64 protein-coding genes and 5 pseudogenes (1 of these 69 running past the window's edge) are annotated in these 54,548 nt (G+C 59.4%); 42 read left to right on the plus strand and 27 right to left on the minus strand.

All coding sequences use genetic code 11. The features are described from left to right. Nucleotides 1–195: 195 nt before the first annotated feature. Genes SPBM01_RS21350 through SPBM01_RS21370 form a run of 5 tightly spaced genes read left to right on the plus strand, consistent with a single transcriptional unit; the run spans nt 196 to nt 8,156 of the window. Nucleotides 196–1,317: a proton-conducting transporter membrane subunit gene (locus SPBM01_RS21350; RefSeq protein ID WP_410483071.1), complete on the plus strand. Its 1,122-nt coding sequence runs from the start codon at nt 196–198 to the stop codon at nt 1,315–1,317. Nucleotides 1,318–1,361: 44 nt separating this feature from the next. Beyond that, nucleotides 1,362–3,914 carry a DUF2309 domain-containing protein gene (locus SPBM01_RS21355; RefSeq protein WP_188065912.1) on the plus strand — a complete coding sequence of 851 codons (2,553 nt, stop codon included), beginning with the start codon at nt 1,362–1,364 and terminating at the stop codon, nt 3,912–3,914. Nucleotides 3,915–3,957: 43 nt separating this feature from the next. Continuing rightward, a complete protein-coding gene (locus SPBM01_RS21360) occupies nt 3,958–5,664 on the plus strand; it encodes an ABC transporter ATP-binding protein (RefSeq protein WP_169574853.1) in 1,707 nt (568 codons plus the stop codon). 1 nt (nt 5,665) lies between these two features. Then, a complete protein-coding gene (locus SPBM01_RS21365; protein ID WP_188065913.1) occupies nt 5,666–6,724 on the plus strand; it encodes an HlyD family secretion protein in 1,059 nt (352 codons plus the stop codon). A 37-nt stretch (nt 6,725–6,761) separates the two neighbouring features. Continuing rightward, nucleotides 6,762–8,156, plus strand: coding sequence for a TolC family protein (locus tag SPBM01_RS21370; RefSeq protein WP_262504473.1), 1,395 nt, complete (start codon nt 6,762–6,764; stop codon nt 8,154–8,156). A 4-nt stretch (nt 8,157–8,160) separates the two neighbouring features. Here the strand turns inward: SPBM01_RS21370 and SPBM01_RS21375 are convergent, their stop codons facing one another. Next, on the minus strand, nt 8,161–9,069 hold the full coding sequence (locus tag SPBM01_RS21375) for a LysR substrate-binding domain-containing protein (RefSeq protein ID WP_188065914.1): 909 nt from the start codon (nt 9,067–9,069) through the stop codon (nt 8,161–8,163). Between the two features lie 282 nt (nt 9,070–9,351). On the opposite strand from SPBM01_RS21375, the gene SPBM01_RS21380 reads away from it, so the two are divergent. From SPBM01_RS21380 to bioD, 3 genes are read left to right on the plus strand one after another with little or no spacing between them, the layout of a single operon-like run. Beyond that, a complete protein-coding gene (locus SPBM01_RS21380; protein WP_188065915.1) occupies nt 9,352–9,699 on the plus strand; it encodes a hypothetical protein in 348 nt (115 codons plus the stop codon). Between the two features lie 32 nt (nt 9,700–9,731). Then, a complete protein-coding gene (locus SPBM01_RS21385) occupies nt 9,732–10,172 on the plus strand; it encodes an acyl-CoA thioesterase (protein WP_410483069.1) in 441 nt (146 codons plus the stop codon). Between the two features lie 45 nt (nt 10,173–10,217). Next, nucleotides 10,218–10,862, plus strand: a complete 645-nt coding sequence (gene bioD, locus SPBM01_RS21390; protein WP_188065916.1) for a dethiobiotin synthase — start codon at nt 10,218–10,220, stop codon at nt 10,860–10,862. Between the two features lie 450 nt (nt 10,863–11,312). Here the strand turns inward: bioD and SPBM01_RS21395 are convergent. The 3 genes and pseudogenes from SPBM01_RS21395 to SPBM01_RS21405 all read right to left on the minus strand — a co-directional run. Beyond that, nucleotides 11,313–11,498 (minus strand): annotated as a pseudogene (locus SPBM01_RS21395) (integrase); the annotation flags it as partial. 95 nt (nt 11,499–11,593) lie between these two features. Continuing rightward, nucleotides 11,594–12,289, minus strand: a complete 696-nt coding sequence (locus SPBM01_RS21400; protein WP_188065917.1) for a DUF2490 domain-containing protein — start codon at nt 12,287–12,289, stop codon at nt 11,594–11,596. Then, nucleotides 12,286–13,032, minus strand: a complete 747-nt coding sequence (locus tag SPBM01_RS21405; RefSeq protein ID WP_262504472.1) for a carbonic anhydrase — start codon at nt 13,030–13,032, stop codon at nt 12,286–12,288. The genes SPBM01_RS21400 and SPBM01_RS21405 overlap by 4 nt, the downstream gene beginning before the upstream one ends. A gap of 38 nt (nt 13,033–13,070) precedes the next feature. Between SPBM01_RS21405 and SPBM01_RS21410 the strand changes: the two genes are divergently transcribed. The 14 genes and pseudogenes from SPBM01_RS21410 to SPBM01_RS21475 all read left to right on the plus strand — a co-directional run bounded on the left by SPBM01_RS21410 (nt 13,071) and on the right by SPBM01_RS21475 (nt 19,513). Next, the gene (locus SPBM01_RS21410) at nt 13,071–13,253 is read left to right on the plus strand and encodes a hypothetical protein (protein ID WP_188065918.1); all 183 of its coding nucleotides are present in this window, start codon (nt 13,071–13,073) and stop codon (nt 13,251–13,253) included. A gap of 309 nt (nt 13,254–13,562) precedes the next feature. After that, nucleotides 13,563–13,814: pseudogene (locus SPBM01_RS21415) on the plus strand (Tn3 family transposase); the annotation flags it as partial. A 108-nt stretch (nt 13,815–13,922) separates the two neighbouring features. Continuing rightward, nucleotides 13,923–14,201: a type II toxin-antitoxin system RelE/ParE family toxin gene (locus SPBM01_RS21420; protein ID WP_188065919.1), complete on the plus strand. Its 279-nt coding sequence runs from the start codon at nt 13,923–13,925 to the stop codon at nt 14,199–14,201. 10 nt (nt 14,202–14,211) lie between these two features. Further along, nucleotides 14,212–14,496, plus strand: coding sequence for a HigA family addiction module antitoxin (locus tag SPBM01_RS21425; RefSeq protein WP_188065923.1), 285 nt, complete (start codon nt 14,212–14,214; stop codon nt 14,494–14,496). Between the two features lie 188 nt (nt 14,497–14,684). Next, nucleotides 14,685–14,942 (plus strand): FitA-like ribbon-helix-helix domain-containing protein, encoded by a 258-nt coding sequence (locus tag SPBM01_RS21430; protein ID WP_029623224.1) that lies wholly within the window; start codon nt 14,685–14,687, stop codon nt 14,940–14,942. After that, nucleotides 14,939–15,364 (plus strand): type II toxin-antitoxin system VapC family toxin, encoded by a 426-nt coding sequence (locus SPBM01_RS21435; protein WP_010408958.1) that lies wholly within the window; start codon nt 14,939–14,941, stop codon nt 15,362–15,364. Before SPBM01_RS21430 ends, SPBM01_RS21435 begins: the two co-directional genes overlap by 4 nt. After that, on the plus strand, nt 15,357–15,719 hold the full coding sequence (locus tag SPBM01_RS21440; RefSeq protein ID WP_148648490.1) for a hypothetical protein: 363 nt from the start codon (nt 15,357–15,359) through the stop codon (nt 15,717–15,719). Before SPBM01_RS21435 ends, SPBM01_RS21440 begins: the two co-directional genes overlap by 8 nt. Continuing rightward, nucleotides 15,716–16,027 (plus strand): hypothetical protein, encoded by a 312-nt coding sequence (locus SPBM01_RS21445; RefSeq protein WP_148648491.1) that lies wholly within the window; start codon nt 15,716–15,718, stop codon nt 16,025–16,027. Before SPBM01_RS21440 ends, SPBM01_RS21445 begins: the two co-directional genes overlap by 4 nt. Then, the gene (locus SPBM01_RS21450) at nt 16,027–16,608 is read left to right on the plus strand and encodes a recombinase family protein (RefSeq protein ID WP_010408953.1); all 582 of its coding nucleotides are present in this window, start codon (nt 16,027–16,029) and stop codon (nt 16,606–16,608) included. The genes SPBM01_RS21445 and SPBM01_RS21450 overlap by 1 nt, the downstream gene beginning before the upstream one ends. Before the next feature lie 309 nt (nt 16,609–16,917). Further along, nucleotides 16,918–17,256, plus strand: coding sequence for a single-stranded DNA-binding protein (locus tag SPBM01_RS21455; protein ID WP_010408952.1), 339 nt, complete (start codon nt 16,918–16,920; stop codon nt 17,254–17,256). Between the two features lie 216 nt (nt 17,257–17,472). Beyond that, nucleotides 17,473–18,147, plus strand: a complete 675-nt coding sequence (locus tag SPBM01_RS21460; RefSeq protein ID WP_010408950.1) for a ParA family protein — start codon at nt 17,473–17,475, stop codon at nt 18,145–18,147. After that, on the plus strand, nt 18,144–18,491 hold the full coding sequence (locus SPBM01_RS21465) for a hypothetical protein (RefSeq protein ID WP_010408947.1): 348 nt from the start codon (nt 18,144–18,146) through the stop codon (nt 18,489–18,491). The genes SPBM01_RS21460 and SPBM01_RS21465 overlap by 4 nt, the downstream gene beginning before the upstream one ends. A gap of 128 nt (nt 18,492–18,619) precedes the next feature. Further along, the gene (locus tag SPBM01_RS21470; RefSeq protein WP_148648492.1) at nt 18,620–18,976 is read left to right on the plus strand and encodes a hypothetical protein; all 357 of its coding nucleotides are present in this window, start codon (nt 18,620–18,622) and stop codon (nt 18,974–18,976) included. A gap of 201 nt (nt 18,977–19,177) precedes the next feature. Continuing rightward, a complete protein-coding gene (locus SPBM01_RS21475) occupies nt 19,178–19,513 on the plus strand; it encodes a hypothetical protein (protein WP_148648493.1) in 336 nt (111 codons plus the stop codon). Here the strand turns inward: SPBM01_RS21475 and SPBM01_RS21480 are convergent. Further along, on the minus strand, nt 19,510–19,767 hold the full coding sequence (locus tag SPBM01_RS21480; protein ID WP_066609282.1) for a hypothetical protein: 258 nt from the start codon (nt 19,765–19,767) through the stop codon (nt 19,510–19,512). The genes SPBM01_RS21475 and SPBM01_RS21480 overlap by 4 nt on opposite strands. Before the next feature lie 471 nt (nt 19,768–20,238). Here SPBM01_RS21480 and SPBM01_RS21485 point away from each other — a divergent pair, with 471 nt between their 5' ends. From SPBM01_RS21485 to SPBM01_RS21495, 3 genes and pseudogenes are all read left to right on the plus strand, one after another. Beyond that, entirely contained in the window at nt 20,239–20,826 is a 588-nt protein-coding gene (locus tag SPBM01_RS21485) for a ribbon-helix-helix domain-containing protein (protein ID WP_066609283.1), read from the plus strand. 389 nt (nt 20,827–21,215) lie between these two features. Then, a pseudogene (locus tag SPBM01_RS22265) lies at nt 21,216–21,500 on the plus strand (relaxase/mobilization nuclease domain-containing protein); the annotation flags it as partial. Nucleotides 21,501–22,294: 794 nt separating this feature from the next. Beyond that, nucleotides 22,295–22,792: a hypothetical protein gene (locus SPBM01_RS21495; RefSeq protein ID WP_066609285.1), complete on the plus strand. Its 498-nt coding sequence runs from the start codon at nt 22,295–22,297 to the stop codon at nt 22,790–22,792. Between the two features lie 413 nt (nt 22,793–23,205). On the opposite strand, the gene SPBM01_RS21500 is transcribed toward SPBM01_RS21495, so the two are convergent. From SPBM01_RS21500 to SPBM01_RS21510, 3 genes are all read right to left on the minus strand, one after another. Continuing rightward, nucleotides 23,206–23,919 (minus strand): DUF2490 domain-containing protein, encoded by a 714-nt coding sequence (locus SPBM01_RS21500; RefSeq protein ID WP_082679274.1) that lies wholly within the window; start codon nt 23,917–23,919, stop codon nt 23,206–23,208. 72 nt (nt 23,920–23,991) lie between these two features. Beyond that, a complete protein-coding gene (gene chrA, locus SPBM01_RS21505) occupies nt 23,992–25,158 on the minus strand; it encodes a chromate efflux transporter (RefSeq protein ID WP_082679283.1) in 1,167 nt (388 codons plus the stop codon). 62 nt (nt 25,159–25,220) lie between these two features. Beyond that, nucleotides 25,221–26,192: a chromate resistance protein ChrB domain-containing protein gene (locus SPBM01_RS21510; protein WP_234422447.1), complete on the minus strand. Its 972-nt coding sequence runs from the start codon at nt 26,190–26,192 to the stop codon at nt 25,221–25,223. 181 nt (nt 26,193–26,373) lie between these two features. On the opposite strand from SPBM01_RS21510, the gene SPBM01_RS21515 reads away from it, so the two are divergent. Further along, on the plus strand, nt 26,374–27,255 hold the full coding sequence (locus SPBM01_RS21515) for a DUF1259 domain-containing protein (RefSeq protein ID WP_410483070.1): 882 nt from the start codon (nt 26,374–26,376) through the stop codon (nt 27,253–27,255). A 74-nt stretch (nt 27,256–27,329) separates the two neighbouring features. Next, nucleotides 27,330–27,812, plus strand: a complete 483-nt coding sequence (locus tag SPBM01_RS21520) for a DUF4142 domain-containing protein (protein WP_062734594.1) — start codon at nt 27,330–27,332, stop codon at nt 27,810–27,812. A gap of 56 nt (nt 27,813–27,868) precedes the next feature. Here SPBM01_RS21520 and dmeF read toward each other — a convergent pair. The 18 genes and pseudogenes from dmeF to SPBM01_RS21610 form a co-directional block, all read right to left on the minus strand. Beyond that, nucleotides 27,869–28,800 (minus strand): annotated as a pseudogene (dmeF, locus tag SPBM01_RS21525) (CDF family Co(II)/Ni(II) efflux transporter DmeF). Between the two features lie 8 nt (nt 28,801–28,808). Next, a complete protein-coding gene (locus SPBM01_RS21530; protein ID WP_066609287.1) occupies nt 28,809–29,081 on the minus strand; it encodes a metal/formaldehyde-sensitive transcriptional repressor in 273 nt (90 codons plus the stop codon). 236 nt (nt 29,082–29,317) lie between these two features. Beyond that, nucleotides 29,318–29,671, minus strand: coding sequence for a hypothetical protein (locus SPBM01_RS21535; protein WP_148648494.1), 354 nt, complete (start codon nt 29,669–29,671; stop codon nt 29,318–29,320). Between the two features lie 2 nt (nt 29,672–29,673). Further along, nucleotides 29,674–30,066, minus strand: coding sequence for a hypothetical protein (locus SPBM01_RS21540; protein ID WP_148648495.1), 393 nt, complete (start codon nt 30,064–30,066; stop codon nt 29,674–29,676). Further along, nucleotides 30,066–32,021 (minus strand): type IV secretory system conjugative DNA transfer family protein, encoded by a 1,956-nt coding sequence (locus SPBM01_RS21545; RefSeq protein ID WP_066609289.1) that lies wholly within the window; start codon nt 32,019–32,021, stop codon nt 30,066–30,068. Before SPBM01_RS21545 ends, SPBM01_RS21540 begins: the two co-directional genes overlap by 1 nt. Before the next feature lie 11 nt (nt 32,022–32,032). Further along, complete coding sequence (gene virB11 / locus SPBM01_RS21550) at nt 32,033–33,028, minus strand: P-type DNA transfer ATPase VirB11 (RefSeq protein ID WP_066609290.1); 996 nt, start codon at nt 33,026–33,028, stop codon at nt 32,033–32,035. After that, nucleotides 33,028–34,317, minus strand: a complete 1,290-nt coding sequence (gene virB10 / locus SPBM01_RS21555; protein ID WP_066609291.1) for a type IV secretion system protein VirB10 — start codon at nt 34,315–34,317, stop codon at nt 33,028–33,030. Before virB10 ends, virB11 begins: the two co-directional genes overlap by 1 nt. Beyond that, nucleotides 34,314–35,183 (minus strand): P-type conjugative transfer protein VirB9, encoded by an 870-nt coding sequence (virB9, locus tag SPBM01_RS21560; protein ID WP_066609292.1) that lies wholly within the window; start codon nt 35,181–35,183, stop codon nt 34,314–34,316. Before virB9 ends, virB10 begins: the two co-directional genes overlap by 4 nt. After that, nucleotides 35,180–35,869 carry a virB8 family protein gene (locus tag SPBM01_RS21565; RefSeq protein ID WP_188065893.1) on the minus strand — a complete coding sequence of 230 codons (690 nt, stop codon included), beginning with the start codon at nt 35,867–35,869 and terminating at the stop codon, nt 35,180–35,182. The genes virB9 and SPBM01_RS21565 overlap by 4 nt, the downstream gene beginning before the upstream one ends. Nucleotides 35,870–36,254: 385 nt before the next feature. After that, nucleotides 36,255–37,298 carry a type IV secretion system protein gene (locus tag SPBM01_RS21570; RefSeq protein ID WP_066609294.1) on the minus strand — a complete coding sequence of 348 codons (1,044 nt, stop codon included), beginning with the start codon at nt 37,296–37,298 and terminating at the stop codon, nt 36,255–36,257. Nucleotides 37,299–37,301: 3 nt separating this feature from the next. Further along, nucleotides 37,302–37,574: an EexN family lipoprotein gene (locus tag SPBM01_RS21575; RefSeq protein ID WP_066609295.1), complete on the minus strand. Its 273-nt coding sequence runs from the start codon at nt 37,572–37,574 to the stop codon at nt 37,302–37,304. Between the two features lie 20 nt (nt 37,575–37,594). Next, nucleotides 37,595–38,305 (minus strand): type IV secretion system protein, encoded by a 711-nt coding sequence (locus tag SPBM01_RS21580; RefSeq protein ID WP_169574837.1) that lies wholly within the window; start codon nt 38,303–38,305, stop codon nt 37,595–37,597. A gap of 1 nt (nt 38,306) precedes the next feature. Beyond that, the gene (locus SPBM01_RS21585) at nt 38,307–40,691 is read right to left on the minus strand and encodes a VirB4 family type IV secretion/conjugal transfer ATPase (protein WP_244884596.1); all 2,385 of its coding nucleotides are present in this window, start codon (nt 40,689–40,691) and stop codon (nt 38,307–38,309) included. Next, the gene (locus SPBM01_RS21590; protein ID WP_066609298.1) at nt 40,684–41,022 is read right to left on the minus strand and encodes a type IV secretion system protein VirB3; all 339 of its coding nucleotides are present in this window, start codon (nt 41,020–41,022) and stop codon (nt 40,684–40,686) included. The genes SPBM01_RS21585 and SPBM01_RS21590 overlap by 8 nt, the downstream gene beginning before the upstream one ends. A gap of 30 nt (nt 41,023–41,052) precedes the next feature. Further along, the gene (locus SPBM01_RS21595; protein WP_169574839.1) at nt 41,053–41,220 is read right to left on the minus strand and encodes a hypothetical protein; all 168 of its coding nucleotides are present in this window, start codon (nt 41,218–41,220) and stop codon (nt 41,053–41,055) included. Nucleotides 41,221–41,318: 98 nt separating this feature from the next. After that, complete coding sequence (locus tag SPBM01_RS21600) at nt 41,319–41,633, minus strand: TrbC/VirB2 family protein (RefSeq protein ID WP_066609300.1); 315 nt, start codon at nt 41,631–41,633, stop codon at nt 41,319–41,321. Then, on the minus strand, nt 41,633–41,887 hold the full coding sequence (locus SPBM01_RS21605) for a TrbC/VirB2 family protein (protein WP_188065894.1): 255 nt from the start codon (nt 41,885–41,887) through the stop codon (nt 41,633–41,635). The genes SPBM01_RS21600 and SPBM01_RS21605 overlap by 1 nt, the downstream gene beginning before the upstream one ends. Continuing rightward, on the minus strand, nt 41,884–42,888 hold the full coding sequence (locus tag SPBM01_RS21610) for a lytic transglycosylase domain-containing protein (RefSeq protein WP_316725935.1): 1,005 nt from the start codon (nt 42,886–42,888) through the stop codon (nt 41,884–41,886). Before SPBM01_RS21610 ends, SPBM01_RS21605 begins: the two co-directional genes overlap by 4 nt. Here SPBM01_RS21610 and SPBM01_RS21615 point away from each other — a divergent pair. Both SPBM01_RS21615 and SPBM01_RS21620 read left to right on the plus strand, forming a co-directional pair. Further along, nucleotides 42,806–43,030: a hypothetical protein gene (locus tag SPBM01_RS21615; protein WP_188065896.1), complete on the plus strand. Its 225-nt coding sequence runs from the start codon at nt 42,806–42,808 to the stop codon at nt 43,028–43,030. The two genes, SPBM01_RS21610 and SPBM01_RS21615, sit on opposite strands and share 83 nt — an antisense overlap. A gap of 158 nt (nt 43,031–43,188) precedes the next feature. Next, complete coding sequence (locus SPBM01_RS21620) at nt 43,189–43,674, plus strand: helix-turn-helix domain-containing protein (protein ID WP_188065897.1); 486 nt, start codon at nt 43,189–43,191, stop codon at nt 43,672–43,674. Nucleotides 43,675–43,996: 322 nt separating this feature from the next. On the opposite strand, the gene SPBM01_RS21625 is transcribed toward SPBM01_RS21620, so the two are convergent. Further along, nucleotides 43,997–44,251, minus strand: a complete 255-nt coding sequence (locus SPBM01_RS21625) for a helix-turn-helix domain-containing protein (RefSeq protein WP_188065898.1) — start codon at nt 44,249–44,251, stop codon at nt 43,997–43,999. Nucleotides 44,252–44,428: 177 nt separating this feature from the next. On the opposite strand from SPBM01_RS21625, the gene SPBM01_RS21630 reads away from it, so the two are divergent. The 13 genes and pseudogenes from SPBM01_RS21630 to SPBM01_RS21690 all read left to right on the plus strand — a co-directional run. After that, on the plus strand, nt 44,429–44,842 hold the full coding sequence (locus SPBM01_RS21630) for a hypothetical protein (RefSeq protein ID WP_262504469.1): 414 nt from the start codon (nt 44,429–44,431) through the stop codon (nt 44,840–44,842). A gap of 186 nt (nt 44,843–45,028) precedes the next feature. Further along, nucleotides 45,029–46,054 carry a helix-turn-helix domain-containing protein gene (locus tag SPBM01_RS21635; RefSeq protein ID WP_188065900.1) on the plus strand — a complete coding sequence of 342 codons (1,026 nt, stop codon included), beginning with the start codon at nt 45,029–45,031 and terminating at the stop codon, nt 46,052–46,054. A 279-nt stretch (nt 46,055–46,333) separates the two neighbouring features. Continuing rightward, nucleotides 46,334–47,185 carry a toprim domain-containing protein gene (locus SPBM01_RS21640; protein WP_188065901.1) on the plus strand — a complete coding sequence of 284 codons (852 nt, stop codon included), beginning with the start codon at nt 46,334–46,336 and terminating at the stop codon, nt 47,183–47,185. Further along, complete coding sequence (locus SPBM01_RS21645) at nt 47,167–47,991, plus strand: hypothetical protein (RefSeq protein ID WP_188065902.1); 825 nt, start codon at nt 47,167–47,169, stop codon at nt 47,989–47,991. Before SPBM01_RS21640 ends, SPBM01_RS21645 begins: the two co-directional genes overlap by 19 nt. Before the next feature lie 11 nt (nt 47,992–48,002). Next, nucleotides 48,003–48,320: a single-stranded DNA-binding protein gene (locus tag SPBM01_RS21650; RefSeq protein WP_188065903.1), complete on the plus strand. Its 318-nt coding sequence runs from the start codon at nt 48,003–48,005 to the stop codon at nt 48,318–48,320. A gap of 448 nt (nt 48,321–48,768) precedes the next feature. Next, nucleotides 48,769–49,713: an ArdC family protein gene (locus SPBM01_RS21655; RefSeq protein ID WP_188065924.1), complete on the plus strand. Its 945-nt coding sequence runs from the start codon at nt 48,769–48,771 to the stop codon at nt 49,711–49,713. A gap of 58 nt (nt 49,714–49,771) precedes the next feature. After that, entirely contained in the window at nt 49,772–50,068 is a 297-nt protein-coding gene (locus SPBM01_RS21660) for a hypothetical protein (protein ID WP_188065904.1), read from the plus strand. Next, nucleotides 50,065–50,430, plus strand: a complete 366-nt coding sequence (locus tag SPBM01_RS21665) for a hypothetical protein (RefSeq protein ID WP_223177836.1) — start codon at nt 50,065–50,067, stop codon at nt 50,428–50,430. Before SPBM01_RS21660 ends, SPBM01_RS21665 begins: the two co-directional genes overlap by 4 nt. An 80-nt stretch (nt 50,431–50,510) precedes the next feature. Further along, nucleotides 50,511–50,729, plus strand: a complete 219-nt coding sequence (locus tag SPBM01_RS21670; protein ID WP_262504470.1) for a nucleotidyltransferase family protein — start codon at nt 50,511–50,513, stop codon at nt 50,727–50,729. A gap of 269 nt (nt 50,730–50,998) precedes the next feature. Then, complete coding sequence (locus SPBM01_RS21675; protein WP_188065925.1) at nt 50,999–53,149, plus strand: ParB/RepB/Spo0J family partition protein; 2,151 nt, start codon at nt 50,999–51,001, stop codon at nt 53,147–53,149. Nucleotides 53,150–53,185: 36 nt separating this feature from the next. Beyond that, nucleotides 53,186–53,811, plus strand: a pseudogene (locus SPBM01_RS21680) (DUF6884 domain-containing protein); the annotation flags it as partial. 71 nt (nt 53,812–53,882) lie between these two features. Beyond that, nucleotides 53,883–54,188 (plus strand): hypothetical protein, encoded by a 306-nt coding sequence (locus tag SPBM01_RS21685; protein WP_188065906.1) that lies wholly within the window; start codon nt 53,883–53,885, stop codon nt 54,186–54,188. 318 nt (nt 54,189–54,506) lie between these two features. Then, nucleotides 54,507–54,548, plus strand: partial view of a hypothetical protein gene (locus SPBM01_RS21690; RefSeq protein WP_188065907.1) — the 5' portion only. 261 nt of this gene lie beyond the right edge of the window; only the first 42 of its 303 coding nucleotides appear in the window; the start codon lies at nt 54,507–54,509; its stop codon lies off the right edge, out of view.

The following is a 54,548-nucleotide window of genomic DNA, read 5'->3' on the forward strand; positions in this document are numbered from 1 at the left end:
GTGCCCCTGATGGGGTGGGCATTTATCTGCCTTTTGGTGCTGGCCATTGAGCTGAGGTTCGAACCGATGGCTTTGCATTGGGACATATTGTCAGTCGCCATGTCAGGCCTGACCGTCTTCGTGGCAGCTTGCGTGTTCGGGTTTGCGCGGCGGCACATGCGCCTCCACAAACGTCGAACACGTTTTTTTGTGAGCATGGTAACGACGTTCACTGCGGCGATCATCTTTCTGCTTACAGATAATATCCTTGTCTTGGCGTCCACTTGGGTAGCCAGCGGCTTGATGCTTGCAGGCATGATCGGCCATGTTGATACATGGCCCGAAGCGCAGCAAGTGGCTCGCAAGGCTCGTAAGACCTTCCTCACGACGGATTGGATTTTTGTGTGCGGCCTGACGATGGCCGCCCTGCGCCTGAAAACATTGGCCATTTCCGACATTGTCACACGGGCCGGTGAACTCCCCACGCCGATGCTCGCAGGCCTAGTGGCTACGGTGATAGTTGCAGCGCTCGCACGATGCGCGGTGCCCCCTTTTTCGGGATGGTTGCTCGCGTCTGTTACCGCCCCCACGCCCGTCTCGGCCATGATGCACGCGGGCCTGGTTAACGCTGGCGGTTTCCTGCTTATCCGCATGTCTCCGGTTATCGAACTGCTACCGGCAGCGCGACTTGCGATGGTTCTGCTGGGCCTTTTCGGCGCAATCGTAGGCGCAGCGATCATGATTGTTCGTCCCGACGTGAAGCGGGCGCTGGCCGCCTCCACTGTTTCGCAAATGGGCTTTATGGTGATGACATGCGGATTGGGCGCATATGCTGCAGCGCTATGGCATATTCTTGCCCATGGTCTGTTCAAGGCATGGCTGTTCCTGGGCGCAGGGCAGGTTGTTCGTCGCCAGCCCCTGAAGGCTGCTGAAGGATTTGGCTTCAAGGCAGGATTTGCAATCGGCGCTACCGGCATCGGTCTGACCTTGGTCGATATCGTATCGCCGCTGGATAGGACGAGCCTTATCCCAACTGCTCTTACGCTGGTTGCCGCAATAATCGCGATGTTGTCTGCCATCGGCGACAACTCTGGCCGTCAGCGCTGGGTCATGGCGGCCTTGATATCGGGTCTTGTGGTCATTCATTCTACCGGCCTTGGTTTTGTGAGCCGCCTGCTCCCGTCAGCCCAATCGCCACTGCCGATGACCCTGCAAATGTTTGTCGCAGCTATTTTCCTGGGTAGTCTGGTCGTCCAGAACCGACTGTTCGCCCGCCGGTGGCAAATGCCTCGCTGGATCTATGTCCGGCTGCTGAGTGCCGGAGCCATGACTCGCTGACATCTGAAAACCGCTGACTTCCCTCTACCAGAAGGAATAGAACCATGACGCTCGAATTTGCCCATCCATCATGTGCTCTGGCTCCAGATTATGCGGAAACCGCAAAGCTGGTCGGTCTGGCGTCCAAGGCCGTCGCTCCCCTCTGGCCGCTGGAAAGCCCGATTGCGGTCAACCCGTTGTCCGGCTTTGAGGACTTGCCCTTCTTCGACGCGGTTGAAGCGGCCTCCGACATTTTCAAGGCACGCAGTTGCTTGCCCGTTTCGCTGTGGCGCCGGCTCACCGATAATAGCAAAGTCGATCGCGCAATATTGGCTGAGGTCGCAGTCGAACGCCTCGGGGGTCTGAATCTGGCCTTCGAAGCGGTGCTCCCAAACATCAACGCGCATGATATTCTCATGGCCCGTCTGTTGCACCTACCTTCGGACGACACGGAACCCAAGCCACTGGCTTCCCCGAGCCGGGCTGAATTGTTCGTTGCGAAATGGTGCGCGGCCTTTCTGGATCAGGGGCTATCCGCCGTGGAGATGCCGGGCAGAGAAAAAGGCCTGTACAGGGCCACTCTCGACCTGGTTGTCCATGATCCGGAATTCATCGCGCTGACCGGGAAACGGGCAAAGGCAGTCTATCACAAGACACCTATGGACCCTGTCACAGCCATTGCCGAACGGCTCACTTCCTTCGGTGACAACCAACTGGGCAAATTGGCCCTTTTACGAGAGTTGTTGGGCAGACTGCCCGGATGGGCGGGGCATATTCGCTGGCGCAGCGAATATGCAGATCAGGCCTATAGTGTTGGAGCACCGGCGAGCATCACGGACTATCTCGCCATGTGGATGTTGGTCCTCGATTTTGACACCGCCATGCCCGTAGCCGATAGTTTGCCCATACAAGAGTATGAAGGGCTCGCATCCCATTTCGGCATACCAGTTAAGGCGTTCCTCTCCTTAAACGGTGCTGCGAAAACACGGTTGAATTATATCCTCAGCATCAACGGTCACCAGCTGTCGATGATGTTCATGGAAGCTGCCGAGCGTGGATTTCAGGCCAAAATCGTGCAAGGTTTGCGGAACGCAGAGCGTGCACCAAAGGTCACGCCTACGAGGTATGATGCGCAGCTCATCTTCTGTATTGACGTGCGTTCCGAACCACTGCGCCGCGCGATTGAGCAGCAAGGTAGTTACGACACCTATGGCTATGCCGGTTTCTTCGGCTTGCCGATCGCGATGCGCGCGCCTACCGACCGCATAGCGCGCAGGCAACTGCCTGTGCTGCTGGAGCCGCAACATGAAGTTGCCCAGGCTGTTGCTTCCAGCCGCCTTGGCAGCGACAGTTCTCTACTGGCCAGCCATGCCCGGCAATCCTCTGCATCGAGGCTATTGAATGGTGCCAAGCGGACCATGGCAACCAGCTTTGCTGCGGCGGAAGGCACCGGCCCAATTGCTGGAGCGATGATGCTGTTGCGCAACCTTGCCCCTGGGATCGCCCGACAACTGACCGGCCCGGATGATGCCGGCCTGTCAGCGCAGCTTAGCCCATGCCTGTCAGATGCTCATAGTCACGGCCTAGGTCTGGAGGAAAAGGCGAGTTATGCCACAGGCCTCTTCAAGTTGACGGGCCTTGTGCCGGAAACCCTGGCCCCGCTTGTACTACTGGTCGGCCATGGTGCGACCTCAACCAATAATCCCTTCGGCGGTGCGCTCGAATGTGGGGCATGTGGCGGTAGGGCCGGTGGTCCTAACGCACGTGTCATGGCTGCAATCCTGAATGATCCGAATGTGCGTGCGCGTCTGGTAGAGCGGGATATGACAATTCCCTCCGACACGCGGTTCGTAGCAGGCCAGCATGACACCACCACTGATAATGTCATGTTGTTCGATTGCGAGCAGGTGCCCCAAAGCCATTGCGACGCTCTGGGGAAAATTGCCTGGGATATGGCTTATGCTAGCACGCGAAGCCGTGAAGAACGTGGCCGGAAGCTCAACAGGTCAGCGGCTGACCTGATGGTTGGTGCATTGCATTGGGGCGAAGTTAGGCCCGAATGGGGGCTTTCTGGCAATGCAGCCTTTATAGCGGGGCCGCGCAGCCTGACACAAGAGATCGACCTCGATGGCCGAGTTTTTCTTCATAGCTATGACTGGCGCACCGACAGCGATGGCGGTGCTTTGAAGACAATATTGACCGCTCCGATGGTTGTCGCGCAATGGATTAACTGCCAATATCTATTCTCGACGATCGACAACAATGTCTACGGCGCGGGGGATAAAACAGTGCATAATGTGCTCGGCGGCTTTGGAGTCGTGCGAGGCAATGGCGGCGACCTGTGCGTCGGCCTGCCCCGTCAGTCATTATTTTGTGACGATGGTACGCCTCACCATGTCCCTCAGCGCCTTCTCACCATTGTACAGGCCCCACTTGACCGGGTGGATGCCATAATATTGGAGGATGCATTGCTCGGTCGTCTGTTCGGGAATGGTTGGGTCAAGCTGGTCGTGATCGACCCTACTAATGGCCGCGTGTCGCGCTGGACTGCAGGCGATGAACTAATCAGATTTTCGGACGCGCCTGGTGGTTGGGCAGAGCCCCGAACCATAGTTTGAAAAACCACCTTGAAAAATTCTGTTTGATATGAGGAGTTACTGAATGGCCGCCCATCCCCATGGACGGATTGATTGGCGCGCATTCATGGGATGGGCGCGCGCCACCCTGGCACCCGACCGTGCCTTCATGACCCTGGTATTGATCTACGGCGCAGCCATAGGCCTGTTGTCGCTGGCGACGCCCATTTCTGTGCAAATGTTAATCAATTCGGTTGCGAACACTGCCCTTCCGGCCCCACTTTTCACGCTCGCTGCCGTCCTTCTGTGCCTGTTGCTGCTATGGGCTTTGCTGGGTGCATTACGTACCTACGTGATGGAGATTTTCCGTCGCCGCTTCTTTGCCCGGCTTGTCGCGGAGATCACCCTGCAGGCCGTTCACGCTCAAGATCCATTCTTTCAGGACGACCGCCGCGGCGACCTGTTCAATCGCTTTTTCGAGGTGATGAATATCCAGAAGGCCATCCCGTCGTTGCTGGTCGGGGGGTTCTCAATTTTCTTCCAGGCAGCGGTCGGATTTATCGTTACATCCTTTTACCATCCGATTTTTCTGGGCTTCAACCTGCTCTTCATTGCCTGCGTCTGGTTGATCTGGAAAGGCTGGGCCGGCAAAGCCATGGAAACGGCAGTGGCGCTCAGCCATCGCAAATACGAGGCGGCCCACTGGCTGGAAAGTGTCGGTGCTTCTAACGGATTCTACAAATCCAGTCGGCATCTCGACTATGCCATGGATGTCTCTGAACAGCGAACAGCTGCATATGTCAGTGCCCATCAAAAGCATTTTCGCGCGACCTTCCCTCAAAGCGTGGCATTACTACTGCTCTATGCTGTCGCCAGCGCCGCCTTGCTCGCGCTGGGTGGTTGGCTGGTCATTCAAGGCCAGTTGTCCATCGGTCAACTTGTCGCGGCTGAGTTGATCCTTTCAAGTATATTCTATGGAGCAGCACAGCTAGGTCCATATCTCGATGGATTCTATGACCTTGTGGCAGCGGTCGAGGAACTTGCGTTGTTCGGGACCATCAATCAGGAAGACGCACCATTGGCTGGCGGCGCTGGCGTGAGGCCGCGCGATGGCGCGCTCGCGTTACGATCTGTGCGACTGGAAGTTGGCGGCGAACGTGGCAATTTCAATCTGACGATCCCGGCAGGGCTCCATATCGTGGCAGACTGCGACACGGGTGCCGACAGGCTGTTCAGCCGACTTCTCAAACGTCACTACCGCCCCGCCGAAGGATTGATTACTTTGGGCGGCGCAGACATTGGTGCGCTGGATATCTTCCAGTTGCGCAGTGACGTCATCGTGCTTGACCGACCCAGCATTGTGGAAAGCTCAATCCGTGACTATCTGCGTCTGGCGGCGCCACAGGCAACGTCAGAGCGCACTCTCGACGTGTTGGATGCCGTTGGCCTTGGCAGTCGCATAAGCACTTTACCCGGTGGAATGGACTGCGTGCTGTCTTCGACTGGCTGGCCGTTGACGCTTGCGGACACGATGCGTCTCAAGCTGGTCGGTGCAATTCTGGCAGAGCCTCGTATCCTCGTTCTGTCGGGCCTTTTCGATATGCTGCCAGCACATGAGTTGCGACCAGCGCTACGAATGCTCGATGATTTCGCCACGACAATCATATGCTTCACTAGCAGGTCCGAAAATCTCGCCTTCGATCACTGGCTCTGGTTGGGCCACGACAAACAATTGCTGACGCGCGATGCCTTGGAATTTCAGGCCGTCCGCACTGCTGCGCGAGGACGCTGACATGCCATTCCGCACAGACCATATTTCGCATTTCAAAACTCTTGCCAGCATAGCGGTTCCACGGCCCGCGCGCGCACTGGCATGGATATTGTTGTTGGGCATGGCAGGGTCCATAGCGTTCCTGTTGCTCGTCCCGTGGGTGCAGACATCGACCGGCACTGGGACAGTCATCGCGCTCGATCCGCGCGATCGGGTTCAGAATGTGACCGCCCTGGTGCCTGGCCGCGTCGAACAATGGTTCGTCACGGACGGATCGCGCGTCAGAAAGGGCGACCCGATAGCCCGCATTTCCGATAATGATCCAGGTTTGATTTCACGTCTGCGCGCCGAACGCGCCCAAGCCGACGCAGAGATTGCAGCGACACGGCGAGCCATGGGTGTTGCTCAGCGTGATGTCGGCCGCATGGGACAGCTTTACGGTGAAGGCCTGTCGGCACGCCGCGACCTGGAACTCGCTCAGATCAAGGTGGAAGATTATGGCGCGAAAGTTGCCAAGAGCCTAGCTGATCGCAACCGGCTAGACATCGACATCAGTCGGCAATCCGTGCAAATCGTGCGCGCTCCGCGTAATGGCCGCATATTGCGTATCCTGGGCGGCGACACGGCTACGATGGTGAAGGAGGGGGAAATCCTCGCGACCTTCGCACCGGAGGAAGCTGTTCGGGTCGTCGAACTCTATGTCGATGGGCGCGATGTTCCGCTGATCTATCCCGGACGCCCCGTCAGACTGGAATTTGAAGGATGGCCCGCCATCCAGTTCAGCGGGTGGCCGTCCGTAGCGATGGGTATGTTCGACGGGCAGGTCCGCGCGATCGACGTGTCGGCATCAAGTAATGGCCTGTTCCGCATATTGGTCGAACAACGGCGCGGCGGACGGCCTTGGCCCAAGGAACCGTTCGTGCGCCTTGGTGCAAAGGTTCGTGGCTGGGTGATGATGGATACTGTGAAATCAGGCTATGAACTCTGGCGATTGCTCAACGACTTTCCTCTGCAATATCCCGCAGGCGCTATCGACGGGACTGTCGGCAAGGCCGCGACGGGGGATGGCAATGCCAAATAGGCTCCATCTCCCCGTCCTGTCGGCTGTGCTGTTGGCAGTGACCGCCATGATTTCACCAGGGAAGGCCCAGGATGTTGCGGCGCTACCCACACTCGCGCCCGCCGAAGCCGGGATTCTCTCCTTGGACGATGTGTTGGCCACTTCGGCCAAGCAATCCCCGCAGATCTTGGAAGCCTTGGCTCGTGCGCGTTCGGCCGATGGCAGACGCCTCAGTGCAGAAGGTGCGTTCGACACATTGTTCTCGGCCGAGGGTGGGTCGCGCGTCCTGGGCTATTATAACGGCACTTATGCGGACGCCAAAGTAGCGCGCCCTATCGAGGATTGGGGTGGCCAGATATATGGCGGATACCGCGTCTCCAGCGGTAGCTTCCCCATCTATGAGGACAAAAACTACACCAACCAGTTGGGCGAAATCCGGGCTGGCGCGGTGTTCTCGCTTTTGCGGGACCGGATGATCGATGAACGGCGCTTTGGCCGTGTGTCCGCCGACGCCGATCGGGCCGTTGCCGATGCCGAGCGGCAGATGGTCGCGATCGGCGTGCAACGCAGGGCGTTCGACGCCTATCTCAATTGGGTTGCCGCCGGACAGCGACTTGGTATTTACCACCATCTCCTTAATCTGGCGCAGGAGCGACAGCGCGGCTTGCAGCGATCGTTTGAAGCTGGCCTCCGCCCCCGCATCATTCTGGTTGAGAACGACCAGACTCTCCTGCGACGGCAAGCCATGGTCGTCCAGTCCGAGCAGGCGGTTGCCAATGCCGCCAACACTCTATCGCTCTATTGGCGCGATGCTGATGGCAGGCCTGTCATACCCCACCCAGAACAAATGCCGGTGAGCCTTCCCGCCCTACCCATGGCCAATGTCCCGCAGGAGGTGGCGCGGCCAGACCTCATTGTCGCCCAGTTGCGGGAACGACTGGTGCGTGACCGTTTGGCGTTGGACCGCAACGCCTTGCTGCCCCGTCTCGAACTCCAGATGGAAGTGGCGCGAGATATTGGCGATGCTGGCCTGGGCGGAGTATCACGGAGCGGCAATGACGTTCGTTTTGGACTGCGCTTTTCCGTGCCGCTGGAACAACGGGCCGCGCGTGGTAAGCTGATGCAGACGCAAGCTGAACTCGACGCGAACCGCCGTCGAACGCAGTGGCTGGACGAACAGATCAGGGCGGAGATCGACGGTATCGGGATTACCCTTAGCGCCGCAGATCGACTGATCGTCTTGTCAGAGGACGAAAGGGGGCGTGCCGAGGAGATGGCGACCGCGGAACGGCGTCGTTTCACCATGGGGGCCAGTGACCTTTTCCTCGTCAACACGCGGGAAGAGGCAGCAGCCAGCGTCTCTCTTACCCTGCTTGACCAGCGATTGCGCAGGATTGCAGCTAGTGCTGATCTTGCGGCCTCGTCCGGCAATGCGGCGGCACTCGGCCTATGACCTGTCAATGGTCGCTTAGAATGCGTTTTGCTTCCGCCTGAACGCGCGCTGCGATCAAGCGGAAGTCGGCGCTATTTGCTGCATTGCGACGCCATGCCGCTGCGATGGAGCGGGTCGCTTGCCAATCGACAGGCGTCACACGACGTATTAGCGCCTCACCCCCGACATCAGAACGGAGATAGAGTTCGGGCAGGACTGCTATTCCAATCCCGGAACCTACCATTTGCTGAATGCTGTCCAGGCTTGTGCCTTCATAATCGCGTAAAATCACGGCACCAAGGTCGTCGCAAATCCCTTCCACCATCCGGTGATAATGGTGCCGGGGGTCGAGCGACAAAAATGCTTCACCCGCCAGATCATGGCGCGTGACAGTGGGTTTTTCGGCAAGTGGATGATGGGGTGGTACGACGATATGCATCGGCTCGCGAAACAACGGTTCGATTTCTAGCCCTTCGCCGATCAGAGGCAACGGCCCGATCATCATATCGAGGTTACCCCTCGCAAGCTCGAGGGCTTGCTCCGTCGGAAGCCCTTCCCGAATATAGAGTTTGATGTCGGGCTGTTCGGCATGGAGTGTAGCGATCAGCGACGGCATCAGGTAGGGGCCAAGGGTAGGTGTAACCCCGAAGCGAATAACGCCGACCATCTTCTCGCGGGATCTGCGAGCAACTGACCGGATTTCCTGAATTTCCACAAGGACCCGTCGCGCCCGTTCCACGACCAATCGACCTAGCGGCGTCATTTGTACCGCCCACCCTTTTCGGTCGATCAAAGCGGCACCAAGCCGTTTTTCCAGCGCCGAAATCTGTTGGCTCAGCGTCGGTTGAGATACGCCACATTCATCTGCCGCCTTACCAAAGTGCAGCAGGTCGGCGACCGCGACGAGATATTCCAGTTGGCGAACGGATGGCATGGGCAAACGATAGATAACTGCTATCGTTCAGTCTATAAAATTTCGATTGGCTCGAAAATTTATGATGAGCCATAAGGGCCTCAACAGCCCAAAGGGCAAGCAAACTGTAGAGACATCGGCAAGATCGTTTCCTCCTTCTCTACAGGCTGCCAACCCCAGCCAGCTACCGCCGCCGCGGCTCCCAACCGGCCTTTATCGCTGGCGGCGGACACTGGCGACGCACGTCGATACCCCCTCTTCGTGCGTCGCCAGACTATTTCCTCTCCCTGAAAGGGCTACACCATGTCCCTCACTGCTATGCTGTCGGCATTCCTGGTAATCTCGGCGATAACGCCGCAGCAGGCAGATACGGTTTCCACCACTTCAAATTTTCATATGTTCGACCTGAAACATCTCGAAGGTTCGCAAACCGCCCTTTCAGCAGCGCAAACCCCTGAGATCATAGTGGAGAGTCGGGCGTCTTATAAGCCTGTCCCCTTATTCACGAGGGACCATGAAACTCTGGCATATATTGCCCGAGGATCGACGTCATCCTGCACCGTGCTCCTCAATATCGCATCCCGCTGCGTTCGCCCCACCAAGCTCGTCAGCATCACGTCAGGTGACGGAATTTCGTGGGACGTTCCGTGAGCAAGCCAATAGCAACCCGGCGGACCCTGTCCATGTCAACGCGCAATGGTCGTGCGAACGAGGATGCTCCAAATCCGGTCTCGGTCAATCCGCCTCCGATGAAGGAACCGGCAATCCGCACCCGCGCGATGCCCAAAGATACCAACTCGGCGGGCGACATCTGGGGCGGATGGCTGCTGGCCCAGATGGACCTCGCGGGCGAGGCGGCTGCCAGAGAAAGGACTAGATGCCGCGTAGTCACCGTCGCCGTCGACGCGATGGAGTTTCTGCGTCCGGTCAAGGTCGGCGACGTAGTGAGCTTTTACGCCGATGTTGTCGAAGAGGGGCGCACCTCGCTGATCGTTGAAGTTCGCGCCATCGCAAACAGCGAGGACAGCGGGATCAAGCATCGGGTAACCGAGGGCCGCTTCACATTTGTGGCTATCGGGCCGGACGGAAGCCCTCAAAAAGTCGATCCGGACCAACGAAGATGATGGACGGAATCACACCGATATCCATCCAATCCAGAAAGCAATATCATGTCGTTCATCGTAACCGGGACCGACACCGACGTCGGCAAAACCGTGGTCGCCGCCGGTTTGGTAGCATCGCTCAGAATGCGATACTGGAAACCTGTACAGTCCGGTCTCGATCCTGACGGCGATGCCGAACGGGTAATGGAACTGGCTGGAGTCGACCGATCAAGGATAGTCCCGGAAATCTATAAATTTCCAGTCCCGGCGTCACCACATCTCTCAGCCCGTCTTGCGGGCGAAGTGATCGATCCAAGCCGCCTTTGCCTCACCTCTGACAAAGCCCGCGGCGTCGTAATCGAAGGGGCTGGCGGGGTCATGGTGCCTCTAAATGAGCAGCTTCTATTTATCGACATATTCAAAGACTGGAACTTACCAACAATTCTCTGCGCCAGAAATGCTGTGGGCACGATCAATCATACATTGCTGACAATCGAAAAGTTGAAGCGATATAATATACCACTGATCGGTGTGATTTATTCAGGATCACCAGAAAATACAGAAAATCAACGTATAATAGAGCATTTTTCTGGAACGAATTCTCTGGGAATTTTGCCGATAATAAATCCAATTAACGCTAGAACGCTTTTTAAAGCTATGCAAGATCATATTGATCTTGCGCTTATAAAGGAAAGATATTCTTGCATATGAACTATATTGTTACAGAATATTGGAATTCCATCCAATATAAAAAACAAAATGGTTTTAGAAATAAAAATCAAGTGCAAATCAGCCGACTTTCTACAAAATATGTCGAGGAAAAATTTTCTATGAAAATATCGGAGTTAAAGAGACGCATAGAACGCTTTACTGATATTAAATTATTAATTTTGATTATTTTCTTTGGGATACCATTACTATGGTATTGTATCGCTGAATCGTAGCAAGAAGCTTACCGACTGAAAATCTCATTGACGCAAAACACATGGATCGCACCGCCGATCGTCCCGCCCGATCACGACCTTGCGCTCCCGATTTGGCTGCACGAAAAAACCTGTCGGAATGGTGAGCTACACGACAACCGGCCTAGTGGGGTTTTCCGCCACCCTAAATTAACACCCGCTCCACCTCGTCCAGCGTCACATCAACGGGCCGCCGATCCTAGAGCTGGGTGGTGCGGGTCGAACTGTGGTTCGCCATCGTCGCGGCCGTTTCCAGCGTGCCGCCATTTTTCAGATAGGTGGTGATCCCGGTCGCGCGGAAACTGTGGTTGCCGATCGGCGTCCCGATCTCGGCAGCCGCCGCGCGCCGGCGCACCATCGCGAAGGCATTGGCCTGAGGCAGGGGGGGCCGCGTCTTGCTCGTCATAGCTCCACCTTCTCAGGAGTTGGAGCCTCAGACAAATCCGGCGCGGTTCAGGTGGGACACGATCGCGAGCTCAGTTAAAACCTAACGAATACGTTGGTTGCTAGAATGTGATTCACCCGGTCCGGGCCAATCCGAAACACCGTCTGGTTGAGGTAGCCTGGTTCGATCGTGATTCCCTCCGCCACTGGCAAGCTCGCACCTATAAAGGTTCGGACCTGATCGATGCCCTTGTGCCGGTCCCATTGGGTTGTGTTCAAACCGACGAACGTTTCGTTCCACACGACTACACGTAAGGCCCTCCCCGGTAACGGCACCTGCGCCCGAAGCTGTTGACGAAGGCGCCAACCAACTCCCTCCGAATCCGACCGAAAACGCTGTTCGATCCGCGTGCGGCCGCTGATCGACAACCCAGTCGCCCTGTCTTGCTTGAAGATGTAGGCGACCTGCTCCCATACCCGATGCTCCTCATTGGCGACGGTGCGAGCGAACCGGGTGTGGACGTAAACATAGCCCGCCGTCGCGGACCACCCGCGCGGCAGCCTTAAGGTCAGGCTCGGTCGGATCAGTACCTGGCCTAGCCTAGATACTTCGTCCGTATAGCGACCGTGGAGTTCGAGCGTTGCATCCACGTTGTCGAACAGGGTGGTCGTTCCGGTCATCGAAGTCCAGATTTGCTCGTCATGTTCGGATGCGTGGGCAGGAACCGTGCCCACGACAATGGCGAGCGGTACGGCGATGTATCGGAAAAGGGGCATGGGGTGCGTGCTCATGAGCGATCGAAGAAATCAACGCGGCCAGTGCCGAGCTCGTAGTAAGCCCCGACAATCATGAGCTTGCCCTCTGCAAGTGGCTTCATTAATAGTGGATCGCTATCTTCGCGCAGGTTACGCACCGTGCGTCGGACGTTCTGGCGTATCGCCGCCTCGGTGGCGTCGCCAGTAATGCCCCGCGCTTCAAGCACGGCGGGGATTATCGGCTCGACCATGGTGCCGATCGCACCAGGGAAACGCGCGTTCTTACTGACGACGTCCATCGCAGCCTTGACCGCACCACACGCTTCGTGCCCCATGACCACGATCAAGGGCACACCTAGAACTGCTACCGCGAACTCAATCGAACCCTTGGCGACTGTGTCGACGGTATTGCCAGCGTTGCGGACGATGAACAGTTCGCCCAAGCCGCGTCCAAACAACAACTCCGGCGGCACCCGGCTGTCCGAGCAGGAAACATAGGCAACGAACGGCGCCTGATAACGAGCGAGTTCCAGGCGGCGCTGCGGCGAGATGTCGGGATTGAGGATTTCACTGCGCAGAAACGCGGCGTTGCCGTCCTCGAGGAGCCGCAGCGCCCGATCAGGGTCGAGTGTTGTCTTGCCGTCCTTGGTCGGTGCGGGTGGGACAACGCGCGACTGGTGTCTCGATGCGACTTGCGCGCTCGCAGGTGCGACGGCGATCGTCGCTGTGGTCATCGCGCCGGTCACAAGAGTGCGGCGCGACAAATTATTGTCGAACATGGGTATCCTCTCCTTCTATTTAAAAGATTGCAGGTGAAATGGGATTTTTAACCATTCAACAGAAGACCAAGACACCCGCAATATCAAGTTATATCCTCTTCTTTAAGCCACAGCCGGGCGCGGTCGTCGGAAGCGGCGGCCAAATCGGCGGCAGCCAGTGCTGCGCACGCTTGAGCGTCCAGCAACCGCACGCGGGCGTCGGTCGCCGCTTCTTCATCTGAAGAACTGGGTAACAAGACGCAACGTCAGATGTATACTGCCTATATTGCCGGCTTGATTGGCTCTAGCGATCACAAGAGCATTTAACGCATGGCGGCCCGCGCAGACGCGCTTAGAGGCTGCGTCAGAACGCTGGCGTAACGGTGCACGATCGAAGTCCGATATGATCCCGAGGGGTTGCGAGACCAACCTTGGAAGCCATCATGTGGAACCCGACCGCCCGCGCGCATCATATACGATCCGACAACGTCCTGGGTGGGGAAGCAATGGCGAGATATTCTACAGCCTGACCGAGGCGAAAGTGTTGATCGAAGCGTGGCGGCGACATCAACGCCCGCTACGGCGTTGACCATGGATTCAGATTCTACACCCATAATTCCGATCAGCGCGCACCCTATCATGTCAATGTGATCTCGGCCGCGACACACGAGGCACCTTATATGCTCGATGGCCTGACCAGACATGGCACCGATCTCGTGATCTCCGAGCATTATACCGACACCGGCGGAACGACCGATCATGTCTTCGCTAAACGAGTTTGCTTCAGATGGCCGAAAATCAGGTGTTGCCGTCAGGCTGTGCCGAAAGCGTAGGATTTGGCCTCGCCGGCAAGCGACGCCCTTCTAGCCCGGATAGTTGCATCGCGTAACGTATCGCGATACAACTGCTCGATGATAATTGGATTGCGCTACAAGGGGCTTGAAGCCTTTTATCGCACCGGCACGACGCGGGGTGATCAGGCTCCCCATGTGAAGAAGCTGCGCAACATCCTTGCGCAGCTCGAAGTCGCTACAGGACCGGACGATATGAATTTACCGTCCTTCAAGCTGCACCCGTTGGAAGGCGATCTGAAAGGCCATTGGTCCGTTTGGGTCAACGGAAACTGGCGTGTCACATTCCGGTTTGTCGGCAACGACGCGGAACTTGTCGATTATCAGGATTACCATTGAGGCTATGATGATGATGCACAATCCCCCCCACCCTGGCGAACTGTTGCGCGATGAAGTCATTTTGGCGTTGGGCCTATCCGTTACTGAGGCGGCCAATCGCCTTGCCATGTCGCGTGTTGCGCTGTCGCGCGTGCTGAATAGCAAGGCCGCGATCAGCCCCGACCTCGCGGTTCGGCTCGAACAGGCTGGTGCCAGCACAGCGCGGGCCTGGCTCTCGATGCAGGCGAACTACGACCTATGGTGCGCTATGCAACATGAGCAGCCACCCGTTCGGCGTTTACAGGACGCACGGTGAGGAATGACTGACAACAAAACGGTGGTTTAGTTGACTGACAACCACATCGCCGGAAGCCCGCAGAAATGCGTTGCCAAAATCGGCCGATTTCTGGTCTGTCAACTTAATGAAAAAAATTCCGTATTAAGTTGACATCCTCGCCCTGAATGATAGCATTTCTTGATTATGCTATCACGGAGGCGAGCGACATGCCAGCTTTAACGATCCGCAATATTCCGGACGACATTCACAGAGGGTTGAAAGCCCTGGCGGCGAAGCATGGCCGGAGTGCGGAGGCCGAGGTGCGAGAGCTGATCGCTTCCGCCGTCTTTCCTTCCCAGCGCCAGCGTCTCGGGACAGCGATGACCGACGTTTGGGGTTGTGTCAGGCTTACCGAGGATGAGGCTCAAATCATTGATGGCGCGCGCGATCGCGCGCCGGCCAAGCCGATAGGCTTTGAAGAATGATTGTGCTGGATACCAACGTCATATCGGAAATGACGAAGCAATCGCCTTCGCCTGCTGTCGTTGCGTGGTTGGACGCGCAGCGCGCAGAGACACTTTATCTTTCGGCCATCACAATCGCAGAAATCAGATTCGGGATTGCCTGTTTGCCGGAAGGCAAAAGGCGGGACGCTCTTTTGCGGGCCTTTGCTTGCATAGAGGATCTATTCGCAGGCCGCATCCTGGCATTTGATAGCGAAGCCGCGCGACATTACGCCGAGCTGGCCGCTTCCGCGCGCCGCATGGGGAACGGCTTCCCGACACCGGACGGCTATATCGCGGCCATCGCGGCAGCGCACGACTATGCCGTGGCGACACGCGACGTTGCGCCGTTTGAGGCGGGCGGCGTGCCGGTCATCAATCCATGGGAGAATGATAATGGCTAATACCGATAATGGTGGTGGTCCTGAATGGGACGACATGATTGAAGCCGTCATGGACTCGATGCCTCAGAGGCTATCGAATAGAGAATGGCGCTCCGTAAACGAGAGCGTGCATACTATCATTAAGGCTTATGTTGGCGATATATTTGAGCGGTCATCAATCGGTTTTCTTAAGTCGCGCGAGGGAAAATCGGAAGTTCGTCTATGGATGAGCATCGGGCAGGATTGTGTCGATTTTCAGAAGGGCTTTGATACCGAGAAAGCAATTGCCAAATCCTATTCGCTTGAAGGGCTGAAACTGGCCCGCGATGTTCTCAACGCCCGCATTGAGGAAATGGAGCGGGAGGGATGCCCATGAAACTGGCCAATTTCATGCAAAAACTTCATGCAGCGGGGTTTGAAATCACTGTGATTGATAGCGAAATCCCTCTTTGGATGGTGGCATTAACGACACCGGAGGAAGTGGAGCGCGATGAAGGCGGTACGTGCTTCAATGGGATTCCCATTTGGACGGGTGATCGTTGGAATATTTGCATCCAGACTACCACGCCTGCTGTCCACTCCTCTGAATGGTATCGGCATTTCCATGCCGAATTAGCGCAAGCTGTATGTGATGAGGATGCTGATGGCCGAAAGGTGACGCCCAAAAATCTGGGAGACGATTAATGAAGATCGGGTATGCCCGCGTCAGCACTGGCGAGCAGAACCTAGCGTTGCAGATCGACGCCCTGCGCGCCGCTGGTGCCGAACGGATCTTTGAGGACAAGGGCGTAAGCGGCTCCACCGTGTTCAAGCCAGCCTACGGCGATATGTTGCGCCACGCGCGAGCTGGTGACGAAATCATGGTTTGGCGGCTCGACCGTCTAGGCCGCTCTCTCCCTGGCCTGATTATCGAACTAGAAATGCTGGGAAGCCTTGGCGTCGGGTTCCGATCACTCACGGAGCAGATCGAAACGGTGACACCGGCAGGCCGGTTGTTTTTCCATATGGTTGGGGCATTTGCCCAATTTGAGCGTGATGTAATCCGCGAGCGCACCAACGCGGGGATTCAAGCAGCGCGCCGCGCTGGTAAGAAGCTGGGGCGGCCTGTGTCGATCAATGAGGATCAATGGAAACAGGCCAAGACGCTGCTGGCTGAACCTCACAAAATGAGCGTGGTGGCAGTCGCGGGTCTGTTGAATGTCACCCGCCAGGCCATCTATAAACGGCTCAGCGCTGAGAAACTGGCCGAACCAGTCGAGGCTTGATCCATGGAATACCCCCCTGCCCTTCCCTTCGATTAGCGCACTCCCCTTAAGCGTCGCCTTTCCTTGGGCAGCTACCTAGGCCGGTGATGAATGTGCGAGCGAGCATATCCCCTCGTGCTCGTCACTGCTGATTGACGCACCTGGGCGGCTCCCCCTGCCTCATGCGGGATCGGACCTTCGGCCCCAAGCAGAAAACCACCGCTACGCGCCAACGGTTTCCGCAAGCGGACCCTCCGTTTTTCAGCTTGCCCGCGTCAGGGGGGCCGCCCCTCCAAAGTGCGTCAGCAACGACAGCACGAAGGAACGGACATGCAGAACATCGCTGAATTTCGCATCATCGGTCGCATCGGTAGCACGGAGATCAAGGAAAAGGTGGCAACGCTCGACGTTGCAGCAAACTACGGCCGCAAGGTCGGCAACGATTGGGAGGACGATACCCATTGGAACCGCGTCACCTGTTTCGGCAAGAATATCGAGCGCGCAGCCAAGATGGCCAAGGGCGACTTGGTGCATATCACTGGTCGCATCCGCCAATCCCGCTACGATCGCGAGGGCCAGACCGTTTACGGCGTTGACCTGATTGTTGATCGCTTGGCCGTGATCGCGAAGAATGGCCGCCCCGCCGATGACGATCGCGACGAGGATTGAAGCGTGCGGGCGGCGCTACGCGCCGCCCATTACATTACATGCAAATCAAATTACATGCACATACATGCAATGCTATGTGCAGGCATGTAAATGGCATTGCAAGGCTGTCATTGCCATTAAATGGCTTTCCAAGGCTTTCAAGTGTCAGTATGATATGCGCATGCCTTTGCTGTCTCATGCAGGTTCGGGGCATCCTATGAATGTAAAGGAAAGCAAATGGCAGTCATCGCCTTGGCATCCCCGAAAGGAGGTTGCGGCAAATCCACAACGGCAATCGCGTTGGCCGGTGCATATGCCGAGCAGGGCTATACCGTCAGGATCATAGATGCCGATCCCCGCCAGCGTGTCATGCGCTGGGGCGAGGCGGGGCAAACTGGTCCACAGATCGCGGTCGTAAGCGCAAAGGCAGAAACGATTGTTGCAACGATCCGTGCCGCCGAGAGCGAGGCGCAAATTGTCATCATCGACGTGGAGGGAAGCGCGAACATGGTTGTTCCGTTTGCCATCGCCCACGCCAATTTCGTCATCATCCCGGCTAACCCATCAGCGGCGGACGTGGAGGACGCTATCGCAACCGTGCGCGTCGTTCTGGACACCCCAAGCAAGCACGGACGCAGTGTTCCTTACGGGCTGCTATGGACGCGCGTTTCAACAGGGTTCCAGTCTCGCGAGTTTGCGGCGCTTGCTGGGCAACTCGCAGAGGCAGGGGTGCCGGTGATCGGCCAGTTTGTCGAACGCACCGCCTACAAGTCACTGTTTTCATACTGCACCACATTGGATCAGCTCCCGCGCGACGAAGTGCCGGGCACCGACAAGGCGCGGGCCGAGGGGGCCGCGCTTGCGAACGCAGTGGCCGACGCGATTTTGGCCGATCAGGAGAAAGCCGCATGACCGAGCCGCAAAAGCCTCAGAGGCGCAACCTGGGCCTGCCTCTGGCATCGGTGCGTAGTACGGCAACGGAGACGCCTGCGGCCGACGACAGCGCCAGGGAGACCGCGCTGCGTCACGGGTTCGACAATGTGCCGATCGCGGCGAGCGAGGTAGATCGCCTGAGAGCCAATCAGAACAGCGAACCACCGCGCCGGAAACGTGGGGCAGGGCGGTCGATGCCCTTCTCGGTGAAGCTCTCGCCCGCCACGATGGAATACATATACGAGGTGGCAAACTCGCGCGATATTCCCTTGGCACAGGTGATCGAGGAGCTTGTGGAGGCTCATCGAGAGGTCGCAAAGTGATGCGCCGTCGATGACGATCAACGAGAACGGGGAGGGCAGGGCCAACCCCTAAAATGGCGGGCGAGGCCGTTGGCTGGAACCAGCGACCCCGCCCTAATCACAACCGCAAAATTGGAGCTTTGCGAATCATGACTGACACCACCCTACCGAATCCGCATCCTGCGAGCGATGCAGCTTGGACCGTTGTGCTTGCAGATTATCGAGCCGCAGTTACGAGCTTTCATGCCGAGGTGAGCCGCGCTGCCGCTGCCGGTGACGACATTGACCAGGCCACCGCCGATGCTCACGCATTTGCAGCCGTCGCGCTTATCGGGACGCCGGCAACGCATGTCGTGCAGATCGGCCAGAAGATCAGAGCAGCCGACAATCTGGTAAATCTCGGGCAGCTCTATCCCAACCTCGCAGAGATCCTTCTGAGGGACGTGCTTGGCTTGATCGGGATCACGAGCGGGGATGATCGACTATTGCCGTATCCGCTTCACTGAGACGAGGGCGGCCAGCGCGATGTGCTGGCCGCTACGCGGCTCCGGTGAACCTATAGCAAGGCGACTGTGACGCAGAGCCGTTGCAGAAACCAACCAGAAGGATCATGACCGGGGCGCGTGCCAGTGTCATTCGGCTCGCTGATCCTTCCCCGTCATCGCAGCGCCCGTCTGTGGTGAGGGCGCAGGCTGACGGAGAAGAACATGACCGCATCGACCATCATTGCTGACATTCCTACCGGCCTCATCGTCGTTACCGGCCTTGTGATGCTGATCCTCGCTGTTCGCTTCCGTGGCCCTATGTCGATCGCTTTCGCAATCCTCTGCCTGTTCGGAACTTGGAACGCGGGAGAGGCACAGCCCGTCCTAGCGGCTATCATGGGCATTGTGCTTTATGGCGGCCTAGCCATCATCGGAAGCATCTTTGGAGGTCGCGGCGAGCTGGACCACGAAGCCCGATCCGGGGACTATGACTATGCCGCCGAGCAAGCGCGCCTCGCCAGCGAGTATCATCGCCGCGACCGGGAAAGCCGCTTTTAGTCTCCAGACAATCCGACCAACGCCGCAGCCACTTTCGCCGCACCATGCTTCGCAATGGCGGCGGCAATGGCGCGTGCGTCCGAGCGATCCAGTTCAGGAATTTTGACACGTTCTAGTGCCGCCAGAAGCACAGGGCGGCCCGCATCGCGCAATGCGTCCTCAGCCTCCTTTTCGCGCTGAACAATGGCCGCCAGCGCAGCCTCAAGTTTGACGCGCTCTTGCTTGATGCTTTCAAGGGCAGGGGACTTTGCCATGAGATAGATTCCTTCGTTGTGGTCGAGCTATTGGGTGGTTTGAGCTGGGATTGTGTCGATGGGATCAGCCATCATCACCAGACTATCAGCCTATCACGGCGGCACATGCGAGGCCGAGTTTGCACCTAGTCCGCCTTCTCTAACCGACATTTCAGGACTGTTCTATTCTTGTCGCGAAGAATGTCCAGACCGTGTGCGATGCGTTGAATCTTGAAATCCTAATTCCAGAAACGCGCGGCAAAGCCGCTCCTTTTCTCTCTGCGACGATCCAGCCAGGCGCGCCGATGGGCTTTGGTCGAATAGCGGTTGCCAAAAAGTGCATCCCCCCCCCGTCCACGTCTTTTTGGTTTTGCTTGAGGGAGGGGCATGCGAGTGGTAAGGGAAGGATAGAGATTGTAGTTCGCAGGATAGCACGATCGACAGCATTGTAACACAATGCACTCTATGGTGTCCGCTGCACGGGGCTTAAGAATGGCGCATCTGACGTTGCGAGTTGAAGACGAAATTGCGGAAGCCATCGACATGCTGGCGAGAGCGGCAGGCATGACCCGCAGCAAGTGGATCAACCGTGCTATCCGCGATGCCTTGCCTGCTCGTCCCGACGAGGTGCGAGACGTACCAACAGTTGCAGGCGCCTCTAAAATGCTATCGCTTCGTTTGCCCGCTGACGAGTTGGCGGCCATTGATATGGTCGCAGCCAAAGCGGGCATGACCCGTTCGCAATGGGTCAAACGTACATTGCGTTGGCAACTCTGGACGAAGGCCGGCGAGCTGCGCCTCGCGCCTAGCAGCTATCGTTCGATCATGAAGATCGTCGGCCAGGTGCGCGCTATAGGCTATTCGCTCAATCAGGCCGTGAAGGCGATGAACGCTGCCAACCGTCCAGAAAGTCCGCTCTTGATCGAGCAGGTTGCGCCGCATGTCATCGCGATGGAGGGGCGACTTTCGGCAACCATTAAAGAGGCGAATGCCACCCTTACTGCTATCGTGTCAGGGGAGGTTGATTACTGGACTGGGAGGGGCACCACGTCCCCTATCGCCGATGAGGTTCAGCCGTGAACGGCTTTGAGTTTTCCGATCAGACCCTTGAGGATTTGGAGCGGGTGCAGGGTGCGCGTGGGGCTGGGCGTGGCCAGGTTGACCATCGGGGAAACCGTGCTCTCTCTCGCGACTTAGGCAGTCTGATGCGCGCGCCGGGGCAACTCGCTTCTAGTGCCGCCCGTGCCGCTTCGCGCAGCCGTGGAGATCGAAGCGCACGGGCCATTGAACAGCTTGGTCGAACTGCCAAGCGCGCGCCTCAAGTCGTCGTGAAGATCACTAGCCGCATCCATGGCGCAGCCAGTACCGTTGGCGCGTTTACCTACGCCGGTCGCATCGGCATGTCCGATCAGGAGCCTATCGGGATCGAAACCAGCGAGGGCAAGGAGCTGATGAGCGCACAGGATATGATGGTCCTGGCGCGTGAATGGCAACAGTGGGAAACGGCGGACGAAGCGCGCCGCAATGGTGCGACAGCTATCGCCATGGTGTTCTCTATGCCTCCCGGCACTGACCCCGAAAAGGTCCGTGAGGCGGTGCGCGATTTTGCGGAAACCGACCTTTCAAATCGTCGCTGGGTGATGGCCCTCCATACGGACGAGGCGCATCCTCATGTCCACCTTATCATAGCTGGCCGTGATAATGACGGACGCCGGTTCAACCCTAACCGCGAGTTCCTGCAACAGTGCCGTGAACGCTTTGCGGAGAACCTTCGGGATCGTGGTGTTGAAGCCGACGCCACCAAGAGGATGGCTCGCGGCTACCCTCCCAAGCAAGACCCCACGCCCGTTCTAAAGATGCGTGAACGTGGCGCGGAGCCAGTCGCGGATAAGGGGAGATTGGCCGTCATCGGTGGACAGGCGCCCGATGCCGCGCGGCGCCTTGGTGAGCGCGAGAGGGAGCGGAGCAAGACCGTCGCGAACCATGTTTCGGTACGCGAAATCTATGTGCGTGCGGCGGCAGAATTGGAGGCTCATGGCGGTTCTGCCGAGACAGATCGAGCAAAGGCGCTTCGCGCATTTGTGGAGGCTATGCCGGCGCCCGCCAACGCCCGCGCGGAGATCATCGAGCGCCTGCGTACCGGCAATGCGCTGCCTAAGGACTTCGCGCCCGATCGCGAGCTTGAGCGGCTTAAGGCTCGCGTCCAGCAGTGTGATGCTGAACAGCGAACCGCCGCCCTGGACAGGATTGAGCGGGCAACCGGGAGGATCAAATCTGTTTCTGCCGAGCTGAAAGGGAGCGACAACAAAGCCGGGGCAGGGGAGGGGGAGCCGACCGTATTCGACCGTATTCGTGCCAAGTCGGCCGAGCTGAAGAACGACAGCGTACCTCCCAACGCCTCACCCGACCGTGCGCTTGCTAGCGCCCGTGAGCGGCTACAGGCTATGCAGCGCAAGATGGATAAAACCATCAAGGATCGCGCGCAGGATAAGGATCGAGATCGCAGCCAGGACCGCACTCGCGATCCCGATAGGGAAGGGCCGGGCCGGTGAATGGCGACGAATTATTGGGCGCTTTGCTTGAGCAGATCGGGACGCTGGCCGAAGGTGTGCAGGCGGTCATGGAGAACCAACAGGCGCTATCCGCGAAGCTGGATGAGCAGGCGTCGAGCTTGGCCGCTATCGGCGTTGCAGTGGGATTGACCTACCTTGCCACGGGGACCGAAGAGCCGCTTCCCGTCGATGTTCTTGAGGATCGCGCCTTCGCGCGTTTCCTCGACAACTACCCGCTTGATGGCCCCCCGATCATGGGTAAGGCGGCAATGGATGAGCACCTGGCGCGATTGGATCAGATCGACCCAGTTCGCCTTGCAGCAGGCTTCCGCGACCTTGAGCGGCAAACGCACCTGTCCATGATCGAGCGCGTCCGCAACAGGCAGATCGAGCGCGTAGCGCGCGAGAAGCATGGCGATCTTGAGGCCATAGAAAAGGGGCGCGCCGTAGCCGGCACGCCCCCTCGTGAGACAGATCGCGGAGATCAGGGTTAAGGCCCCTGTGCATTACTCGGACACAGATTCACGGTAGCGGCTTGATAAGCAGTGGCATGAGGCCGTTGGCATCGAGATCGAGGCGATCGGACCAGACGTAATCGCTGGCGAGATTGATGCCCGCCATAATCATCCTTTTGCTCTTTGAGGAAACGTAATTTCACCCCGGCCTGCCCTTACGGTGTCAGTGAACCCACCGTTTCGCGCATCGTGGCCGAACACCGGCAAAGCATCGAAGTCAAATCGGCGTAAGCGCTCGCGGACAGCGATGAATGGTGGTTCTGCTTTCGAGCCGAAAGATGCAGAAGCCTTCGTTGTTGCGGTGTCATAACCGTTCGGTTGTGACACTTGGCGAGATTGCCCATAAGAGCCGCAGCCCGAACCGCAATTCGTCTGCGTCCGGGCTTGCTTGGCTAAAGCGCCACGAAAAGGGTCGCGCTCAGCACGTGGTTGGTGCGATCTTCTCCGCGCCGAAAGACGTGCTGGTTCAGGTAGCCCGGTTCTAATCGCATTCGGGGCGCGACAGGTACGCCGACTCCGACGAAAGTACGCCACTGGTCCACGCCGTCACGGGCACCCCAGCTCGTCGAGTTCAGGTTAAAAAATCCTTCGGTGAAGGCGACTGCCTGCACTGTTCCCTGGCGCGCGATCGGCACCTGCACCCGGACAAACTGTCGCAACCGCCACCCGGTATCATCTCGACCCTCCAGCATGCGCTGTTCGAGCCGCGTGCGACTGATGAGAAGGGGGGTCCCGTTACCATTCCGCACGACGGCGAATTGCACCTGCTGCCAAAGCCTGTGTTCGTTCGTGATCCGGCCGCCTTCCGGGTCGGTACGGATATAGGCGTAACCCGCGATTGCATGAGCGTCGGGTGCTATCCTCGCGCCGATCGCGGTCCGTGCAATGAACTGGCTGCCTCCCCCGACGTCATCGGTCGCGCGCCCCTGAGCTTCGAGCCATAGAAAGAGGTCGCCGCGAACCGGTCCTGTGGCGATCACTGATCCCCATGCCTGGATGTCGTCCTGCGCGTGGGCGGGAGAACCGATGACCGCGCTCGCCAAACAGGCGAGAAGAAGCGGGATATATCGGACGTTCGGCATACCCATTTTACTGCTACCCTTCATATGCACTGCTCCAACCCGGACATGCGTTTAGACGTTGCTTCAGACTTGAGATCAGGGGGCGTCGCTATCCCATCAGGTCAGGGTGAACGCTCCGACCGCGGCCCCGATAGCCAGAACGACAGGCGTGGCGAGCTTGCTTTTCCAGCGGTACATGACGGCAAGCGCGACGCCAAAGATGAGCAAGCTCGCGATCGGGTTTGGTGTTCGCGTGGCCGTGGTCTGGGCAAGATCGATCACCGTCACCACGATCAGACCGACGACACCTGCCGCCACCCCGGCCAGGAATAGCTGGAGGCGTTTGTGCTCGACGACGGCTTCCAGGCGATCGTAGAACAGGAGCGAAAAGGCGAATGCGGGCAGGAACATGCCGGCCGTCATTGCCAGCGCACCGGCCAGCCCGCCGCTGATCCAGCCTACAAAGGTCGCAAAGATCACTAGCGGCGCAGGCAGAATGCCCGACAGGCCGAGGCCATCTAGGAATTGTCCATCGGTCATCCAGCCTTGGCCCACCGTGTCGTGCCGGATGAACGGGATTGCTGTGTACGCTCCACCGAACGTCAGCAGGCCGCCCTTCAACCCCGCCCAGAAAAGCGCGGCCATCGTAGGAGCGGATTCCCGCACGCCGGTCGTCGTCCCCGCCAGGGCCGTGCCACCCGTCCAGGTCAGGGTCGCCGCGCCGATCGCGAGCGCCACCACGACCGCGGCGAGTGCGTAACGGCCGGTCGAACCGAGCGCATAGACTGCACCGGCGGCGAGAAGCACAATCCAGAAGCTGACCCCGGCGAGCGACGCGACTGCGGCTGCGATGGCGGTCGCCCATAGCCACGGCCCGAGCAGGATGTGCTCGCCGATGCGGTGGATGGCGCGCACGATAACCGCAATGACCGCCGCTTGGACGCCAAGGAAGATGGCGCCGAACACGGTCCCCTGGATCGGTAACCGTGTATAGGCCCAGGCGAGCGCGAGCATAAGGACAAGTCCCGGCAGCATGAAGCCTAGCCCGGCGAGGACACCTCCCAGACGGCCCTTGGCACGGATGCCGAGATGGACGCACAGCTCATGCGCCTCCGGTCCGGGCAGCACCTGCATCACGGCCAGGAGCTTGTTGAACCGGTCGCTTGGAATCCAGCGTTCCTCATCGACCAGCTCGCGCCTGATCATGGCGATCTGCGCCACCGGACCACCGAACGCCATCATGCCGAAACGGAGGAAGCGCAGGAACAGCGCGGGGTAGCTCAGCTCAGGTGGCCGAGCTTCTCCGATGACCGAGCTTGTGGGGGCGAAATCACCGATATGTGCCATCATCCAGCCCCCTGTCCGCCACGTTGTTTGGTGAAATGCGCGTGGAAACCATCGAGCGCGCCCGAGCCTTGGGCAATCCGCTCCACGTCATCATCCGTTCCCGCGCAAATGCCGTTGACCAACGCGGCGATTCCGGCCGCTTCCGGTCGGCCGAACTTGCCATCCGCAATGTCGAGGTCATGGATAATCTCGGCTAGCGCGATCAGCGCCCGGTCGGCATCGAGACCGGTTCGATATACCAGTGTTTCGAAGGAGCAGCGGTCGCCCTCGTGCGTGAACTCCGCGTCTGCCATGTCGAAACGCAGTTCTTCCGGCTCGGGCACGTAGCCTTTGCCGTCCACGAACTTGAAGCTGGCTTGCGGATCGATGAACCGGCGGATCAGCCAGGCCGACGCGATGCGGTCGACATGGACATGCCGGCGCGTGACCCAGGTGCGGCCCTTCAGCTCCGCGGGCGTCAGCTCCAGCGCGCCCGTCCCGCTTACGTCCGGATGTTCATGGACGCGGCGGTCTGCGTCGGCGAGGGCGGCCAGGACAGCCTGTCGCCCGTGCGCGCCGAAAAAGTCGATCGCGGCGATCTCGTCCAGACGCTTTCTAAGCCGCCGGGTATCCGCCAGGGCCACCTCGCCGCCTTCGGTCAACGAGCGTAACTCACGCGCCAGATCGTCATAATCGGCGTCGCGGGCCGCGTCGAACATGGCGCGAAGTTCCGCACCGGTCATGCCTTCGACAAGCCGGGCCTCCAGGATCAGTGCCTCGCCGCCTCCGTTTGTGATTTCCGCTCGCAACTCCTCGAACAGCGCGCGCGTGTCGGGACGCAGGGGTAGCGCGTGGACTGCGTTCTTCAGCGGAGCAGAACCGATCGCCTGCAAGCGCCGCCACACCCGCACGCGCAGATAGGCCGGCTTGGCCGGTAGCTGCGGGATCAGCAGCAGCCAGTCATGTGGCTTGATAAGTGGATCGTCAGTCATGCGGCATTCTGTATCACAATAATAAATCTAACGTACACTTGTATCATTTCACATCACAAGCTAAATGTTGTCCGGAAAATTCGTGGTGCACATCATAGGGTCGCGAGCATTCGCGAATGCGGCCCGCCAGTCGAATCCAAGGAGAAAAGCATTGCGTCACTTGTTGCTACCGCTTGCCGCCCTGCTCGCTGGACCGGCAGTCGCCCAGACCGCTCCGCAAACGGCCCCAGCTCAGGCGAACAGCAACAGGTGGGCAACAGTGGACGAAAATCTTGGCCGGGGCGGCACGACGCAGCCGGACGGGGTCCGCCGTTATGCGTTTCCTCGCTCCGATCTGAACGTCCAGCTCGACGGCGTGGCGATCAAGCCCGCGCTGGCGCTCGGCTCCTGGCTCGCCTTCATGCCGATGGGCGAAGAGGCCATGGTCATGGGCGATCTCGTGTTGACGCACGACGAGGTGAACCCTGTCATGAGCAAGCTGCTCACGAGTGGCTTCACGGTGACGGCGCTCCATAACCATTTGCTCCGTTCCTCACCGGCGACGATGTACCTGCATGTCGGCGGGCACGGCGATCCGGGAGAGATGGCCAAGAACCTGCGGTCCGCGCTTGCCGAGAGTCGGACACCGATGACCGCGCCTGCCAAGGCCGCGGATTCCAAACTCGACTTCGACACCGCCGCGATCGACGGGATCATGGGCGGCAAGGGCAAGCCCAACGGAGGCGTCTACCAGTTCGGTTTTCCCCGAGCTGAAAAGCTGAGCGACAGCGGAATGCCTGCACCCGCCTCAATGGGCACGGCAACGGCGCTCAACTTTCAGCCGACCGGCGGAGGAAAGGCGGCCATTACGGGCGATTTCGTGCTGACCGCCGCCGAAGTCGATCCGGTGCTTCGTGCACTACGGTCAAATGGGATCGAGGTGACCGCACTCCACAACCATATGCTGGACGATCAGCCGCGGCTCTTCTTCATGCACTTCTGGGCAAACGATGACGCGCGTAAGCTGGCACGCGGGCTTCGCGCCGCGCTGGACAAGACCAACATCGTCCGCCCTGCGGGCTGAACATTTTAAGGCCGTAGTAAGTCAGGAGCAGATCAATGAGGACGTTATCAGGCGTATTTCTATGCGCGCTATCCATGGCGAGCTTTGCGATGCCGTTCTCGCCGTCCCTCGCTCAGGCCGGGATCAGCACGAACCCGGCACCGTTGGAAACCACGGGCTATTCGAGCGCCGTGGAAGCATTGAGCAAGTACGAGGTCGACTCCAGTCAGCTCGCGCTGACCCGCTCGAAGAGCCAGGCTACGCGAGCCTTCGCGCAACAGATGGTCCACCATCATAGCCGAGTGAAGTCAGACCAGAAGATCGTTGGCCGCTCCGACACCGGAAGCGCGCTGGACGCCCCCTTGTCTCAGATGCTGGACACGTTGCAGAACACGCCGAGCGTTGAGTTCAACGCGGCCTACAAACGCGGGCAAATCGCCGCGCACGAGGAAGCGCTGAAGGTTCATGGCGCCTACGCGGCGCAGGGTAGCGATCTTGCTGAACGGGCAAAGGCTCAAGCGGCCATGCCCGTGATCCAGAAGCACCTCGGTGCAGCACGCGATCTACCGGAAGCCTGAGGTAATCGATGATGGCGTCATGATTTGTCGGTTATGGTGTTGGTGAAGCACGCTGCCTATCGGCACTCGACCGTGAGATGCACTATTTCGTGGACTGGCATCAGGCGGGCGCGGATCGCGTCGCCGTCTATGTCTTGCCCGCATACGACACTGACGATCGCGGCGTGCGCTTCCGGGCCGACCCGCCAGACGTGAAGGTCTGCAATCCGGGCATCCCCCGGTGCCTCGACCAGCTCGCGCACTTCATCGGCAACGTGATTGTCGGTCGCGTCGAGTAGCACCGAGGCTGTGTCGCGCATCAGTGTCCACGACCATCGCGCGATCACAACCGCGCCGACGATGCCCATCACTGGGTCCATCCATATCCAGCCAAGATAGCGCCCGGCCAATAGCGCCGCGATGGCAAGGACGGAGGTGAGTGCGTCGGCGAGGACGTGGACATAGGCCGAGCGCATGTTGTTATCGCCACCATGCGTGCCGTGAGCATGGCCGTGATCGTGTCCATGATGATGATCGTGCCCGTGGTGATGCCCACCCGAGAGCAGGAAGGCGCTGGCTATGTTCACGCCCAGGCCGACGACGGCGATGATCGTTGCTTCGCCGAAGGCGACCGTAATCGGCTGAAACAGGGCAGGACGGATTCCACCGCGATCCCGAGCGCGATCAGCCCGAGCACCATCGCCGAGGCGAACCCGGCCAGATCGCCGACTTTGCCCGTGCCGAAGCTATAGGCGAGATTATGGGCGTGCCGTTTGGCATAGGCGTAGGCAGCAGCCGTGACGCCGAGCGCACCCGCGTGTGTCGCCATATGAAACCCGTCCGCGAGTAGCGCCATCGAGCCGGTCAGGTATCCGGCGACAATCTCGACCACCATCATTCCGGCTGTGAGTGCAACCACCCAGAGCGTGCGCCGGGCGTTTTCGTCATGCGAGGAGCCGAGGAAAACGTGATCGTGAGTGTGGCCCTTGATCGCGGGGAGCGTTGCCATAGATGTCCCTATTTGGAGTAGCGGCGGATCGCGGCGATGAGCTGCTCCGCCCCAGCGGCGCGATCGTCGTCGGATAGATCAGGCCGGGCGACATGCTCGCGAACGTGCGATTCAATAATCGCGTCCATGAGGCCGTTCATCGCGCCTCGCGTCGCCGCAACCAGGTGAAGAGTGGTAGCGCAATCCTTCTCTGAAATCAGCGCTCGCTCGATCGCGGTGACTTGCCCGGCGATGCGCCGGACGCGTTTCAGAAGGGCGTCATCAGTATGCAAGTGAGACATAGCTTACCCCCCTACCCTATATGTGAAAGATTAGGCAATGCGGTGTCAAAATCGGTCGCTTGTGACACACCGGCATCCGGCCTTCACACGCACGCGGCTTTGCGAAGGTCAGAACCCGCGTCACAATATCGGCTGCGGGGATCGACAAACCAGCTCGATCACGACCGCTATATGGTTGCCGAACAGACCAATTCGGGGCTACCGTGAATCAGTGTCCGAGTAATGCACAGAGGCCGCTAAGGTTCTTCAAACGAGCCTTGGCGTAAATAGATGAGCCGTGGTTTGGCGCTTATGCCGGGGTCGTTACACCAACCCTCCACATGCTCGCATCCCAATGCAGTGTGCAATTGATCCATCATCTTTCGCCAATTTGGATCGGTGTCACGGACCATAACAACCCTTTCACTGTCGATGCCGACACACGCGACCACTACGGGTTTGAAGCCGAAGGAAACCCGGCCAACCGTCACTTCATCAATCGCCGTCCATGGCTCGCACCATTGCTCATTGCCGTTGCTCAGCACGATCCCTTTCGTCTCCGCGCTGATGATACGGAGCGGTCCTGAATCGGCATGGTCAGTCGGTCGCATGACTATCGTTCGAGATCTTTTGAGGTCTTATCAGCAGCCGTGCGGTGCTGGTCGCGCGTTTCGTCCCGGCGCTGTTCGACCTCTCGAACACGAGGCGTCCGAATTTCCCCGCCGCGTTCCATCGTTTGAGCAACGGCTTCCCGTGCCGCAACCTTCATCCTCGCCGCCTCTGGCGTGGCCTGGCCGTACTTCTTATCAATGGCCGCATCCATTGCGGCTACCTGTTTGGCGGCAGGATTCAGGCGCTTGTCGTCCAATCGCTCCGCTTGCGACATTTGCCTGAAATCGGATGCAACACGCCGATCGCGGTCCTCTCGCGCGGCATCGCGTGACCCATCCAACCTATCAGCAGGCTTGCCGGATGATGCAGCCCTTTCGGTTCTATCGTCGGCCATTATCCCTTAGCTCCTTTCAGAAATGATAGTGCGTCGTTGTCGCCCTCTTCTTCGGCAGGATCGGCGGACCCGACCTGATCGAAGTTCATGCCCGTGAGATCGGCCCGCAATCCCAGCGCCACAAAGAACGCTGTCGCTTTATGCGGATCGCCATCATCGGGAAGTTCATCAATTGGGAAGCCGACCAGGCGCCCGTAATCGACGCCCTGCAATGCTTCCTCGTCCGTCATTTCGGGGGATTCTGCCCGTTCGATCAGGGCGAGCGAACGGCGCGCTATGGAAGGATCGAGAGGCCGCGGCCGAACGGGTGGCGGCGGGACCTTCGACGCTTGCAGCATCCACTTGTCTTTATAATAGCGGATCTTCCCGCCCTTGAGCGGAGGGATACCGGCGCGCAGGACAATCACCTCTTCCTGAGACAGTAGCAGCAGCTCTTGCGGCAGCATCAGGGGCCGGCGCTGATCGGAGGTCGATACAGACCCCTCAAACGCATCCCACACCCGCTTGGATCGGGATTTTGCCTCATATGTGTAATTGCCGAGGCGTTCGGATACCTCCTTCGCCACATCGACGTGCTTTGGCGTAAAGACCAACTCGACGCCGCAGTTCTGGACGATTTCGCTGGTCACGTCAGGCCCGTACACGTCGCGGAGCTGGCCGCGTGCCTGAATGACCGGCACAAGGCGAATGCCGTAGCCGGCGACGTAGGAGAAGCCCGAGGCGATCACGCTCGCGCGGCCGAGACGAGCAAACTCGTCCAAAAGGAGCAGCAGCTTGAGGGGGTGCCTGCCCTTCTCCGGATCGGGCAGCTCGCGCACGTTCAGGTCAATGAGTTGCTGGAACAGCAGATTATACACGTCCGCCATGCGTTCCATGTTGTCCGGCGACACCCCGAGATAGAGCGAAATCGGCTTCGTCCGGAAATCTCTCAGGTCAAAATCGGATTCCGACGTTGCGGCGTCCACATATGGGTTGATCCAAAGATTGATCTTGGCCGAAACGGATTGCCGAATGCCGGTAAAGGTATTGGCCGAGCTGGAAATCCAGTCGTTCAGGGCCGAAATGCAGGCTTCCGACAGGGGGTCGCCCATGGCCTGGCGTTCCTTGATGATCTTGGGAAACCGCTCCTTCGCATCGCCCGCGCTGAAATTGCGGTATATCTCCCCCATCGTGAAAGGGAGATCCGGTGTTGCTGCGATATAGGCCGACACGCCGAGAAACGCGGTGCGCGCGCTGTCCATCCAGAAGCTTTCGCCGTTGGCGGGCGGCGGCCAAAGCATCGCTGCGATCTTTTGCAGCTCGTCAATGACTTCTACCGGATCGGTGCGCTTGATATGCGCGAAGGGATTATAGCGCGCTGTGCGGCCTTGTGGATCGAGCGGATCAAAAAGGAGAACCTGATGGCCGAGGCTTTTGCGCCAACCCGCAGACTTCTCCCAATTCTCCTGCTTCACATCGAGGACGACAACAGAGTCCGCCCAGGTCAGCAGATTGGGAATAACGACGCCTACGCCTTTACCGGCGCGCGTCGGAGCTTCCAGCAAGACATGCTCAGTGCCGCTAAACTGGATGAAATCGCCACCCCGCCCGAATAGCGACTGGAAGAAGGTTTTTGGGCTGCGCCCGAGCAGCAACCCTTCATTGGGGTCCATCAAGCCCGCCTCGCGAGCCTCGTTCCTGTTGGCCCAGCGCGCAGCGCCGTGAAGGGATTGCTTATGGTTGAGGAACACCATGAAGGCGACCAGCGCGCCAGCGGCGGCTACACCGCCCGTCCCCTTGGCGAGCCATCCCATGACGGCGGGATTATGGCGGTAGAACCAGAAATATTCGGGCATTTTGAAAATGTTCAGATCGGTCCTGAACTGCCCCAAGCCTATGATCGCTACCAAGCCGCCCAAGGTCAGGACTGTGATGGCGCCGATTAGTACGTAACCGATCAGTTTCCGTCGCTCCATGAGCCACCCTCCTACATGCCGGTCAAATCCGGCTCGAAATAGATTTCAGTGACGCGAAAGCGGCCATCGACCTTTTTGCATTGGACAACGACATCAACGAGCAGGTGCAGCAGATCGAGAATGTCTTTGCGTTCGAGGTCGCGACCGCCTTCCGATTCCTTCACCAGCAGCGACAATTGCTCGAAGGCCAGCGCTGCGGAATCAGCGTGAACGGTCGTGATCGAACCGGGATGGCCGCTGTTGACGTTTCGCAGATAGAAGAACGCGGTCCCGTCGCGCAGCTCTTGCAGCAAGATACGGTCTGGCCGCATTCGCAGGCTCGCTTCTAGGAGGTGCTTTGCGCCGACCTGGGCTTGGCCTTGCCCATCCTTGGAATAGATCATGTGCACCGCATTGCGGTGCGGCACGATCAATTCGCGCGTATCCTCGATAGTCAGCAATCGCTCTTCGGACGGGATAAGCTGGATCAGCGCCTTGGAAAGCGTAGTCTTACCGGACCCGGTTGCGCCGGAGATCAGGATATTCTTGCGGGTTTTGACGGCAAGTTCGAGGAACCCTGCCCATTCCTGCTTTTCCTTGAGCGCCACCAGTTCAGCGTCGGCCGCCGTGGACCTGCCCCGAGCTATCTTCGTATGCTCGAACAGGCCCCCGGCATGAAGCTCACCCAAGCCGAACGTCTTGACCGAGGGCTTGCGGATCGTGATCGAATAATTGCCGAGGTCGCAGGCAGGGGGTGCGACAATCTGGACGCGCTCGCCAGTCGGCAAACTGGTGGAGCATATCGGCGTTTGCGGCCCGACCTTTTGCTTTGTGTAGTTCGCCATCGAGTTCGACAGTGTTTCAAGCCATTGAACGGACAGTCGCTCTTCCGTCACCCACTCCCAGCCCTTGCGCCCCTCGATGCCGACTTCACCGGGCTTGTTGATGACGAGTTCCGTAACCGCGTCGGCATCGAGCAACGCGCGCAGCGGCTCAAGGTGATGAGTGAGAATGGCTTGATCGAACATCATCGGCGCAACCTCAAAGAGTAGACGCTGCTGAAATCCACGTCCCGCGCGACCATGATTGTCATTTCCTTGCCTTGAGGAGCGCGAAGGCGTGGACGGATGCGTTGCGAGTCCTGCGCTGCGATGCCCGCCGCAGCATTTGGCGCAGCGATCGTCTGTTCGACGCCCGACACGCTATTGCCGAGAGCGTTGCCGGCGTCCCCGACGATCGACAGCAGCAGCGCGCCGCCGAAGCGCTTCCAGAAGAAGGTTTCCACCTGGCCGCCCATACCGGCGCGGCCGAGCTGATCGGCCGCAGGCGAACCCAGCGTGACCGACACACCCGCAGGCGTGATGGCCCGGTTCCACAGGACGAAAATGCGGTTTTGCCCGGTCGAGAACCCACCCTGATACTCACCCAGGACGCGCGTTCCCTTCTCCATCAGGATCACACTGCCGTTAGCCGACCAAATATCTTGTGGGATCAGGCAGCTCGTCAAACCGGGCTGGGTCGAATCCATCGCAGTTTGGAGGACGCACGGAATCTGCATTCCTGCTGTGATGAGGAAATTGCGGTTGCCAAGCTGACCGGCTGACACTTTGGCTATGTCCATCCCGTTCAGTTTCTGAGCCAGTTCATTCGGGGCTTTGGCTCCGGCCTCGTCATCGCCAGATCCTCCAACGCGCAAATTGCTGAAAGGCCCTGCATTGGGGTTGCCGCCAATACCCGGAACGCCAGCGGCGGGGGAAACCGCCATGATCGGCGCACGGCGCATAGCGTCCTGACGCGCTCGCTCGCGCTCGATCGCGGCGAGACGCGCCTGTTCGGCCTTCTCCAAACGCTCTGCTACCGGATCGCGGGGACCACCCTGCACCGCAGGGACCGCCGCACCGGACAAATCCTGGCCGGGAGCCATGATCGGGTTGCCGAATGGATCAGTCCCCACCTGTGCGAGCTTGTTAGGATCGGTCTGACCCACAACAACCGAGGCGGCCTGGCGCGCCGATTTCTCGGCCGACACGTCATCCCCGAGCTGGAACGTGCTATCATCCCGCTTTGGCTGGCCCTTGTCGCTTTGTGAGGCCATTGAGAAAACAATGAACCCGACGAACGCGGCGCCGCAGGCCACGGCTACGCCTGTGCCCTTGCCCATGGACTGCAACCGTCCGCGAGGATTGAACGCCTTGCGATCGACCTCCGGGGTTGTGCTGTTAGCTTCATTGAGCGCTTCCGCATTCACGTCCGTCTCGTCGTAAGTCGGACGCTGGCGAGGCGCGCCATGATCGGCGCTGTTTTCAATCTCACTCATCGGGGGCTGCTCCCGTCCAATTTGCGTTGCACTTCGGGCGATGCCGTTCCCGATGAATTGTCCGGCCCATATCGGTCATAGGCATTGTTCCAGATGCACGCGATCGACAGGCCACGACGCAGCCGGAATTGCTTTGCGACCTGATGAATCACGACAAATTCGCCGCGAACGTCATAGGGTACGACCGCTTCCGATCCGTCAGGGCTGACCGTGAAGATGGCGGGGAGCTGTTGGTTGCGCGGGAACCGCAGGATCGTGAATTGCCCGTTGTCGGTCACTTCCGACGGGGCGAGATCCGATGAACCCGCAATCGAATAGTCAAGGTTGCGCTTCCCTTGGACCGCAGCCGCATCCAGCGCGACCCTGACCCCGCCAGCTTCGACCATGAGCATTTGCATCTGCAACCGCTGCATATCGGCATTCTGGCGAGCCGCCGCTTCCTGTTCAGGATAGCGGAAACGCACGACGAATTGGGCATCGGTGCCGGTTGCTATGTCCCCGCTGCGCGCAGACAGAGCAAAGGTATAGGTACGAACCACCCCAGCTTTGCGCGTTACGACGATCAGATTTGTCGGTGGCGCTTTCTCGCGAGGCTTGATGAAAAGGATATTATCAGCCGGGGCGACTTCCCAACTTACGGTATCGCCTAGCGCGACACTCGAAATCGTCTCCCCGTCCCCGAAAACAATCTGCGATGCAGCACGGAAAACGCCTTTGATCCGCACGACTTCATCAATGTTGTAATTGATATATCGGATGCGGGTATCTTGCTGGCCCGAGCGAGGAATTTCCTCAGCAAAGGCGGGGTTGGTGATGATCGCGGCGACCAGCGCCCCGCTCATGAGGACATTGCGAAGCGCGTTCATCGGCCAATCTCCGGATCGGCGCGGTAGCTGACCACTTGGAAGCCCAGCGGGTTGTCGAGCCTGCCAGCTTCGGTTGTCGGCTTATCCACGTACTTGAAGTTGATCGTGGCAATCCATTGCACCTGTTCGTCAGGGACGTTCCCCGGCTTCGCCACGGACTTGACGAAACGGACCTGCGCCACGCGGTTGTTGATGAAAGTGATGTTGCGGACGGCGGCAGCGACCAGTTCGCCGCCCTGGTACACGTTGACCGGGGCATTGGGGTTGGTCGCGCGGCGGGTGCCTGCAAACTTCTCCTGCTCTTGCGGCACCGACAGCGCCAGCACCTTACGCTCTGTGTCGCGCGAGGATGAGGGGTTCCAAGACTCCCGGTTGCGAACGTAATCGGACAGGAAGTATTTGTTGACCGCTTCGTCGGCGGTGATGTTGCGCGTATTGGTCAGCCGCGTCACCACGTCGATGGCGCCGGTCTGGCGATCGACGCGGATCACATAGGGTTCCACCGATCGCAGCGGTGCCGCAACGTGCCATGCCAACATGGAGAGGCCGAAGATGACCCCGCCAGCGCCCACCATATAAGCAATGCGCTTTTGCTTGTTCGCCTCGCGAACGCGATCAAAATCCCAATCCTTCGCATCCGCGAAATACTGGTCCAGATCGCTCTTTTTCTTGACGCCCAGGGCCATCGTCAGCAGCTCCTATATGCGAGTTGAGGGATTGTCGGCGCTTGCATCATGGAGAGCGGTTGGCCCGGCGCGGGCTGGTCAGGTGCGGGCGGTGGCGCGGGCACCACTGCGCCGTCAGAGCCATCGGCTTTCCCAGCATCGCCCGCTTTGGGGAACACCATCACATCGCCTTGAGGCGCTGTGCTGACCACCGGGGCGGAGAGGACCGATCCATAGGGATTTGCGGGCCGCGCGTCCGACCGACTGCACGTTGAAGGGGGATTGCGACTCTCCGAAGTCGTCGCACAGGCCACAACACCGCAGCTTGCGACCCCGACACAGAGAATCCTTCCCCAGCGGCGCGCAACCAGCGCACCGTGATTATTCAACCACATTGCCATTACTCCTACCTGTTGCCGGGGCGGGACGATGCACCGGGCATCGAAGTGCGACCCGAAGATGCTTGAGCCTGTTGAACGAATGCGGCCCGATTGGCGGTCTGCCTGTTGAGCGACCAGCGGGCCGTGTTGCCAACCGCGTTCGCCGCGCCCTTCGGCGCGCGAAGGGTCGAGTTCATGATTTTGCGTTGGAGCATTGACGGGTAGATCGCGGACAGGAAGCCCGCGCCAGATGATCCGCCGCCGCCCGCAAATGAACCGATGGACTGCGCCTGCATGATGATGAAGCCGCCGACCAATACCGCGACAAGTTGCAGCATCATCGCCGCCAGCGCCGTCCACGTATCGCCACCAGCGCCAGCGCCGACAGAACCGGGGATCGCGTTCACCAGCGCCACCACGAAAAGCAGCGCGATCGAGACCGCCGCCGTTTGAATGGCGTAGTTCAGCACCGCACCGAGCCAGCTAAAGAACAGGCCCGAGGATGACGGGAAAATCAGAGCGCCGACAAAGATCGGCATCGTGGCGATCGTCACGAAAAGGCCGAACTTTATGAACAGGACGATTGTCATGGCGATAGCCGCGATGATGTAGGCCATCACCATAATGAGAATGACCATCAAGCCGGTCGCAAGGTTCGGGATCGTGTACGGGAAGAATGTGCTTGGCTCGATCCAAGGCTCCATCTGGTTATGGATCGAAAGCGCAGGCTCGACGGCGTTTTTAACGAACGCATCGAACGTCGCATTGAGCGCACCACCGCCCAATGCGTTCGCGAGCTGGTCCGGAGCTTGTTGGGCTGCTGCTGCAATTTGCGGTGCGATCGTGGACGTCGCCGCCAAGATCACGAGGTAGCATTTGAGCCAGGTGCCGAGATAATTGCCGAATGGCTCATTGGACACCCCGCGCATGACGGCGAAGCCGACGATCACCAGATTGATTGCCATAGCGGTTTGCAGTGGCGCCGACACCAACCCCATCACGGCAGCGTACTTGCCCGAAAGGGTGCCGGTAATCTGGCCTTCAAGCATGTTATAGATCGCGTCGAGCATGACCTATTTCCCGTTCCAGGTCGGCCAGATCGAACCATTCTTGAGGTTCTTTTCCGTCCGCGCGCGCTCACGCTTGAATTGCTCTTCGGCATTGCGCTTGATGGCTACAGCGGCGTTCCCGCAGTTGACTCCCGCGTCACCATTGCTTTGGCAACGCGCGGTCTTTTCCCGCGCCTCGTCCAGATGCTTCAAATAGTAATCGACGGACTTTTCCGCCTCACCGCAGGCGGCCAGCGGAAGCGCCGCAGCCGCAAGTATTGCAAAGCACTTCCGCATGGCCCGATCCTCCATTTTACTTAGTTGCCGTTCCACGTCGGCCACAGCGCGCCGCTGTCGATGTTTTCCTGCGTCTTGCGCTGTTGATTGGCGAAGTCCGCAGAGGACTTCACCGCCAGCGCACCGCGCGCAGCCTGTTCCGCCGCTTGCATCTGCAAGAGCCGGTTATTGATCGCGGCGTTTTCGATGTTCGCTCGCGCTGCAATGTCCTGCGATTGACGCGCCGTTGTTGCGGACGCGAGGCCGGTGCTCAGCTCCTTAAGGCCGTCACCGCTCGCCGTGGTGGCTTCCAGCATATATTCGCCATAGGCTTGATCGCGCGCGCCTCGCGTGGCTGCGCCGTTCAAGATGCCCTCGGCATCGCCAAAGTCGCCACTCAGTCCGGAAAGCGAAAAATCGCTGGTATCCATGATCCCCTTGGCGCGGTTGCCGAGCGCGCCCAGGTCAGCCAGATCGCCGGAGATCAGATTGATTGAATCCTGCATTCCGTCCGGCAAGGCCGTCTGCAAAATCTCCGCTTTCAGCGATTGAGCGACATTCGAGATTTGCGAAAGGCTGTTCATCGTGTTGTAGAGTTTCTTTGCCTCTTCCAACTGATTGAGCGTGTTTTTGGCTGTTTGCAGGGCTTGCGCGATCGACTTAACATCAACGACCGCCAATTGGGCATGGGCCGATCCGGACATGCCGCCGAGCGACAAAGCCAGTGCTGCGAAGGTTAGAATTTTCTTCATATCAGGCACTCCATTCCTTCTTGCCAACTGAACGCCAGCGGCGCTTGAACTCGGGCAACCAAACATCGGGATCATCCCCGAACTCGGCCCGCAGCTCGTCAAGCAACTGGACCGTCCCTTGGCGGCCCGAGAGCACCGCCAATTCGTCAGCCATGCCGTTAAGGTCCAATTCGACCACAACGGAATCATGACCCTGTTTGATGAGGAAGCGCCGACTTTCCGGCGATAGATCGACCTTGATAAGCCGGAACTCGGCTTCGGTCAGATTGAGGCCGTCGATGTAGTCGCGGGCCTGCGCATTCGGGTTAGGCAGAAGGATTTTCGTTGGGCATTGCTCGATGATGGTTTCGGCAATGTCCGAGCGCAGAGCGTCAGCCGGTGACTGCGTTCCGAACATCATCATGGCGTTGCGCTTACGATAGGTTTTCAGACCATCACGGGCGAAATGCCGAAATGCTGGATCGCCCAAGGCTTTCCAGAACTCGTCAATGTCGATGATGACCGGGTTCCCGTCCACGATGTCATCAAGCCTGTGGAACAGGTAGCTCATGAGCGGCGGACGGATCGCGTTGTTTTCGAGAAAGTCCGTCATGTCGAAGCCCATAAGGCGGGCATCGAGCCGCAACGTGTCCTCGTCATTATCGAAAACCCAGCCAAATTCGCCAGATTTGGTCCACCGTTCCAAACGTGCGCCAATGCCTTCCACGCTGGTTTGGTCGAGCTGCGACCGTATCGCCGCGAGGGACCGAAGTTCTTGCGGCAGTCGGGCCACGGCATCGAGCGCCTGATTGATCTGGTAAAGCTCCGGGGGCGTCAGCTCGCCATTGTCAGGGGTGACGAGCTGACGCAGCCACGATGCAAGGAACTCACGGTTGCGGGGGCTGTGATCCAGCGCCTTAAGCGGCGCGAAGCCCGATGGCTGGCCGTTCTTGAGAGCAAGGTAGGTGCCGCCCGAAGCGCGGACGAAAATCTCCGCGCCGCGATCCTTGTCGATGAAGGCCATGCGCGCGCCGGTTTTTTCAGCCTGCGACAGAAAGAAATTCTGGATGACGGTTTTACCGCCGCCAGATGGTCCGAGAATGAGGGTGTGACCTACATCGCCAAAATGGAAGTTGAAGAAATAGGGCGAATTGGCCGTTGTCTTGAGCAGGGCAATTGCATTGCCCCAATGGTTTCCTGTCGGCTGACCGAGCGGATAGGTATGGATCGGCGCCAGTGCCCCAAAGTTGCGCGATGTGAGGGCCGCAGGCCGCGTCCTCCATGCGAAGTTGCCCGGCAGCATCGACCAGTAGGCCGCTTCCAGAGCCAAATCCTCGCGCGCCGCGACAATGCCGCTTTCGGAGAGCGCCGCACGGGCAACGCTCATGTTTTCCGCGAGCTTTTTCGGCGTCTCGCCAAAGACCGACAGTGCCAGATGATGCTCGCCAAGGACGAAGCGATTGGACTGCAAATCGTCCATGGCTTCATCCAGTTGGGATTGCTGGCTGAACGCCACGTCATCGGTGGCACTCAGTTGCGCGCGCTTCCGCCGCGCCGTCTCCATACCCATTTGCTTGCCGAGGAAGGCGAAGCCCTGGCCCAGCACAAACTCAAATTTCGATTCCAACAGCGCGTTGAGCTGGCCGGGGAACGTGCGTGCAGCATGTTCGCGCACCGCCAAAATGCCGCCGTACCGCGAACCTCCCGGCTCCCGAACCTCGAACAGTTCCTGTCCAAAGATGACCCGATCCGAGTAGACCGCACGGCCCAAATGGCCGCGCACCAACGGCACCCGCCGCTTGTCGGCGGTCATAATCCGCTGCATCAATTCCATAGGCTCGCTGAATTGCAGGCCATTGAACTCGTACACGCCCAAGATGCGCGGATTGACGCGACCGAGCAGCTTATCCACGTCACGCAGAATGTCGGTGAACGTCTCGATAATATCCTCTTCGGCTTCCGCAGCGCTGGCCTTGGAGAACATTGAGAATACCGATGACGCGGCCTTGTCGGCTGCGCCCACCGCTGGCCGGTAGAGGACCGTCAGATAATGCTCGTTGACGAACATACGCTTGGCGAGGACGCGATTGCGATAGGCGGCGTCGAGATCGCGCGCGAAGGCAGACCGGAACTCCCCTTCGGGATAGCCGCTGTCGATACGCCGGATCGTGTTGACCATGACCGCGACCCGTTCGTGCGCGATAGTGCGCCAAGCGGTATTCAGCTTCTCGTGCCAATCGTTGATGGTGGACACATCAGCCGTCTCGAACGCGATCCCGTCGAGCGCGAAAACGGCCATATATTCGCCGTTGTCGAGCGCGACGATGTTGTCATTCACATGGCGCGCGTAGGGCAGATACAGCGACGGGTCGCGCTCCAGTTTGATAGGGGGCTTGCGCTTAAACACGATCAAATCCTTTCCGCTTCACGCCCTTGACCGGCAGCGGCGAATAGCTGGACCCGCCCCAAACCGACTTGTTCGGCGCGGGCGCTTTCGTGCGGCCGAAAAGGAAGATGATCTTGAACATATTGTAGTCGGCACGGACGATGAGCCGGGCTGCGCCCAGGAGCGCGCCACCAATTGCCAGCGCCCAAATCGGGTTGCCCACGACCATGAGCGTGAACACCGATGCCATTCCGATCGCCAGCGTTGCCTCAACAGGGACGCCGAACCACAGTGTCGGACGTGTCAGGGCCAAGAACAGCGGATCTTCGGTTAGATATTCTGGCTCAGACACCCGGAACCTCTCTTTTGCCGCCGTGCGGCTTCATGTCAGCAAAGCAACGATGGCCGGGGCACACAGCAGCACGATTAGGCCAGCAGCCCACAACGCGAGCGACTGGCGATCACCGTGACCGGCCATGAAGAAATACCCGGCGATGACGAGCGCGAGCGTCCCGATGGCAGCGCCAGCGGCCATCATCTTGGTTGCCATGGAAGAGGCTTGGGCGGAGGCGGAGGCGACTTGCGCCGCCCCCGGAACCGACCAAGCCACCCCAGCAAGGGTCGCCGCAGAGAGACGAACCCTGCGCATCACGTTCCCGAAATGGTATCGACGAGCCAACCGGCGCCGAAAACGATGAAGCAGCCGACGATGATCGAGCCAAGCAGCCCCTTATTGCCAGCGCCGAAGAAGAACATGATGCCGGCGATGACCAGCGCGATTGCGGCCAGACCCTTTGCGATAGGCCCGGTCAGCAAATTGAGGATGGAGTCGACCATGGACGCCACCTCTGTCTGGTTTGCGGCCTGCGCCCATGCGGGAACAGGCAGCATCGAGAGGACGGCACCGGCGAGCGCGTAGTTGGTCGACCACCGCCCCTTGATGTTGGAAACGAGCTTTTTCATCAGAAGAAACCTCCACTTGCTACGATTGCGATGCCCACGCAGAAAGTAATGAACACGATAAGTGTCCCTCTTCCTGTCATGATGAGAATGCCCAGCCAAATTACGCCAAGCATTATTGCCGGTCCTACGAGAGCTTTTAATTCGTTGAGGACCGTTGTTGCTATCCCGTTCACATCAGCATGAGCGGGAGTTGCAACGAGGCCGAGCACAAGCACGACCGACAATCTCTTGATGATCTTCAGCAAGATGCTCACAGGCCTCCCTCCACCGAACCGGAGGACTGGCGTTGCCGCCAACTGGCCTGTGCGAAAACGTCCCACGCGGGGGGCGGGCTTGCGCCCTCCGCACCGTCGCGCGTCTCGGAATTGAGTGAAGCGGACACCTGATAAGCGCCTGCCACCGCCTGTTGAGGCTGATATGTCGCCACCGCCCAAGGCGCTTGAGCATCGCTAGGCCGTTCGAGGGGAGAGCCTGTGTCCGTCCCCCAAGCGACGTGCCAATGATCCGAATGCTTCGGATCACCTGGCCCAAGCAATTCTACGATCCGAACACCATTGGCCGCCATCACGGCGCGAATTTGATCGCGGGTAATCGCGCCAACGCCGCCACGCGGAACGAAATCGACCGCACGACCGACCTTGTGATAGCTATGGACGGCTCCATAGGTCGCGTTGATCGGGCGCAGCGTATCGGTGATCCTGCCGCCGAATGCCGAAAGCAACAGGTTTCCAACCTTGTCCGGCGACACCGAGCCATAGGAGAGCTGCACCACCGCAGGCCGCACCGCAGACGTGCGACCAGTCGCCGCCGCATAGACCTTCCGGACATATCCGTTGAATAAGCCCTTGGCCCGCGAGCCGGTATTATACTCGCTCAGCGCCGCGCGGAGGGGGTCAGCGTGCCCCGCCACACGAGCGCGGCTGTAATTGTCAGCAAGCAGCGCCGCGCCTGCCCGCAGGTTTGTGCAGGGGTCGAAAACCGTCTCGGCTGTCACACCGAGGCGCGCAAAATTCGCGCTGTTGATTTGCATGAGGCCAGCGTCAAAGTTGGCCCCTTTGCGAAGTAGGCCCCGCGCTGTGGCGCTTGCATCGGCTCCGTTGGCCGGTTGGCGTTGGAGCGAACCGCCCGAATTGACGCCGATCCGATAGGGATGGCCCTCAGATTCCACCTGTATGATTGCCGTCATCGTTGCAGGCGCGACATTCGCCGCGCATGATTGCAGTAACGCCGCCAAAACCGTAGCATCTAAAGGCATTCAGCGCACCTTTATGGAGAGTCCGGTTTCTCTGGTACACATATCCGACACTACCGACAACACGCTTTCGGCTTGTGGGATTCCGCGATGCGATGAACGGTTGATCGTCTTTTTGGCCGGAGCTGAACCCGAACGCGCTTGATGGAGACGGCACCTATGGCTTAGCTCTTGCTCCATATTTCGGCTGAATGCTGTTCAGCTTCACCTACGAGCCAAAGCGGAACCGCATTGCCAAAGACGATCCTATTTCTGTCGGAAACGGCTCATTCTCCATCCATTTCGGAGCAGAAGGCTCTCTGCATGGAGGACAGTGATCTAGTCGCGAACGAAGCGCGGATGGATCTCAATGATTTGCCGAACAAGCTCGCGCAGGGCGGCATGCCGCTGGAAAGCGGCGACAGGATCAAAATCTATGATTTCACCTGTCTGCCCATGCACCCGCAGAACCTTCTTCGTTTCATGCGGCAAATGCTGAAAAAGGGGGTCAGCATCCAGTTCGCCGCCCCTGGGATCGTTATCAAACCCGAGGAAGGCAACGACCTATTCAAGCTGGTCACTGGACTCGATAATCACTGGCGCCTCACCCACGGCGTCAGAACTCGCCCGACCGATTCAAAGCCGGGGCGCAAGCCCAAGCTGACCGAGGATCAGCTTCCCGCCATCAGGCGCATGCTTGACGATAGCGGCGCAACGGTAAGCAGCGTTGCGAAAGATTTGGGCATCGGCCGCACCACATTATTTGATTTTTTGCAGCGGCATCGGGATTCCGAGGCGGTGACTTCATGAGTCCCCGAGCAATACTGCTAGCGACGTTCCTAGGCCGAGGGCTAGACCTGCGATTTCACGGAGCGTAATCTCCGTCGCCTTGCCATCCATTATTGAATGAAGCCGCTCAACATCAATGGCGCTGGCGTGCGCAAGTTGGGCGACTGATATTCCAGTTTTCTTGCATTCGCTTGCAGTTTTATTGGCGAGGGTCTGAGTGAGACTTGAACCCTCGCCCCTATTGTTTAGCATCGTCATTCATTGTCTCTGCTGCCGTTGAGAGGCCGATTACCTTAACCCTCCCTCTCCTGGCATATCCAGCTAACAATAATCATTAGCAGACCTACTTCTTCTTTATCGTATCGCTCAGCAGCTCAATCACGCTGCACTCCAATCCCTTTGCCAGATGTTCGATGACCTCCAGCGTGGGATTCGCCTTCCCGTGCTCGATATACGATAAGTGGGAAGCGGCGATGCCGCTTCGCTCCGACAATTCGGCCTGCGAAATCTTGAGTTTCGCTCGGCGCGCTCGGCAGTTTTCACCCAGCCTTGTGGCCAGCTCAGACGCCGCTTGGTCTAGTTTTAGGTATTGCGGCATTGCGATCCCGATTTCCTTTTCTGGCTGTTAATCATCCGATACGGACACATATAACGCGGTGGCGGCTAACGCGACACTATCTCTGATTAACTACCCGAGGGGCGGTCAAATTTGACAACCCCCCGTATTCGCAATAGCCAATGCACCATGGGCCAACCCGCTGCACAGAATCGAGTCGTGACTCCCGCCGCTTGTATGAGACGCAAGCGGCAGGCGCTCTATGATGCTGACTTTGTTCAATGTAAGTTGCAAATCCCAATTAGCTTTGCCGAGCACCTAAAGGAGCTGAAGGCCCGCCATAAAATGCGCGGCCTTGACCATGTTGTTTCTGCGATGATTAGAAAAGCTATTCTTGCTTACTCTGCGGCTGAGCTGGTTCCACCGCCCCCGCCAGACGATCACATGAATATGAAGCAGATCGCCGTGCATATACCGCGCGAGCATCATGCCTTCCTTGAAGCCATCGCACATCGAAATCGTGGCATCCCGCTAGGGGCCGCGCTCGAAACCATTGGTGCCTACGTCAAGGATTTGACGCCAGCACCCGTGCAACTGCCACTGATCGAAGAAGGGGGAGCCGTGAGCGGATAAACGAAGCCCGGCACGAGGCCGGGCATCGGGGTTGCTATCAGGTGGTTGGCGCCACTTAAATCGCAAATCTGTCATTCAAAGCTAGTGATTAGATAGACCTCCCCGAACCCACTGTCAAGAAACAGCGCGTCTCGCGCCACGTTATAGCTTTGCCCGCGAACGGCCTTCCACATGGGAGGACGAACGATGCTGCTTACCCTTGAAACAAGCCTCGCTGACGTGCCGACAGGCGCAGTCGCGGAGCTGCGCGCCTTCGGCATTGTTGATGCGGACATTGCCGCCGCGTTCGAGCTTCAACAGAAGCAACGATCATGCGGCGTGCCGGTCCTGCCACTGGCCGTCATTTGCGGCGTGCGTCCACTCGAACGCGGCACAAAGACAGGGCTTAGCCACACCGCCTCGCGCCTCATCGGCACAAAACCCCGCGGCCGCACAAGTCGGGGCGGTACGCACGTCACAGGGCGGCCCGTATGGGCGAACAGCGTCAGGACCGGGGATGCGGCCGAGGCCGAATTTGTCCGGCCCGTCTCATTCGATCAACTGAAAGAGCTTCGCCGCGCCATCCATCTGATGTTCGAGCGCGCGCGAGATCTAGCCGCCGAAGCAAGGCAGGGTGGCGAGCTAACGCCCGAACAGCATAAGCTGACACTCTTCACCCGGTCTTGCCGAGATATGCTCCTCAAGATCGTGGACGAGCTGCGCTATCGCAAAGGCTGGTGCGTGCCCTCTTATGAGACGCTCATGCGCTGGACGCGGCTTGGCCGACGCACCGTGAAATACTCGCTCGACCGGCTGCGCGAGTTGGGCTTACTCGAATGGATCAGACGGTACGACTACACCCGCGACAGCCAGCACGGGGCGCGATCCGAACAGACCTCCAATCTCTACCGCTGCCATGTCCCTCAGTGGATCGGTAAGATGATCGGGCTTTTCTCCCCAGTCCCCGAGGATGAGACGCAGCGCCGGGCTGACAGCTTGGAGCAACACGCGGATATGCTCGCATCGGTCGGAGCAATCGAGCGCCGCCGCCTTATGCCCGACGACCCAGCCCAGCGGGCGGCACTGATCCTGGCCGCCGAGCGCTCCGCTGCCCGGCAAGCCTCAGATGCGTATTCCCGTGGGTGCAATAACGGCACTGCTCCTCATACAGTTTTATATTCTATCTCTACGGAGAAGCGGAGTTGCCCTAGTCGGGCAACGATTCAGCCCTGACGGGCATCGAGGCGGCACGCTAACGGCTTCGATTTCGCCATCAGCGCCAGATCAAAGGACAGGACCGTCGGCTTCGCCGCCGGAATGCTCCCCAGGTGGAGCAAGCGGCTATGACAGCTTCATATTACTCCCCGTCGCGCTTGCTGCCCGCTTTGAATGGCCTCAGCGTCAATATGCGGCTCCGTTTGAAGGGAACGCGATCCGACTTTTCAAAGCCTAAAGCGATAATTCGGCGGGTTAGCGATTGTCCGCTTTTGTTCAATACGCTATTACCGGACTATGAAACTGACGCCGACCGCCGCTGCTAAAGAAGCTGTGAAACGCCTCAACGGAACGTGGCACGGGTCTTACGGCAAGGCGCGTTGCCCGGCACATGAGGATCGCAGCCCGTCGCTTTCCGTCACACCTGGGAAAGACGTGGTGTTGTTCCACTGTTTCGCCGGTTGCAACCAGGCCGAGATAATGGCTGCGCTATCCCGGCATGGCGGATATGTCCGCCCTACAGAACGCGACACTACGCCGCCTGTTGCCCGCGACCTGGCACCGCTGGCGCGCGAGCTATGGAGCAAGGCGTTGCCGATCGCCGGCACCCCTGCCCAACTCTATCTTGAAATGCGCAAAATCGGCCATTCAACAATTGGCCGATATGAGCCTGCATCGCTTGTCTACGAAGAAGGCAAAAAGCTGCGCCTGCCGGCGCTGCTCTTGCCAATCACCGAGCGCCGCCAAGTCATCGCTCTCAAGCGCATCTTCGTGGACCGGGCAGGAAATAAGAACGGCAGTTTGGTCGAACCCAAACGCACCCTCGCTCTACCGCGCGGCGGCTCAATTCAGATCGGCCGCATCGAGGCCGACCATCTGAATCTGGCCGAGGGCTTTGAAGATGCCGAGTCCGTCATACGCATGTTCGGTTTGACGGGATGCTGGTCTGCGAACGGCATCGAGCAATATGCCCACCTCGTAATCCCCGATCATGTCCGCACGATCACAGTCTATTCCCAGCACGGATCAGCCGCGACCCGTGGCCTCGCCAAAGGCGAGGCAAACCTGACCGCAAACGGGCGCCGTCTATCCGTCGAATTGCCGCCTATCGGCGGCGATTGGAATGACGCATGGCGAGCCGCCGCGTGAAAGCTCAGATAGGTATTTTGCTCGCAGGAGCCGTCATTCTTGGCGCGGTTTTCGTGCAATCTCACCCTGATTTTGTCGCGCATCCTCCCCATAGCTCGCGCGAGGCCTGCGGCCAGTTCTTCGATCCGGCGAATTGTCAGGCAGCGGCGACCTTCGCCGCAATCAATGCAAAACAGCCGATCCGCCAGATCGTCTTGCCCTCGATCCCCGACCCAGCTCGCACACCTGGCGCGATCAATCCCGTGATCACCCAAGACAATATCGCCGCTACCATCTGCAAAGGCGAGTACCAGGCCGAAAAGTCGCCGCCGCCTTCGTGGAAGGCCGCGGCGACCCGCCGCCTTGTTGAAAGTCTCTATCCCGGCGAAAATCCCGACGATTTTTCACTCGACTATCTGGTGCCAATCTCTCTTGGCGGGGCGGTGGCCGATCCGCGAAATCTATGGTTGCAGACGTGGACCGGGCCTGACCGCGAGCTGAAAGACCATCTCGAAATGCTTCTGACGAAGATGGTCTGCAACCGCCAGATTGCGCTTTCGGTCGCGCAGCAGCGGATCGCTGGCGATTGGCGCGACACGTATCAGCGCGCGATGACGCCGAAAAATCTCGCTCAGTATCAAATGCCTTTGAAATGGGCCGTGTCGCCCGAGCAGTTTCCCCCGTTCACGTCCCCTAATGTCGGCCAGATCGAGGGGCAACGTGCCCAGGTCGAAGGGGAACCGCTGATCTTGCAAGCCGAGCTGGTTGACCCGAAGCCATACGAGGTGCCGTCGATCCCGACCGAGCCACTTTACCCGCAACAGTAGGAGTGCTGGAAATGCCAAGAAATATCGCTGAATTTCGTATTATTGGACAGGTTGGCGGCGTTGATGAGAAGGAAAAGGTCACGTTCGTCAATATTGCATCGAATTATAATCGGCAGGTTGACGGTGAATGGCAGGAAGAGGTTCATTGGAACCGGGTGACTTGCTTTGGAAAGTGCGCTGAATATGCCCAAAACTCCGCAAAAGGTGACATGGTTCATGTAACGGGACGGGTAAAGCAGACCTCATATGATCGTGATGGACAGACAATTTATAACACTGATCTAGTTGCTGATTCATATTCCATTCTTGTTCGGAAAGATGCCGGGTAACATGGAGCTGGGGGCGGCCTTCGGCACGGCTCTATCTCCGCTCCGCTCCGACCGAACCCGCAAGCGGTTTCGTCCCATTCGGGTGACGATCCTCGCCTTGAAATCGCCGCAGGATCTCGAACGAGATTCTTGCGGTGTTTTTGTATCTGGCACGCCGGAACACCGGCGCGATCGAACAGGAGGCGGCAATGCCGCCGCGTCACTGATCCAGTTTCGGGGCCTGTTCCGGCCCCCTGGCGCAAGGGCTAGACCGTCTCGGCCGCTGCGCGACCTCCCTTGGCGATCAGGGCGGTATCCCCATCCTTCCCTCGCTGCGCTCTGTGCAGGACGGGCGATCCCCCTCCGCCCTGATCGGCCCTCACTGCGCCATTCCCCGACCCACTTCGCCAGCGGGCAGAAGTCGATGGACGCCATCGCCTTCGGCTCCATTTTAGGAAGGGAACAGCACATGCCACGGAACACCAGCAAGACCCGCAAGACCACCGCTGCGCGCGTCGACGTTTACGAGGAAGTCACCAACCAGATTGTTGCGCTGCTAGAGGCAGGCACCCGCCCATGGTCCCCACGCTGGGCATCGGGCGCGGCATCGCTTCCGCTTCGCCATGAGGGCACCGCCTATCGCGGCATCAATATCCTGCTGTTGTGGTCCGCCGCCATGGCGCACGGCTACACCAACCCGCATTGGATGACCTACCGGCAGGCGCACGAGCTGGGCGGACAGGTCAGGAAGGGCGAGAAGGGCAATCTTGTTGTTCATGCCGGAACCTTCACCCCGAAGGACGGCGAGACAGGCGAGCCGATCACCGACAGCGAGGGCGAGGAAACGAGCCGCGCGTATCTGAAACGCTATGTCGTATTCAATGTCGAGCAGATCGACGGCTTGGACATGAGCAAATTCCCCGCCCCGCTTGTCGAGATCAAGAACCGCGACGAGCGCGACCCCGAGCTTGATGCGGCCTTTGCCCGCTACCCGGTCCCCTATCGTGAGGGCGGCAACAGCGCTTATTATCACCCCGTCGCGGACAGCATCGCCATGCCTGCCTTTGGCGACTTTGTGAGCGGCAACGCCTTCTATGCGACCCTCGCGCATGAGGCCATCCACTCCACCGGTCACACGTCGCGGCTCAATCGCGAAACGCTCTACGAATACGGTAAGAGCAGGGAAATTCGCGCTGCCGAGGAACTGATTGCAGAGATCGGCGCGGCCATGCTTTGCGCTCAGCTTGGCATGGAGCCGACCGAGCGCGAGGATCATGCGGCCTATCTGGCCTCGTGGTTGACCGCCCTTCGCAATGACAAGCGCGCGATCTTCCGCGCTGCGACCGCCGCACAGACAGGGAGCGAATTGATCCTGTTCCACATGGCAGTGCCCGCAATGTCTCGCGCTGCCTAATCCCGGCGAGGGCGGCCACCAGCGCCGCCCCGCCCCCGCTATTCCGAAGGATTGACCCATGCCCAAGACACTCCCCATGGTCGAACTTAGCTGGCGCGATGAGAATTACGGTTCCGTTTGCGCTGTCGCCGCCTTCCGCAACTATGCTGGCAGCGTGGATTGGAGCGAGCGCACCCACCAGCGTTTTAGAGGATGCGTGAAGCGCGCCGGTTTCGAGTTTCACTATGGTCGATGCAGCTACATCGCCACGCGCAGGACGAGCGAGGAGTGCCAATGGGCCATTTGCGAGGAACTTGACGGCGCCGGTTTCCAGATCAAGCGGGGCGACGTTCGCACGCCCGAGCCGCAGCTATGAGCGACGCCCCGCCCGTTCAGAGCCTCACCGCTTTTGCGAAGGAGTGGGGCTTGGTGACGATGGCCGAGGCGCGCGGCCATATTCATGCGGGCTTGCGCTGCGCGCCGCCCACCAAGAGATTCCGCCGATGGTACGAGGCCGAGACGCGCCGCCTACTGGCCGAGGCTGACCAGACCGCGCGCGCCTATAGCGCGGCAATTGAGGCGGGCTGCATCGCCGCACCGCCGCGCGCCACGCTTGAGCAGATCGCGGAGGGCCACCCCGATCTTGCATCGACCCATGCGGCCCGCCGCGTCATCGAAAAGCGGCGCGCGCGCCGCAATGCAGAGAGGATGGATCATGACGCCAATGCGCAATCTTGACCGAGACACCCGCCGCGCGCGCCTGCTAGCGGCACGAACCCGCCCAGTGGGCGGGATCAATCGCAAAGGCAGCCGAGGCGATGCGATATTGGCCTGAGACGGCGACCGCCGTTACCGTTCGCCGCGTCGGCAAGGACGATTGCGAAGTGGCCGCCCCCTTCGGGCTAGGCGACTTGCTCACCCTTGTTTTGCGACCGACGCCGCATTTCGTTTGCGAGAAGCGCCACGTCTGCGAGGACCGGGTGCGATCAAAGCAAAGGACGTGCTCGTGGGCGCTCTTGCGGAAAGAGGCTGATTAGAGGCGGCTGCGCCGCCACGCCAATTTGTAGGTAAGGGGCCTGTTCCGGCCCCCTGGCGCAAGGGCCTGGCCGTCTCCGCCGCTACGCGGCTCCGCTTGGTGATCGCGGGGGTTTCCCCGTCCTTCCTCCGCTGCGCTCCGTGCAGGCCGGGTGATCCCCCTCCCCCGCGATCAGCCCATATTTGCGCCATTACCCGGCCCAGTTCGCCACTTGGCAGAAGTCGATGGGGCCATCGCCTTCGGCTCCATTTTAAGAAGGGAAACAGCACAATGGCTAAGACTTCCAAGCCCACCATCTTGCATCTGACTGTCGATCAGCTTCACCGCAGCGAGCAGAATGTTCGCAAGAAGCCATCCAGCGCCGCAAGCGATGCCGAAATCTCCGCTTCCTTGCTGTCGGTTGGCCTTATTCAACCCATGGTCGTGATCCCGCGCGAGGCGGGCGGTTATGAGGTGATCGCCGGGGATCGCCGCCGCCGCCTTCTCACGGCGTTGGCCGAAGCCGACCCGAGCCGGAAGGCAATGACTTTCCCATGCATGAAGGTCGATGACTTGAGCAAGGTCACGGAAATCAGCATGGCCGAGAACCGCGCGCGCGAGGCGATGGCCCTGCCCGATGTGTATATGGGTTTCGCCGCCATTCGGGCCGAGCGTCCCGAGGCGACCCTAGAAGAGCTGGGTGCGATGTTCGGCTACGATGTGGCCCGCACCTCGCGCATCATGCGGATTGCGAACCTTCATCCCGAGATCATGGACCTCTATAGCGCGGGCGAGATCGATGACGCCCAGGCACAGGCATACGCGGCGACGGAGGATCGTTCGCTACAGATCGCGGTCTATCGCCAGTTGGAGAAGGAGGCGACCCGCCCGCACGAGAAAAATGCGAGCGCCATTCGCAAGGCGATGAACTCCGGCAATCACGAACTGACCAAGCTAATGTGCTATGTCAGCGTCGATGCCTACCGCGCTGCTGGCGGCGAGTTTGAGGCCGACTTGTTCGCACAGGACGGCGCGGGGATCGTCCAGAATCCCGACATTCTGCACCAGCTAGTCGAGCAGCGTATAGCCGAGGATAAGGATCGGTTCGAACATAATATCTCGCGCAATGGCCGGAAGCTTGGCGAGAAGTGGGGCCGTGCCGACCTTGAATTCTCGTGGGTGATGACGCCTCCGCAGATCAAGCAATATGGCTATCTCTCGACGGACCATGAGCTTCGTATCCGCAACCCGAAGCGGGGCGACCTCCCCAAAGACCTCGCGGAAATCTATGCGTCGATGGAAACGCGCCTTGCCGCGATGATCGGGGAGGATGACGAACCGCTTCCCGATCTGGAAGAGGCTTACGAGAAGCTGGCGACCGAGATCGGGGACATGGACGCGCAGCGCACCATCATCCTGCCCAAGAAGGGCGCAGTCGTCGCCGTCGCATCGATCGAGAATGATGGCAGCTTCGACGTAGAGCTTTGGTTTGCGGATCGGGCGGCGAAGGGCGCGGAACTGCCCAAGGGGGCGACCGAGCAGCGTGGACCCAAGCCAGCGCCGACACCGGCAGAGGCCGAGCGCGCGCGCTTCGGGCTGTCCAAGGATAACATGCAGGTCATGATGCTGATCCGGCGCGACATGATCCGGGCCGAGTTGATGCAGTCCGCTTCCGCCGGTTCGTCGCTCGCGCTCAACTTCATGCTGTTCACGCAGGCCCGCACGATCCTCACCCCCACCAAAGGCTACGGGAACACCGTCTATTTCCATGGCGAGCCGCAGGGTATCAACGATCTTCCGCATGATGAGGACGGCACCACCAAGATTCACGATCTTGTCGGAAGCCGCCCCGAACGCGCCGCATGGTGCACCGACAAGGAGGCTCTGGCATTGGGCGTGTGGGTGACGGCGCGCGACCCTATCGAGGGTTTCGCTCTGTTCCGCCAACTGTCCGACACCGAGAAGAACAAGGTAGCGGCGATGATCGCCGGTCACATGCTCTTGGCGACCACATCGGCATATTCCGAGGGTCGCACCCCGCGCATGGTCCGCGAGCTTGCCAACTGCATCGAGGCCGAGGCCGGTTTTGGACGCTGGCGCGATACGGTCGAGCTGGACGAGGCATTTTTCAACACCTTCTCTAATAAGGCACGCCTTGGCCTTCTCGACACATGGGGTCTGGCGGATCACGCAAAGGGCATGAAGGGCAACGAAACAGCAGCCTTCTGCGCCCGCATCACGAATTGCGACGAGCAGGACGCCAAATTGCTTGGCCTTCATCCCGACGATGTTGCCGAGGCGGTGAACTGGCTGCCCGACTTCATGGAGAGCGGTACTGTCGAACCCCTCCCCGCCAAGGAGGAACCGGAAGCGGACGAGGACGACGAACTTGGGGACGAGGATCAGGACGACGATCACGATCAGATCGACGAGGCCGCTTGATCCATTGCGGGGGGGGGGGGTCCCCCGCACCTTCCCCTGCCGAGAGGCACTGCCACGGCCCGCCATTGCATCCGCGAACCCCGCTATATCCCCCCGTCCACGTCATAGGCGAGCAGCCCGACTTGTTCGGAGGCTCCACGATCAGCCACGCGGCCGACCGGAAGCCTGTCGGCGCGAAGGCGCTGCGCGCGATCACGAAATGGGCCGTCACCCCGTGGCTTGGCGATATGGACCGGGAAACCGTTCTCGAGGCGGCACCCACCCCGCTCCCCGTCTATCTTGTCGCTTGCGTTGCGGCGAAGCTGGATCATGCGGCCGAGGCGCGCGACCTCTATATTTTGCCATGGTTCCGCAAGGCTCGCGCCTATGTCGAGCGCACCGTCTCGCGCTGGCTGATCCTTTCAGCCCAACATGGTCTGATCGATCCCGGAGCCGTCATCCAACCTTATGACATGACCCTTAACACACTGGGCGCACCCGCTCGCCGCCTGTGGGGCGCTCGCGTGGTGGACGAACTGGCCCGGGTTGTAGACGTCGCCGCGCCGCTGATCGTTCTCGCAGGCCGCAGCTATCGCGATCCCCTCTGGCCGCACATCGCGCAGCGCGCGACCGCGCCCATGGAGGGATTGGCTATCGGCGAGCAGTTGGCGTGGCTCAAGCGCAAGACCCGATGTCCTGGCGCTGATGTTCCATCGAGCGCATTACCTGATACACTGGCGAACGGAGGAAGCCGATGACCGTTGAAATTCTCGCTGATCCGCAAGTGAAGATGGTGATTGACCGTCTCATCGACATTGCCCGCTCCGACACCGGGCAATCGGCCCGTGTCGCCAACTTCCTCCTGGCATGGTGGAACGGCGACGATTGGAGGCATTTCCCTATTGCAGACCTGTTTGGCGTGGACCGAGCCATCGCAGCCGACATGGCGACGATCTTCGCCTTCCTGGGCCAGTATCCTGGCGCGATCTACGTCGATTCCTTTGGCGAGCCGTACAGGGAGGCTATGGCCGATCTTGTCAAGAAGTGGCGCGAGACCTGATCCCCGTCACATGAGTTTGCGGGCATCTGGGGACGAAGGCGAAATGTCCGAGGGTGTTCGTCGTGCTGGCCGGTGGAGCGTTCCGCTCCACCGGCCCCCTTTGCCGGGCAGGGGGATTGCATATGAAATTTTGTGTCGCAAACGGCGTGTTTGGCGATTTGCGGGTTGCGTCCAGAAGTACACATTTTCGGGCATTCGACTTTCCGAACACACCAATCACCAATGCTCGAATTCCATATGCGATAGCCTTGCTTTGCCGGGGGGCTTTGGATCGACGCCGTTCTTTATTCGTTCAAGATTTGATGGTATAGGAAAGGCATGACGACGAGCGGCGGAACTGGCCCCCTGTGGACCCAAGAT

This window comes from Sphingobium sp. KCTC 72723 (genome assembly GCF_014280435.1).
Classification (GTDB): Bacteria; Pseudomonadota; Alphaproteobacteria; order Sphingomonadales; family Sphingomonadaceae; genus Sphingobium.

Coding starts and splice junctions, on each gene's coding strand:
- SPBM01_RS21350 (WP_410483071.1), top strand. CDS start 196: ATGGTAACGACGTTCACTGCGGCGATCATCTTTCTGCTTACAGATAAT.
- SPBM01_RS21580 (WP_169574837.1), bottom strand. CDS start 38,305: ATGAAGAAAATTCTAACCTTCGCAGCACTGGCTTTGTCGCTCGGCGGC.
- SPBM01_RS21435 (WP_010408958.1), top strand. CDS start 14,939: ATGATTGTGCTGGATACCAACGTCATATCGGAAATGACGAAGCAATCG.
- SPBM01_RS21510 (WP_234422447.1), bottom strand. CDS start 26,192: ATGACTGACGATCCACTTATCAAGCCACATGACTGGCTGCTGCTGATC.
- SPBM01_RS21500 (WP_082679274.1), bottom strand. CDS start 23,919: ATGAAGGGTAGCAGTAAAATGGGTATGCCGAACGTCCGATATATCCCG.
- virB10 (WP_066609291.1), bottom strand. CDS start 34,317: ATGAGTGAGATTGAAAACAGCGCCGATCATGGCGCGCCTCGCCAGCGT.
- SPBM01_RS21535 (WP_148648494.1), bottom strand. CDS start 29,671: ATGCGACCGACTGACCATGCCGATTCAGGACCGCTCCGTATCATCAGC.
- SPBM01_RS21575 (WP_066609295.1), bottom strand. CDS start 37,574: ATGCGGAAGTGCTTTGCAATACTTGCGGCTGCGGCGCTTCCGCTGGCC.
- SPBM01_RS21475 (WP_148648493.1), top strand. CDS start 19,178: ATGACCGCATCGACCATCATTGCTGACATTCCTACCGGCCTCATCGTC.
- SPBM01_RS21445 (WP_148648491.1), top strand. CDS start 15,716: ATGAAACTGGCCAATTTCATGCAAAAACTTCATGCAGCGGGGTTTGAA.
- SPBM01_RS21440 (WP_148648490.1), top strand. CDS start 15,357: ATGGCTAATACCGATAATGGTGGTGGTCCTGAATGGGACGACATGATT.
- SPBM01_RS21595 (WP_169574839.1), bottom strand. CDS start 41,220: ATGGCAACCAAGATGATGGCCGCTGGCGCTGCCATCGGGACGCTCGCG.
- SPBM01_RS21675 (WP_188065925.1), top strand. CDS start 50,999: ATGGCTAAGACTTCCAAGCCCACCATCTTGCATCTGACTGTCGATCAG.
- SPBM01_RS21645 (WP_188065902.1), top strand. CDS start 47,167: ATGGCGAGCCGCCGCGTGAAAGCTCAGATAGGTATTTTGCTCGCAGGA.
- SPBM01_RS21485 (WP_066609283.1), top strand. CDS start 20,239: ATGGCGCATCTGACGTTGCGAGTTGAAGACGAAATTGCGGAAGCCATC.
- SPBM01_RS21610 (WP_316725935.1), bottom strand. CDS start 42,888: ATGCCTTTAGATGCTACGGTTTTGGCGGCGTTACTGCAATCATGCGCG.
- SPBM01_RS21570 (WP_066609294.1), bottom strand. CDS start 37,298: ATGCTCGACGCGATCTATAACATGCTTGAAGGCCAGATTACCGGCACC.
- SPBM01_RS21470 (WP_148648492.1), top strand. CDS start 18,620: ATGACTGACACCACCCTACCGAATCCGCATCCTGCGAGCGATGCAGCT.
- SPBM01_RS21620 (WP_188065897.1), top strand. CDS start 43,189: ATGGAGGACAGTGATCTAGTCGCGAACGAAGCGCGGATGGATCTCAAT.
- SPBM01_RS21375 (WP_188065914.1), bottom strand. CDS start 9,069: ATGCCATCCGTTCGCCAACTGGAATATCTCGTCGCGGTCGCCGACCTG.
- SPBM01_RS21540 (WP_148648495.1), bottom strand. CDS start 30,066: ATGGCCGACGATAGAACCGAAAGGGCTGCATCATCCGGCAAGCCTGCT.
- SPBM01_RS21660 (WP_188065904.1), top strand. CDS start 49,772: ATGCCCAAGACACTCCCCATGGTCGAACTTAGCTGGCGCGATGAGAAT.
- SPBM01_RS21380 (WP_188065915.1), top strand. CDS start 9,352: ATGTCCCTCACTGCTATGCTGTCGGCATTCCTGGTAATCTCGGCGATA.
- SPBM01_RS21520 (WP_062734594.1), top strand. CDS start 27,330: ATGGCGAGCTTTGCGATGCCGTTCTCGCCGTCCCTCGCTCAGGCCGGG.
- bioD (WP_188065916.1), top strand. CDS start 10,218: ATGTCGTTCATCGTAACCGGGACCGACACCGACGTCGGCAAAACCGTG.
- SPBM01_RS21385 (WP_410483069.1), top strand. CDS start 9,732: ATGTCAACGCGCAATGGTCGTGCGAACGAGGATGCTCCAAATCCGGTC.
- SPBM01_RS21355 (WP_188065912.1), top strand. CDS start 1,362: ATGACGCTCGAATTTGCCCATCCATCATGTGCTCTGGCTCCAGATTAT.
- SPBM01_RS21405 (WP_262504472.1), bottom strand. CDS start 13,032: ATGTTCGACAATAATTTGTCGCGCCGCACTCTTGTGACCGGCGCGATG.
- SPBM01_RS21615 (WP_188065896.1), top strand. CDS start 42,806: ATGATTGCCGTCATCGTTGCAGGCGCGACATTCGCCGCGCATGATTGC.
- SPBM01_RS21685 (WP_188065906.1), top strand. CDS start 53,883: ATGACCGTTGAAATTCTCGCTGATCCGCAAGTGAAGATGGTGATTGAC.
- SPBM01_RS21410 (WP_188065918.1), top strand. CDS start 13,071: ATGGGATTTTTAACCATTCAACAGAAGACCAAGACACCCGCAATATCA.
- SPBM01_RS21450 (WP_010408953.1), top strand. CDS start 16,027: ATGAAGATCGGGTATGCCCGCGTCAGCACTGGCGAGCAGAACCTAGCG.
- SPBM01_RS21420 (WP_188065919.1), top strand. CDS start 13,923: ATGATAATTGGATTGCGCTACAAGGGGCTTGAAGCCTTTTATCGCACC.
- SPBM01_RS21640 (WP_188065901.1), top strand. CDS start 46,334: ATGAAACTGACGCCGACCGCCGCTGCTAAAGAAGCTGTGAAACGCCTC.
- SPBM01_RS21480 (WP_066609282.1), bottom strand. CDS start 19,767: ATGGCAAAGTCCCCTGCCCTTGAAAGCATCAAGCAAGAGCGCGTCAAA.
- SPBM01_RS21655 (WP_188065924.1), top strand. CDS start 48,769: ATGCCACGGAACACCAGCAAGACCCGCAAGACCACCGCTGCGCGCGTC.
- SPBM01_RS21545 (WP_066609289.1), bottom strand. CDS start 32,021: ATGGAGCGACGGAAACTGATCGGTTACGTACTAATCGGCGCCATCACA.
- SPBM01_RS21430 (WP_029623224.1), top strand. CDS start 14,685: ATGCCAGCTTTAACGATCCGCAATATTCCGGACGACATTCACAGAGGG.
- SPBM01_RS21530 (WP_066609287.1), bottom strand. CDS start 29,081: ATGTCTCACTTGCATACTGATGACGCCCTTCTGAAACGCGTCCGGCGC.
- SPBM01_RS21565 (WP_188065893.1), bottom strand. CDS start 35,869: ATGGCCCTGGGCGTCAAGAAAAAGAGCGATCTGGACCAGTATTTCGCG.
- SPBM01_RS21460 (WP_010408950.1), top strand. CDS start 17,473: ATGGCAGTCATCGCCTTGGCATCCCCGAAAGGAGGTTGCGGCAAATCC.
- SPBM01_RS21635 (WP_188065900.1), top strand. CDS start 45,029: ATGCTGCTTACCCTTGAAACAAGCCTCGCTGACGTGCCGACAGGCGCA.
- SPBM01_RS21465 (WP_010408947.1), top strand. CDS start 18,144: ATGACCGAGCCGCAAAAGCCTCAGAGGCGCAACCTGGGCCTGCCTCTG.
- virB11 (WP_066609290.1), bottom strand. CDS start 33,028: ATGTTCGATCAAGCCATTCTCACTCATCACCTTGAGCCGCTGCGCGCG.
- SPBM01_RS21600 (WP_066609300.1), bottom strand. CDS start 41,633: ATGAAAAAGCTCGTTTCCAACATCAAGGGGCGGTGGTCGACCAACTAC.
- SPBM01_RS21425 (WP_188065923.1), top strand. CDS start 14,212: ATGATGCACAATCCCCCCCACCCTGGCGAACTGTTGCGCGATGAAGTC.
- SPBM01_RS21670 (WP_262504470.1), top strand. CDS start 50,511: ATGCGATATTGGCCTGAGACGGCGACCGCCGTTACCGTTCGCCGCGTC.
- SPBM01_RS21455 (WP_010408952.1), top strand. CDS start 16,918: ATGCAGAACATCGCTGAATTTCGCATCATCGGTCGCATCGGTAGCACG.
- SPBM01_RS21400 (WP_188065917.1), bottom strand. CDS start 12,289: ATGAGCACGCACCCCATGCCCCTTTTCCGATACATCGCCGTACCGCTC.
- SPBM01_RS21360 (WP_169574853.1), top strand. CDS start 3,958: ATGGCCGCCCATCCCCATGGACGGATTGATTGGCGCGCATTCATGGGA.
- virB9 (WP_066609292.1), bottom strand. CDS start 35,183: ATGAACGCGCTTCGCAATGTCCTCATGAGCGGGGCGCTGGTCGCCGCG.
- SPBM01_RS21650 (WP_188065903.1), top strand. CDS start 48,003: ATGCCAAGAAATATCGCTGAATTTCGTATTATTGGACAGGTTGGCGGC.
- SPBM01_RS21665 (WP_223177836.1), top strand. CDS start 50,065: ATGAGCGACGCCCCGCCCGTTCAGAGCCTCACCGCTTTTGCGAAGGAG.
- SPBM01_RS21625 (WP_188065898.1), bottom strand. CDS start 44,251: ATGCCGCAATACCTAAAACTAGACCAAGCGGCGTCTGAGCTGGCCACA.
- SPBM01_RS21365 (WP_188065913.1), top strand. CDS start 5,666: ATGCCATTCCGCACAGACCATATTTCGCATTTCAAAACTCTTGCCAGC.